This window comes from Pseudomonas sp. R3-57 (genome assembly GCF_051132065.1).
In the GTDB taxonomy this organism is placed as follows: domain Bacteria; phylum Pseudomonadota; class Gammaproteobacteria; order Pseudomonadales; family Pseudomonadaceae; genus Aquipseudomonas.
On record NZ_CP071655.1, the window covers coordinates 3,144,623 to 3,202,293 of the forward strand.

Below are 57,671 nucleotides of genomic sequence, written 5' to 3' on the forward strand. Positions count from 1 at the left end.
CTGATGCGCGCTCTCCCCGTGTTGCCGACTGGTACCCAAATCCTCGAAAACAACAATGCCGCGACGATACGCGGAAGCTGACCCACCACCTCCCGCCAATCCTTCGTCAACACACCCAGTTTCAGCATGAGCCAATGAGATCTCGCGTGAGCTAGCGGCATACGTTGGGTAAGGATATGCGCCCGCTCCAGCCAGCGGTAGGCCTCCTGAAAGTCACTAGTCCGTACAGCGAGCCCAGCCTCACTAAAAGCTTCAGCTATGGCGCCACGCAAAGCCTCTTTCATGTCGACCTCGCAATACTATTTCTTCAGCAGTCGGAGGCCATTGAGAACCACCAGTAAGCTGACCCCAACGTCGGCGAATACGGCCATCCACATCGTGGCCAGGCCCATCAAGGTGAACACCAGGAATACGGCCTTGATGCCGAGGGCGAACCCGATGTTTTGCTTGAGGATCAGCGCAGTCTGCCGTGACAGGCGAACAAAGGCCGGGATCTTGCGCAGGTCATCATCCATCAGCGCAACGTCAGCTGTTTCGATGGCTGTGCCCGTACCAGCGGCAGCCATGGCGAAGCCGATCTGGGACTTGGCGAGCGCCGGCGCATCGTTTATTCCATCACCTACCATCCCCACCACGTGGTTGCGGTTCTGCAACTCACCGATGGCCGCCAGCTTGTCGGAAGGCAGCAAGTTTCCTCGCGGCTCATCAATTCCAACGCGCCGGGCAATGGCTTCGGCCGTGTGCGCGTTGTCACCGGTCAGCATCATGGTCTTGACGCCTAACTCGTGCAGTTCCTTGATCGCGAGTTGACTTGAATCCTTTACCGTATCGGCCACGGCAAACATTGCAAATACCTGCGAGGAGCTGGCCAACGCCACGACCGTTTTCCCCTGACGCTCCAATTGGCTCAGAGACGTATCGAGCGATGGCGTAGCCAGCCCCAGCTCTAGGATCAAGCGGTGGTTTCCAAGGTAATAAAGCTGCCCATCGATCAAGCCCTTCGCCCCACGACCAGGAATGGCCTCGAAGCCCTCGACCTGTTTGAGCGTTGGGGCTTCCAGCCCTTCATGCCTGGCGATTGCCTGCGAGACAGGGTGATCGGAGCGAGCCCCCAGACTAGCGGCGAGCAATTGAGGCGCAACCTCTGAAGTCTCTGTCAGGGGCAGATAGTCGGTCTGAACCGGCTTGCCGTGGGTGATCGTGCCGGTTTTATCAAGCGCGACAAAGCTCAGCTTGGCGCCAATTTCCAGGTAGACACCACCCTTAACCAGAATGCCTTTTCTCGCTGCCGCCGCCAGCCCGCTGACGATGGTTACTGGTGTAGAAATGACCAGTGCGCAGGGGCAAGCAACAACCAATAGTACCAAGGCGCGATAAATCCAGTCTGTCCATGCCCCACTCATGAACAAGGGCGGCAACACCGCTACGGCCAAAGCAAAGAAGAACACCCCTGGCGTGTAAACCTTGGCGAACTTATCGACGAATCGCTGGGTAGGTGCACGCGAACTTTGGGCCTCTTCAACGGCGTGGATGATTCGTGCCAGCGTCGTGTTGTTGGCCTCGGCGGTTACACGGTATTCGAAGGAGCCAGATTCATTGATGGAGCCGGCATACACCGGGTCATCCACCGACTTCTCAATAGGCAGGCTCTCACCGGTGATGGGAGCCTGGTTGACGGTAGACGTACCGGAAGCGATGTCACCATCCAGGCCGATACGCTCACCAGGACGCACTCGAACCAGTGCTCCGACCCCGACAGTCTTAACGTCGACTTCCAGCCATGAACCGTCGGATTGGCGGACAGTTGCACGTTCAGGGGTCAGATCCAGCAATCCTTTGATGGCGTTACGTGCACGATCCAGCGACTTCACCTCGACCATTTCTGCAATGGTGAATAGCACCATGACCATCGCCGCTTCCGGCCACTGCCCGATCAACACCGCGCCAGTCACTGCGATGCTCATCAAGGCATTGATATTCAAATTCAGGTGTTTGAGTGCAACCCAGCCTTTCTTATAGGTCGTAGGCCCACAGAGGGCGATGGCAAACAAGGCTACGACGGCAATCACCCATTCCGGCGCCGATTGAGTGAAATGCAAGACTTCCGCACCCGCCGCAGCGATACCAGACAGCGCCAACGGCCACCATCTACTTTTAGGGACGGGTTTAGCTTGCGACTCGGTTTGCGCTGCATTGGCGCTAGGTGCCTTGCTTTCAGCCGTCAATGGCTCCGCGTGCATACCCAGCGAGAGCACCGCTGCTTCGATGCCCAAGGTATCCGGCAACTCGTGCCACACACCCAGTGTGCGGTTCATCATGTTGAATTCGAGTTTTTGTACCCCGCTCATCCGAGCGAGCTTTCCCTCGATCATGGTCTGCTCGGAGGGACAGCACATCTGTCCGATACGGAAACTGCTAAAGCGAGCCCCGTCGCTGGCACCCGTTTGAAGGGCCTCAGGTACACACGCCTTCGGGTCTGATGGTGGGCAGGACACTTCGGCGTAAAGCTCGTTGTCGACCGCAGCGGCCGGTTTGCTCGGCTCCAACAGGGTATACAGGGTAGAGGGCGCAGCGGTAGCAGCGCAGCATGATTTGCCAGCTTCCGGAGCAGGCGCGCAGCAACCGACGTCTTTTGCCTGCGAGGGTGCTGGATTCGCGCCTTGGGGCTTGGGAGCACAACAGCTGTCAGCGGACTGAGCTTCCGCTGCGCCCGAAACACAGATCGTTGCAGCAGGGGCGCAGCAACCCGAGCTTGCGGATGGATCAAACACTTGGACGATGGCCTGTGATTCAGGCGCTTGTTTGTCACCGCAACAGCTTTTCATAGGGCACTCCCAGCAGGGTATGGCCAAGAGTGAACACCCTATAGCCACTATAGGGTCAAGCGATTCATGAAGAACGTTGACCCGTAATTCAACAATGCTAATCTTTTTTACCGCGATTGGTTGATCTCGCTCCAGATCAGGTCATAGAGCGGCTGAGCACCGAAGTTAGTCAGCGGTTTACCGTTGACGAAGAAGGTCGGTGTACCGCTTACGCCTACCTTTTTCGCATCGGCAGCGTCTCGCTCAATTGTCGCTGTGATCTCGGCAGACATCATGTCCTCGCGAGCTTTGGTCACGTCCAGGCCTGCCTGACCCGCTGCATCCCAAGCCGCCATAGCCTTTGCGTCGTCATGCCATTGCGGTTGAGCCTCAAGTACTGCTTCGAGTACTGGTACAAAGACGCCCTGTTTGCGCGCTGTTTCCAGAATGCGAATGGCCTCTTCAGAACCGACGTGAAGCCGAACATAACGCAGCACCAGACGAACATCTGCGGGGTGCTGGGACATCATTTTTTTCACAATTGGATAAAAAGCTCGGCAACTCTCACAGGAAGGGTCGAAGAACTCAACAATGGTGACCGGTGCCTTGACAGGGCCAAAGCTTGGCGAATTGAAACGCACCAGGGCGCCGGTTTCCTGCACTGGTGCAGTCGCTTGAGGCACCGTGGAGGCTCGATCATAAAAAAATGCAGCGACCGCAAAGCCGATCACGGCCAGGACGCTGATGGCGAGGACGAGTGTGCGTCGGCTCATTGGTTGAATCTCCGGCGGATAAGAACAAGAAGTATGATCAGGAGGCTGAATACTCCCAGGGATAACAAGGGCAACGGCACGCCATCGAGAATTGTCATGTCAGCACCGGAGCATGACGGGCCGGCACCACAAGGTTTGATGCTTACGGGAATCAGACCGAAATAAAGCAGGTTGTGATACAGAGCGATCAACCATCCCATCACGGCCAAAGGCAATGCATACCGCCAGGCGCCGATGTCCGACACCCAGCAAGCGACACCCAGCACCAACACCAGGGGAAACATGAAGGCGCGCTGAAACCAGCAAAGTACACAGGGCTCCTGCCCCATGACTTCGCCAACGAACAGCACGGCAATGCTGGACACTAGTGCAATCAGCCAGGTGCAAAGCAGTAATGCCCAACCTTGGGATTGGGATTGGGGTTGTGGGGGTGAGGTTTGCATCAGTTTTATTCCTTCTCCTGTAGACGAGGCGCACGCACGGACGGATTTGCTAATCGACTGATGCGCGTAGAATGAAGGTTCTAGCGACTATAAGGTCAAGCGAAATGAATGCGGCCACTTACACGGTTGGCGCCTTGGCGAAAGCGACCGATACCAAAGCGGTAACCATCCGTTACTACGAGCAGTTGGGATTGCTGCCCTCGGCCGGCAGATCGCCATCGGGCTACCGCTATTACACAAACGGCGAGCGTGACCGCCTGTTATTCATTCGCCGTAGTCGTTCGCTGGGATTCAGCCTCGACGACATTCGCGAATTACTGGGTTTTGCTGATCGACGTGATGCGTCTTGCGCCGGGGTAGACGCAAAGGTCGAGGGGCAACTGGAGCAGGTGCGGATGCGTATTCGCGATTTGCAAGGTCTGGAGGCGGAGTTGCAGCGACTGAATCTTTGCTGCCAGGGTGGTGTGATCGAACAATGCCGCATTATCGAATCACTGTCGAAACGTGATTAGGTCGTCACTGGGGTAGCTAAGAAAATGTGGAATTGAACGATCCTGAATGTCTGCTAAGGGTCGAAAACAGTCACTCCTACCCGAAACCTCCAAGGAGAATTGGCCCATGAAAACCGGCCTAATATCCGACACTCACAAACTCCTCCGTTCTGAAGCCATCGGCGCGCTCCAAGGCTGTGACCTGATCATCCACGCCGGCGACATCGGCAATCCGGACATCCTCGCCCAATTGTCCAAAATTGCTCCCGTCCACGCCGTGCGCGGCAACAATGATCTCAGCAGCCCATGGGCCAAAGACCTCCCCGACCTTCTGACCTGCACTCTCAACGGCTGGCACACCCTCCTCATCCACGACATCGCCGACATCCCCGCCGATCTAGATCCAGACATAAAGCTCATCATCACCGGCCATTCCCACAAACCGCGCATCGAATGGCGCGGCGATCAGCTATACGTGAACCCTGGTAGCGCCGGCCCTAGGCGTTTCAAATTGCCGGTCACGCTGGCAATTCTCGACATCCAACCCGACAGCATCGAGCCGCGCCTGATTTCCCTGCTGGATCCCCCCGCCTGAAATCGCTTCGGTTACCGCGATCCAGAACATGGAATTCACGCATGGTCTGCAGCTCCAACAGTTGCCGCAGCGTTTTGCAGGAGGCGGTGTTCAAGCGCTTGGCGCCAGCCGATTTCGAAGCGGTCAGAGGAAAACTGTCCGGTAGTCACGTCTTCTCCAGTTCACACTGGGCGGCGCGAAATAGGTGCCCATGCTGAGGATGTTGTGGCTGTTCAAATCCATGCAATCACGCAGTCAGGATGACGCAGTTCTATCTCGCGACCGATGTTAGACCCCACGCCCCTCCCCAGCTCCAGCGAGCGATTCACCTCAATCGAACCGATGAAGCCAGAACCTCCCAATAAAAAATTTACCTAACGAATGTTAGATAGAGGTTGACGCTCGACAAATCGCTCGCTAAGGTTTGCCTACCTAGCGGTAGATAGATAGCCCAGCCACCCCTCTCTAGGATCGACCATGACTAATAAACTTCAGCTTTTCACTTCGCCTTCAGCCTTTCCGAACCCACAGCGCCTGCGTCTGTTCATGCACGAAAAGGGCATCGCCGACCAATTTGCCGAGACCATCTATGACATGTCCCCCTTAGGCGAACAGCGTGGCTGGCGTCATTTGAATATGAATCCGTGGGGCGAAACTCCCACCCTGCAACTGGCAGACGGTAGCTACATTTCCGAAACGGCTGCCATCGTTCGTTATCTTGACCAGGAGTATCCCGGCCGCAAAATAATGGGAGCGACCGCACTGGAACAGGGTCTGGATAACATGTGGGATAACCGGGTATGGGTGCACATTCTGTACCGCATCGTTACAGCGTTCCACGTGTTGCATACCGGGCTCGGCTTCAAGCTGGAACTGACCAAAAATGAAGCTTGGGGCGAACATTGCCGTAAGGAAGCTTTGGCTCACGCGGCACTGGTTAATCGTCATCTTTCAGATGGTCGCGAGTGGCTGCTCGGCGGCGATGCCCCGACCTTCTCGGACATTACCTTGGCAACCGCGATCGCCTTCTCGAAATTCCCGGTCAATGCCACTCCACTGGACGAGCGTTTTGAGTTCCTGGATGCGTACTGGCAGCGCTGGACAAAACGTCCAAGCTTCCAGGCTGCCTACGCTGATCGCAACAGCGGCATTCCTGAACTGGATTCGCCAGCCCAGTAACAGCGTCTGAATGGAAACTACGTCCGCCGAGATCGCCACACCTTGGCCTTCTCGGTGACCGTAGTGATCTGACTCGTGTCGGCTCGCGATGCCGTTCACTGACCATGATGGAACGGCCGCTACTTAAGCACCCAAGTTACGTTGAGCTCACGGCTCGCCACACTCTACCTGTCACACGGTAGGTCTTTGCTGTAAATTGGCTTTCCCAATTTTGAGAGATCGTCCCAAGACGAAAGGCACCAAGATGAGCGTCAACTCCAAAGAAGCCATTCTGTTGGCGGCTAAAAAAATTGCCCAATCGCAGGGCTACAATGGTTTGAATTTTCGCGACCTTGCGCAAGATGTTGGCATCAAAGCGGCGAGTATTTACTACCATTTTCCAAGCAAAGCCGATCTGGGTATTGCGGTTGCCAAACGTTATTGGGAGGACGGTGCGCTCGCGCTAGAGGCCATCGAATCAGAAAGCCCATCTCCGAGAGACGCTCTGCGTCGCTTTCCTGAAATTTTCCGTAGATCGCTTGAAGCCGACAATCGCCTTTGTCTGGGTAGTTTTATGGGCGCCGAAACCGATACCTTGCCCATTGAGATGACAAAAGAAATTCAGACCTTTGCTGATGTCAACATTGCATGGCTTGGCAGGCTTTTACTGGCTGCGAAGGTGTGCGAAGCAAGTGAAAGTGAAGCTAGAGCCCGCGCAATTTTCGCTGCTGTTGTCGGTGCCCAGCTCTTTGCTAGAAGTCGCTCGGATATTTCGCTTTTCGACTCTTTGATCGATTCATACCGAGCGTTCGGGCCTCTGCCGGCGTAACAACTGCAGCGACTCGTGCTGCCTTCACCCCCCTACTGTGGTTCCTTATCTGCGGGCATTCATTATCCAAGGCGATAGACACCGCTGACGCCGTCAGTCTATAGCCATCGGCGGTCAAAGCATTCCTTGCTTAGGAGGCACAAGCCAGACTTTGGCTTTGGTCGATTGCTGCCCTTCACTACCAACGGCCAATGGCGCATGCTCACATGCGCATGCCCCCTATCTCCGCCGTTGGAAACGTCAAAGCTTTCTCGCCCAGCTTCCGAACATCACATCACCGACATAGATGCCTGAAGAGGCTGAACGCTCCTGATCCAGACGCGCTTGCAACGTTTCAATGTCGACCTCCTCCGCACTGGCAACGCCTAACGCAATGATTCGCGGCAAGCATGCCCGAACAATAGTGCCAAGGCTGTAGGGAACATCAGGCGTTTGTACCATGCATTCAACGCGTACGCTTCCTACGGTCAAGCCTGCCTGGGTAAAAATGCCGTGCAGATTGAAACCGATGTGTAGATCCGCGCCTTCACGCGCAATCATTTCCTGTATCCAACGTTGCGCCCTTTCATGCAACGGAAAAGGCTCGACGCTGGCAGGCGCCATTGTCGTATCGTGTTCCTGGAAGACCATGACCCCGCCATGACGCAGACACTTCGACAGCGCTCGAATTGTTGCCACGACATCCCGTTGATACATCAGGACGCGCCTGCCGGCGATGGCATCGAAAGTACCGACAGAGTCTGGCAATTCCTGGAGGTTGCCCTTGAGAAAGGTCAGTGAAGGATGCGTATGTCCTGCGGTGCGCTGGCGTGCAACGGCAATGGCATCGGTGTCGTGATCGACTCCGATGACCTCTCCGCTTCTTCCCACAAGATCACACAGCAGAAAAGCAACATCACCCGAACCGCAGCCTACGTCCAGAATCCGCATCCCTTCAGTTATGCCAGAGTCGATCAGCAAACGAGTGGTGAAGTCGAGTCGGTTGAGCGGCATTATCGAGTTTCCCTCGTATCTTAAAAAATCATGACAGCACAGCGGTCATCTGGCACCCAACAAAGCTTCATCTTTCGCCACCGCATGTTTATAGGCGTCGCGGCTGGTCAACTTCTGGGCATAGGCGAGAAACGCAGCTCTCGGCGGCAAGGTTTGCAAGCCTAGCCCCCAGCCGATATGTGAGCCAACATAAACGTCTGCAGCGGTGAAGCGTTCACCGGCAATGAATGGATGGGCCAACACTGCGCGCTCAAGTTGATCGACCGTGCGCTCATAGCTTCCGTAGCCAAAGAAGAACTCCTGATCCGGCGTCGGGTTGAAACCGGCGCGGTGGTTGGTGACCGCCTGCTCCAGCGGCCCCGCAGCGAAATACATCCAACGGTAGAAAGCGGCCCTTTCCGTCGCCAGTGGAGCTAGCCCGGCTTCGGGAAATGCGTCAGCCAGATACGCACAGATGGCGGCAGTTTCTGTTATGGTCTGGCCGTTGTGCACCAGGGCCGGGATCTTTCCCATCGGGTTCACGTCGCGAAAAAAACCGACTCGCAAATCATCCGCGTCAGCCACTAGTGGTACTGACAGTGCAGCACCTCCCCAACGGTCAGCCTGACTGGTCGACTGGTAATCCATCACCACCGTCTCATACGCGCAGCCGATTTCTTCGAGCATCCAGCGCACCATGCGTCCACGCGAATTGGGGTTGGTATAGAACGTCATTGTCATCGTGAGCTCCTTTTGGCTCGGTGTGTTGGCGACAATGTTAAGAGCGAAGTGATGTCTGCCCGTGGGCAACTTCCGCCAGAATACTTGCAGAACGCGCCATTCGCGGCGCGTTGCATGACGCAACACCGCTCTCCTGCGGTTCGGAGCCTGGAAATGTCGTACGTTCACAGCAGCACCGAGCGGTGCAAATTGCCCAAGGTGTTCTGGGAATCGCTAGCGCAGCTGGGCCTGGATCCCTTGTTGATTGAGCAACACGCTCAACTGCCGCATGACCTCCATCTCAACGAATCCGACTTCGTCACCACGCAGCAGTTGTTTGCCGTGTGGAACGCCATTGAGGCACTTTCGGCAGACCCCGCCTTCTCGATAAAAATGGTTCGCGACACACCCAGCGCGAAACACAAAATGGCGTTCATCACGGCGTTATATGCGGCTGATTTTCGCGACGGACTTGCGCGATTGGCGCGCCTGCAGCGCCTGTGCAGTCCCGACAGACTTTGCGTGAGCGAGCACCAGGACACCGTTTCATTCACGATTCAATGGCCCTCCGGCACGGGCCCGGCTCCCTATCTTTCAGTGGAAGCGTGTTTTGCCTTGGTGCTGGAGCTCGGTCGACGAGGCACCGGTAGTCACATCAAGCCGCTTTCATTGAGGTTGAGACGGCCAAAGCAAACGCTGGAAACTCATGCAGATTATTTCACATGCCCCATCCGCTACGGCGCCAGCCATGACGAGTTGATCGTGAGCGCCTCAGATCTTGACCTGCCGTTTCTTCAACACAATGCGCAAGTGTTGCACATGATGAGCCCCGGCCTCGATGCCGCATTATGCGCAATCGAGGCGCCGGTTGGCTTTTGTGAGCAGGTCATTGAAATACTCAAGCGCACGCTGGCGAATGGACGGCCAAGTTTGCAACACCTGGCCCGAGAACTGTTGCAGAGCGAGCGAACGCTGCAACGCCGATTGGCGTCCGAAGGTACGACCTTCAATGCGCTGCTCAACGAAGCAAGGCGTCAAGTGGGGTCGCACTTACTGGCTGATACCAGCCTTGAGCTCAAAGAGGTTGCGTATCTTCTGGGTTACGACGACGTCAACTCTTACTATCGGGCGTTCCGGCGATGGGAAAAGGTTTCGCCCAGTCAGTGGCGACGTTCCCGTGCCTGAGGTATGGAGGTGGCCATGCCGGGACTGGTTTTTTTGCTTTTGATCCAAGGCTACCAGGTAGCTTTAGTTGCTTCGACGCGTTCAATGAACATCATGAAAACTCGACAAGGAGACGTCTCTCATGCCCGAACCAATACTGCATCTGATGGCAGGCAAGATTGCATCCGGCAAATCGACATTGGCCAAGTCCTTGGCATCCGATCGTTCGGCCATTCTGCTAAGTGAAGATCATTGGCTCTCACAGCTCTACCCTGATCAGGTCAAAACAGTAGTCGATTACGTGCGGCTTTCGCGTCAGATTCGGAAACTGGTAGGCACGCTTGTCGTCGATGTGCTGAATTCTGGCGTGACCGTGGTTTTGGATTTCGCAGCTAATACTCCGGAAGACAGGCAGTGGTTATGCGGTTTGGCTGACGCTGCTGGAGTTTCCCACTGTTTCCACTACATCGAACTGGCTGATGAGACCTGTCGGGCCAGGCTACATCAGCGCAATGGCCGCGCCGAGCATGAATTTGCAGCAACTGATGCTGAGTTCGATTTGATCACGAGCTACTTTCGTGCCCCGGATGTGAATGAGGGAATTGAGATTGAAATTCACCGACTTTAAAGGGCAGGCGTGCTTGAAGTGAGTAATTTAGAAAGTCCGTTTTTTGAGCGGTTTCAGACCTTCGTGAAAAGCAGCAATCGACCGATGCTGACGCTGAACTGTAGCCGAACGCTGGTCACTCTCCACCTGTCACGGAGGGCTCATGACGATTCTTGCCACCAAAAGCTGTTTCGCCTCGGCATGGAGGCACAGATGGAGACTTCTGAAGATCTTCGAGCGTTGGATGCTACTTAGCGGTAAAGCTTTCCCCTTCTACCGGTCGACCATCGAGCGCAGGCAGCGGATCGGTTTGAATTCCAGTGAGTATAGAGGCCCATGCTGCGTAAGCTTGAGCGTGACGGGACACAGCTTCATCCCAGCGGCTGCCAGTTACCTCGTGCGAGACGACAAGCATCATCAGGTGATTTGTGGCTGCATCCAGATCAAGCAGGAGGTGATGGGCGTTAAATCGAAAATCGTCGGTTGAAGGCATGGCGTCACGCATATTGAGTGAGTGGGTAAAAGCATCGGCGCTCCCACATGACATCATTATGACATTGCCCTGCATAGTTAGTGCGGTCACCCAGACGACCGGTGAAGTCAGTATCTCGGCTATCGACATCACCCCGGCAACTCAACCGTATTGGCAAACGGTGATTGGCAGAACGCGGCTCAGGCTGCGAGTGGCCACCTCAACTCGAGGCCGTGGTCTCCTAGCGCCGAGCTGTGTGGAGCGGAACTCTCATCGACCCAAAACGACAGTCTCGATGACTTCGAAAGGCGGTGCAGAAACTCTTAGAGCGCTGCGCCCTCCTCCCGCAAAACCTGCGTCAGTTGCGTGATAACGGGCGTTTACTCAACGTCTTTCTGAACGCGAAAAATCGTCCAACCTGCGATCAAGATCAATAGCATTCCCGCCCATGTAAAGCCGTCTGGCACTTCGTGAAATAGCAGATAACCCCACAAGCAAGCGAAAGCCAGGTAGGCATAGTCAAAGGTGCCGACAAGTGCGGGAGGTGCAATCTGGTAGGCTCTAGCGGTAGCTGTATTTATCAGAATCAGCATGCAGGCATAACAGGAAATGAAGGCTATCTCCTGCCAACCGAGTGTCTGCCATGGAGATAATAAAAACGGAGCGCGAGCAACCGTTGCCTCGCTGACGTTCAGTGAGGCGATACCTCCCATGCAGGCGGCAAAAAGGAAAGCGACATTCAATCCTAGCGCCAATACGAGAGGATGTTCACTGCGACAGTGTCGGCGCGTCACCACCATCGCGAGTGCGTAAAAAACAGCGCCAACGACAGGCAGCAACGTCGCAAGCGTAAAGATTTCGGAACCAGGGCGCAGCACCAAGGCTACGCCCACAAAACCTAATCCCACAGCAGCCCAGCCGGTTGGAGACAAAGGCTCACCGCCATACCAGGTGGAGAAAAGGGCTATAAAAATCGGCGTCGTGTAGATTGCAACGGCAGCGACCGATAGTGGGATTAACGGCAGTGCCGAGTAGTAAGTCACCCACATCAATAACAGCAGAAGACTCCTGGCCATTATCCACGCAACGGAAGTAATTCTGAGGCGGCCTGTGCGGATTCGTCGGCCAAGCCAAGTGCCTAGGGCGGGAACCGAAAGGCAAGACACGATCAAGAATAGCTGCCATAGGGGCAGCTTAGCGCTGAAGTATTTGACTGCTGCATCGGCCAGGGCAAGCAGAAAAACAGCGCCGACAATCAGTGCTATACCCTTGGGAGCGTTATCGATCCTAGCACCGTATTTGTTCATGAATTGCTTCCCTGCCCAATAAGCTCTAAGCCTACCTAGTTGTTATCTTCGGCTTGCAGCGATCTGCCCCAAGGCGCCGGCAGTAGGCTCAATGCCATCACCCCTGCCCATCGTGGGCCCAGCGCTAAAAGCAACTAGAGTCCCTTAAACGTCTGTCGCAGAGCTTGCATCAGTTGTTCAACAACGATCGCTTCGACGGCACCTTCGCTGGCGTCTACCTGAAAAGCAGCGCCACTAGCCGACGCTTCTCCATCACAAACCCAGTAGACAGCAATCGCGCTACCTGGCCCGCAGCCTGTATGTCCACTTAGGGCATATCCACCCTCAAGCGTTCCCTGCATCAAACCCAGGCCATAACTCGGTGCGATCCACGGACGTCCAGAAATGGGCCCGCCCAATGTACGTGCTCCTCGCATCTCAGTGAGAAAGCCCGCTGAAAGCAAATCTCCGCTGAAAAGTCGATCCAAAAATAATGCCGCTTGCGAAACAGGGCCGATTAACAGGCCGTGGTAAACCCAGGCGGGATCATAGTTTAGAGTGTCCACCACGTGGCTCGTTTCTAAGTCTGCTCGCGTTTTAGCGAAGCGGACGTTGGACAAGCCCAGAGGAGCGAGTACCTGTTGATTCACAGCATCCTCAAGCGTGAGATCAGTCAGCCGTTCAATGAGCCTTCCGATGAGCAGATAACCCACATTCGAATAATGCCACCCGGCTCCGGGGGTGTATCGCAGTCGAGCACCATCAAGGCGTTTTAACATTTCATCTACAGACCAAGCCGACTCACCGTTCGCAACGGCCCGGTGGTACTCGCCAAGCTCGCCGTAGTCGGCCAGACCTGCCTCATGCCGCAGTAGCTGGCGCAATGTGTAGGGCTGATCAAAAACGAGGTCGTCTAACCCTATAAGGCGGTCACGGACTAACGAGAGAGCCGTCGTAGCCAAAACGGTTTTCGTAAAACTCCACCAAGGCACGGGGAGCTCTCCCTGTTCATGTGGATGTGGATGTGGCTGACCGTTTACCACGAGTGCACTGAGCATTGGCTTCCTTGGCGTTTGAAACGGATCGACGACTCGAAGAGCTACTCTAGGCGCTTGCGCGAAGAAGCGACAACATTGCCGGGCTGGAGGCTGTCGCACCGTTAGATCGGTGCATGGGATGGAGTGGCTGCATCGACTTAGGGTGCATCTGCCGGACGCTTTCGTTAAATGGGTGTAAATGGGCGTGTAATTGGGTTTGAGATGCTGTAGCTCGTTTCAGATCCATACCTTGCTGGAGGAGGTATGCCATAGCTTGCCGGTTAGCTCCTCTCGCTTGGGGAAAATTTGTTTCCCAGCGCAGGTTTCAAAGGATGAGGCGGATAGGCGAGTTTGCTGGACGTTCAGCCTTTGCTCCGCAACGCGCTCAATCGGGAAATGGGATGCGGTAATCCCACCAACGGGACGTGGGCGATTCCAGTCGTCTCCCCAAGGATCGAATTTGTCCCCATACCTAGCGTGTAAAGCACGATTGCGTTCGATCCTCCAGATCCACGGATCGTAATCCTCAGGCAACGCGGCGAGCCTAGCGCTGATGATCATTTGCACCGCTTCGTCACGCAGCAATCTGCTGGTCAGCTCGCGGCATTCGCCACGCGTCAACACACCATAAGTGGCGTGATTGTCTTTCACATAGAGATCGGTCATTCCTACCCGCATATGGCCGTATTTTTCTACGTCGTCGGGGTAGACGTCCTCAAGGCTAAGGTGCCCCATATCGAACTCCAGGTTTCACAGCCGCCATCGAAAGCCAGCGCCATCATTAAAATCGTTCCTTCGCGACAGCGCCTACGTAAGCCAGCCAACAGCAGGCCGTTAAATGTGCGCATGATAACCTCGGTACAGATATCACTGTTCTGAGAACCCGCTTTGAACACACCTGACGCACGCGCCGATTTCAACACCCTGATCAACGCTCCAAAGTTTTCGAATGACCCAGTCGGGCAGCGCCAAAAGAAACGGTGGCGACTGCTGGCTGAAGACATTTACCAAAGCACCACAATAGAGGCACTGCTCGAAGCGAGAGGCAAAGCGGAAGGCTATATCCATGGTCTTGTAGATGCTGGGCACCTCTCAACCAAGGACTACGAGCGTGACTTCCTGATACTTTGCATCGCTCAAAGGCGGCGTGAATTCCTGCGCAAATTGCTGAACGAATACGGGTACTGAAGTATTAAACTCATGCCCTGGCAGCAATTCCAAAGCGTTTCGGGGGAGTGTTTTCACTTCCCCATCATGGCTCTCAATCTGAGCCGTAACTCCTCTTGGGTCGGCAATGAGCTAAGGCCCAAGTCAGGATCAGTGCGAATCAACCTTCGATCGTGATCTGGCCAACTTTCATAAGGATCATCATCCAGGGCGAGCCAATTCGTCAGGCCTGCCCTGGCTACTGCAGCATGGATCTGCTGATAGCGGCTGTACATGTCATAGCCCTCAAAAGGCGCCTTGGGCATTCTTGAATGCCATGTACTGCTCACGGTGAGAGCCTGCAACTCTGGCGGCAAGGCCGCGCGTGCACGGCGGTAACCGAGGATGCGCACCCAACTTGTCGACAGGCTGATCCTGACGAGAGGAAACTCCTTCAATATCTCGATAAGCATTCCGGCATGCATCATGAGTTGCCCAGGTGCACGCAGTTCCAAACCACTCCGGGTACGGTATACGTCGTCCGGGTGCAGCACCCCATCAAAATCGAGAAATAGAACTCGATCATTCGGCGTCAGCCGGCTGCTTGTCGGGCAGTTCGAATCAAGCACGGTAAAGATCTCTAAAAGGCGGCCTCTTGGAAGTTAGCTGCTTACCGTGGAGCGCACTGCCGTATGCTCGTAATCAACTCCGCCAGTAGCTCATCAAGACTGACCAGGCCATCCGCATATCGCTGCATCTCAGCAAGGTGCGCAGAGGAATGCCTCACACCTTCGAGTGCCTGACAACCAAGAACCTCAGCCACTGCTTTGCGACGCCGCTCGCGCTCGAGATCATTGATTTGCATGTGACACCTCCCCTTCGCTTAGAAGGCCTCCACCAAAGGGGAAGCCAGGCTGTGAAGCACTTATTTGAATGCCTTGCTGAAGCGTTGAGACAGCGATGCAGCGTCAATCGCAGCCCAACTCTCCGGATCATTGCTCATCCTGATCCAATTGACCGCAATCCCCACCATGACCAACCCTGCCAAAATCCCCTCCCAGAACGCCCAAACGAAGGTCGTCCGCACTAGGTAATCAGGGTCAACGCTTCCGGAAACTAGATGAATCGGATAGGGAGAAAGGAAGCACCCTGCAATGAACGCCAAGATCATCAAGGGTACTGAGTAGACCATCAACATCACCGGCACCTTGATCTGGTACTGCCTCGCAGCGACCAGCTTGCCGTTCTCGCCCTTCATGGCATAGATGGTGGCTGTGTTTGCAGTCTTGTCTTTTTTCTTCGTGAAGATGCCGTACAGGGTCACTCGCTCCCCCGCCTCAATCTCTTCAAAGATCATTCCTGGCAGCAAGACATTCGGCAACACCTGCCCATCGATAACGATGCGCGCGGTCATCACCCCTTGGTCAGTAGCAATCACTCGTGGCTTCTCAATCACTCCAGTGACTTGCCGACAATCAAATCGAATCAAAACGGTGCTCCTGCAATTTTTCAAAGGCGTGGCTAATCGCACTGCCTGAATGACAGCGTGGGTGAAAGTGTTGGGTTAGTTACGCTCGAAACGAGAAAACGGTACTAAGTGCTGCTGGCTTCCTAAGCCCGTCACCAAGCAACAGGTAGACGGTGCTTTTGGTTTCAAACATGCACGGGTGGTCATGCGAAATTCCGAAATTGGTGCGCACCCAGTGGCCTGGCGGGAATCGATGTCGGCTGTCACGGACGACTTCGTGTGCATAGACGACCGTGGGTAGGATCCCCATGGAAGACAGTTTCTTCTGCTCGTCCTGTGTGAGTTGCAGGTCGGCGATGATCCATTGTTTCACTAGGCAAAATGGTTTTGCGGGAAACGCCTTCTCAGCGAGGTTATTCAACTCGTCCTGAGTGCCGAGCCAACCGGGAGCGGTTTCACCCGAGGCATAAAGAAATTGACTGACTTCTTCTAGTGTCGTTGCCATGGAGTCTCCAGAACTCGCCCGATTAATTCGTTGCGCTCTCGAAGAGCTGACCGGCTTTGGTGATGAACTCGTATATCGGGTTGCTCTCAGTACCGGGCTTTATCCGTATTTCCGAAAGCAACTCCATCGACACCCCCGGACGCTTCGTCATGGAAGCTGGTGCAAGCAGTTGAACTTGATTCACACTTAGCGCTTCAACTCCCTCTCCTGTGCAAAGGAGATCAAGCTCTTTTACATCGGACACCAGCCGTACCCAAGGGCCAAAGCGACCATCGACCAGCCCACACCCCTCAACGAGGAAGTAGTAGCTAACAGGGTTGAGCTCAACAGATTTCCAAAGCAGCCGTACGTTGTCAGCTGCGTCGAAACGACCTTTTAACGCATCTCCGCTGGTTACAAACACATTCACCTACCTAGTGGTCAACACTCGCTGCCAGCGACGTAGCTGGCAATTTATTCTTAATAATTACTGACTTCACGCAGACCTCGCGTAGCGCGCTGCTGCTCGAACTGCTAGGAGATCCTGGTCTCCGCTAACCTCGCTTCGCTGCCATTCGGTCTTTTAGGAAAGCTCGATTTCTGCGCTATTCACATGGTGGTCGATGCTGCAGGTTAGGCGTGACGGTGTCCTACCAATCTTCCCCTAGCTCAATACATCGCCCCTGGGAATTCAACGATTACGAATAATACACTGAATTAGCGTTTATTCGTAAAGCCCAGATGTGGCTATATCCTGACTTTTGAGCAAGTCATGGATCTTAGAACCGCTTTCGCAGGGGTGCTGCGTGCACTCCGCCTCGTCCGTGGTGCCCGGTATGCCGACCTCTCGGACGCCACGCACCGTCGCAAAATCGCCGAGCTGGAAAATGCCCAGACGAGCATTACCCTCGAGCAATTCGATGCTCTCGCTGAATCGTTGGGTCTAGATGCGATCGCCCTAATGGCTTTGTGTGTGTCTGAGCGAGACGGAGTAATGCCTCAACAGAGGATTCTCGATTCGATCGCCAAGTTGACTGACTTCGAGGCATCCGGCGGGATGGGATTGATTCGGGAGCAATTCAACACCGCCGGTTCTCTGGTTAAGAGGTCTCGCGGTAGACCGCTGAATATTGAGAATGAGAAGGCCGTGCTCGTGCTTAAGGCTGAAGGTGCATCACCGCAGCAGGCTGCTACCAAGTTGGGGCTAGCACTCAGCTCGGTGATGGAGTATTGGAGGAAATGAAAGTAGCGAAAATCAAATATCTTTCGCGATCAGGGGTTTCAGTCAAACTGAGACTGCGAAGGAACTTGGAGATCCACCCCACAACTATTGAATATGACGTTGGAACAGTAACTGAAGACATATATCGAAACTGCGAAAAAATTTAGAGCGATTCATTATAAATTGCTTGGCGCAGGCCATGCCCATTTAATTATAGAATCACTTCAGGTCTAGCTCGCACCAAAACCTACGACATTGGCGCCGTCATTAGAAGCAACAACGCTTATCTCTTTCGGCTAGCGCGTTTGGGTCGATGCACCAGATAGAGCCCTCAGTGGCGGCCTTTAATTTCATCTGCGAATATGTTTCGCCACTCTTCGAATACCACTTTAGAAATTTATGAGGCCGGGTGCGTAAATGCTAATTTAGGTGCATTCTCGGCGGGCAATTTAATGCATTTGTCTAAATATAGCACAAATATTGTCAATCATAAAATTCGTACATTTATCAACAACTTAGGAGCCCGTGACAATATAATAAAAATGTTTTTTTCATGACGATGGGCCTCCCTCCCCGAGCAGTACATTGTTATTTTCGAAGCATCCGCATCCTATATTTATTCTAATTTTCAATGACTTACAGATTCATGAATAGTAGTCAGCCGTTACACCTCCACTGCTCGACGGCTTCAACCCCATATGTCTCCTGCCAAAGCTTCAGAACCTTATTCTTAGTGCTTCGCATCGAGATAGTCTCTCCTGTATGAGGGTTCCGATAGCTCTTCTCTCTGCGAGTCACCGCTTTCACGGAACTGATAGTTTGTAAATCCGAGCGAACCGAGACGCCGTTTTTTTCGCGACCTTTGGCTGGGAGGTATTGTGAAGGCGGCTCTCCATTGAGAATCTTTCGAATATCCTCCAATGAATAATCATAAGCCGTCAACAGATGAGATACTTCAGTGAGAAACAAGTATCTATAACCAGCCTGCAGTGCTACCGCAGACCCATCCATGACCCTCTTAAGCCCTTCAAGATACTCTTTAGTCTTGGGTCGTAAAATCACAGATGCCAATTTGCTCTCCTCTCATTCCCAACCATTACATTGACTTGCCACTAAATCCTGTAGCCCGCCTAAGCTATAACCGAGTGTCACCGCCAAATAATGACTACCTTCTAAGCGGTCTGCTCCACCTCGTGACATTGATTGGCCAGCCCAATATTCAAGGCTTTACGTAGTGCAACTTGTCCTATTTCGCCAGTGCACGCAAATTTAAACAGATCTTCCAACGAATTGGACAGCGAATCTGAAATCTGTTTCTGGCGAGCGTCCCATTGCTCATCAGAAATTTGAGCACTATCACTTAATACTATTGCGCGCGCCTCTTCGGCACTAAAGCCATATCGATCAGCAATCGCATAAAATTTGTCAAAGAAATCTCTTGCTCTCGCAAATTCCATACGCTCCCGCAGAGAGTCAAGCTCCTCGTTCTGACGAGCGAGCCTCTGTTTCGCCTCGGCCAGCTCTCGCTCTAAATCTTTACGCTTCAATAGCTTAGTCATGGCAATCAAACCTCGCACCGTAACCTACAAGAGAGTATAGCTGACGTTTTTTTTCGATAAAGGTCTGAAACCACACGTTATCCGGTTCATCCGCAGCATCACAAAGAGATTAAATCCAATGAAAAACATGCTTACCAATAAGCAGTAAGTGCTCGACTTTTAAACTATTAGTGTATGCGCATAGAACCCTGAAACATGGCGCCACAGCCGGTTGCACATACATAATAGTGCTCTCAGCTCATCTACGATTCGGCCTGTATCCAAAAACCCAGCCGATCTGTAATAGATCGTCGAAGGGTACATCCCGTTGCGCTGTACATTTGATGCTTGCCCAGTGCTCGGGCAAGAACATTGTGGTCGCAGCGTATGAAATTTCGGAACGGCAGGTTGGGAACGCTTCCCGGGTGGCACCTAACACACGTTGGAGAAAGGCCGCTTCCGGTTGCTTGATCACGTCATAAGCGATGCCTATCAGGAGGAAGGCTGTCAATGTCTGCCTGGGGCTTGCGGTCAGATAGTGCACATGAAGATCACTTGGGTTGCGATTGCTGGTATAGAACACGTGAATCAGATCTCGCGAATCAAAATATGTCCTAGCGAATCCACCCGGCGATCTTTTGTGAATTGGCTCGTGCAATAGGATGTTCAGTAAAAACCGTGCACCAGCGGGCAAAAGATAAGGGCATAGGCCTGTGAGAACCTCGCTTATCATCCAATTCTGAACCCGCAGGATCAGTAGTACTGTCTTGCGCTCTTGCGCCAACAGTTTTTCATTAGAAAGTACACCGCTTACCAGCCTTCGTTTAAGCCTGAAAAGTGGCGATTGGACGTATTCACTAAAAGCATCCAAAGCCTTAAAAAAGGGATCCGGATTGGGGTGCTGCAGGACAGAGAGTGTTACGGGCATTTCGTGCTTATCACACACGCAATATCCGTACTGTCGCCATGCCTTGCGCCATGAAGGAAGTCGTCCACGTGTCACGTCATCAGCGAGACATTGCGGGCAATACGCCAGCAGGTAATGGCTCGGAAGTATCTTAGTATCTTGCAATAGAAACGTTCTGGCGAGAGTTGGAATACGGAGCGCTTTCGGCAACACCTTGCCTTCCGCTATTAGGTCTGAAACACGATCTACGTCTCTCGCTCCGTACCATCTCCCCGCTTGCCGGCAGCAATCCAATTCGGTACCGGTTACCGACCAGACGCCCTTAGTGAACGCGTTCCGCATGAGCCAAGAGGAAAAGGTCTCATCATCGGCGGGCCGACAGAAGCCGCGAAACCACGTCATTTTCTGAGGCGTATGGGAGCGTTTCGTTCCAGAACGGGGGCCTACCAAGCAGCGAATATGGCTCACGGTCACGCCTACCAAGCCATCCGAGAGCTTGTACAACTCCAGCGGCAGTGACTCGGGGATCTCAGCAGATCCGGTCAGCCTTTCAATAGTGTTGGTGACAAAACCAATGTAAGAAGCACCGAATGGCATTCTTTGGACTTGTATCTTTGAGTAAGAGATATCTGCAATCTGAAGTCCCTCAGTCAAGGCATCGCTGCATTGGGTTGTGGCGCTCAAGAAAACAAATTTTGAAATCCCGGAATTAACAAATTCGGCGATTTTTGCGACCGCGGGTGATGCATTGCTGTAGGGGCGCTTCATGTACGATTGCACGTCATTCACGACAGTCACCTGAAAATGACGCAACTTGAACGTGGCGCTGTAGACGGACTCAATCTGGGACTTCTGACCCCCCATCGTCTGAGGTGGCAGCCCCAGAGCTTCGACAAGCCCATCGATCAACGTCGGGTTTGGCTGGGCTGGTAGCTCCGGCAGTTCCAACACGTTGATGCCTTGCCGGCTGAGCCTCCGGGATAGCTGATGCGTTATTGCGCTCATACCGCAACCAGCATCGCCAGAAAGCAGGATCACCTGAGTGTCAGGCTGGGAATGTGGGGCTTCATTCGCGAACTTGTGTGGTGGTTGCATCGCTGCTGCATACTGTTCTGCGGCATGACTTTTTACTGCAAGATGGGCTACCGATTGCGCGAGAGAATTTCGTATTATCTCCAGACACTGCTGAAGTACCGATTCATTGCTTGAGGAACTGATCCACCGCGGAAATCGCCCCATCTTGACTCCAGCTACGCTTTTTTTGACGCGAAATGCAGGTCGACCTGCATAGTGGGAGAGAAACGATCAGGAATCACCTCAAAGCGCCGTCTCTTCGCAGTGTTGCTCGGGCGCAGCGGGCTATCCTGAGTCGAAGACGTCTTAAGAAATGATGTCGTCCTTAGCTGCGGGGATTTTGGCGGCCTTCGGGGAGCGCTTGCGTTTCTCGGATTTAGCACGACGCTGTTTCAGAGCGGTTTGAGTGCTCTGTGCTGGCCCACCCCCCGTATCTAACTGCAGCATGATGTCGTCCTCAGTCAAAGCACCGAGGAGCTCAGCGTGCATCGTTTCAAACAACTTCAGCGTGATGCACTCGTGGCCGTTGCGTATGGCCTCGATCCCGCAAGCACGTAGTAAATCCGTGATCGCCCTGGTATTACCCCGCAGCCTAACGACTGAAGCCATGAAGTCCATGCCATCGACGATGGACTCTTTTTTGAGTGGAAGATGGCTGACGAAACCCGTGAGAAAGTTTGCTAACAACTCGCTATCTGATTTCCATTCCTCAATCGTCACCCTACGGATCGTGTAGCGACTTGTGAGCTGCGTATCTGGGGCAAGCACCTCGTAGAGTTTTTTAATGCCAATTATGATCACTGTGAGCCCGTAATCGCTGTTGGAAAACGACCTTAGGGCTGTGAGATTTGCATTGCCACGCCTGGCACTGACTGCACGTCCAAGATCGTGCGTCTCATCCAGCACTACACCACGAATGTTTTTCTCTCTAATCAAACGCCACGCCTCATGGACATTATCGTAGGTGGCATAGGGATTTCGGGGTGTTTTGACCACCCCCAACGCACGGTGCAAGATGGCCCGCAGATCCATGTCCTCCGCGTAGTTAGCCAGGTCGATATACAGGAGTTTGCCATGCGGCGAGTCCTCGAAAAGCTCTACGATCTTTTTGCCTAAGGTCGTCTTACCAGCACCGGGTGGGCCCACGATAACGAGGCCGATGTTGCTGTCTGATCGCTCGGCGGCTAGAAGGTCGGAAATCATGTCGTAGGTCTTCATGAACTCAGGCATGACCATGAAAATCCTTCGACGACACGCCTGCATGCGCTCCTCGTCAGATTTGTCCATAAACTTGCGTGCGGCCTCACTGAGATGGTTCATCTAGCTCTCCCCGAGCATCGCTGATGCCCGCTGTGTGAAATCACGTTTCTTATGAGTGGTCAGGGTCTTCGGCTTCCGCTCGCTACGGAAGTGATACTGCTCGTCGATGAGTCCGGCCTCTAGGGCGCGCCGGCGCTTCGCTTCGTTCTGGGCATGGCCCTCGTTGAGCAGTAGCGTGGCTTTGATGCCTTCTAGACTTAGATGACCTGGTTGATCGAGAAGTTTTCGCTGGAGTAAGAACTCCGTCATCGTGCGCGGGAGTATGTCTTTGTCAATTGCGTCAAGCTCGATCCATTCATCCTTGGCCGACAAATAGGCCCAGATCGTATGAATATTAAGGGCATCTGGTTTAATAAGAAGTTTCCGGCGAGTGTGATCCTTGGCGGCTCCAATTTCATATTGGATACCGCGATACTCCACGTAGCAATTGGTGCACGTAATTGAGCGCTCTGGCAATATTTCAAGCGCGAAGCGTTTCGGGTTGAGAATCGCTTCAGGCAGCAGCATTCTCCCGTTTGCGTCGGTATAGTATTCTTTCCAGCGTCGGGCTGGAGATTTGCCGGAGAAATCTGCGGTTTCGTTGTGCTGACAAATCGCCTTGGTTAGCTCGATCAGAAACTCCCGATAAGTCATTACCGAGTCTTTAGCGGGATCAAAGTCCCGAGTACGCTGTGGGCGTGAACAAGTCGTGCCACGCTGCAGGTGGATAAACTTTGTGTTCAATGTCCCGAAAGTTCTTTCGACTTTTCCACCCGCCTGTTTAGATTGACGGAACCTAACTTTCATGCCCCATTTTTCGCATGCGCGACGGAAGGATTTGGAGCGAAACTCTTTAGCGTTGTCAGTAAATATGACCTCAGGCTTCCCATAGTAGGGATGCAAGAGGCCTCCGAGGCCGAGTCCTTCCATGAATTCGATTTTGGGCATCAGCGCGTGTAGCATCAGATTCGAAACTGTTCTGCAACTTGGTGCATCGAAGGAAAGATGAAAGCCTACAATCACACCCGTGTATGTACACACAGCGAGTGAAAGATAGGGCCTTCCGATTGGCTTATCATCTTTTTCAGAGCGCAAGAATATATCGGCGAGAGTGTGATCGAGCTGCAGTTCCTGGAGGGCTCGCGAAAGCCGGCGTACTTTCCGATTTGCATACTTGTCTTTTGCTGTGGGATCGCCTTTCTTCTTGGCTTCCCTGTCATTGGCAGGTATAAGCATTATCCGCTTACGCATGACCGACAGCGACGGATATGGTATCTCGCGTTTATGGCACTCTGCTTGGAGCTTTGAGTGGAGGTAATTATACGTCCAGCCTTTGCCAGCATAAGTGTTGTAGCAGTAGAAAATGGCATCTTCCTGATCTACGCTTAGCAACGTGCAGCCCTTCTTGCGTCCCTTGGCATTCACAACCATAGAGACGATGCCGATTTCTTCATCAAACTGATCGTGTAATGTGTAGAAGGTGCTACGGCTGATTTTTAGCTCAGCCATGACATCACGTTTGGTTTTGAGATTAATATCTCCATTGTTGAATCTTTTGAACGCGTTATAGCGTTCCTGCGCCAGAGCCCACTGTTCTTCTGTTATTGGGTCATCCGCTACATCGTTATTGGCATCGTCGGCGCGTAATTTGATGCTCTCTTGTATTTCTAGGAGGTCGCTACGGTTCAACTTGATAAGGTTGTTTATTTGTACATCCATCGTGGCGTCAGTGCTTACGCAGCGAATCTTCACCACCTGCCGTTCGCGATCGACTATCTCCTCGACTTTGTAGAGCTCGCTGTCTGGCCCTTTCTGCATGACCAGGCTTCCTGTCTCGATCATTTCAGCGCGCTCCTAGAGGTAGCACGTGGCATCTTAACGATGGTCAAGGGGGGATCAGACAGGCGCTCAACCATTACGGAGGTCGGATATTCTCCGCCAGAATGGCTTACAACTGCCAAGATATCGAGGGTTGAGGGTACTTTAGATTTCATGATCTGTTCTCATGAACCATGAAAATCGAAGGTATAGCTCTCCTCAGGAAAAAATCAAAACTATCAGAATAAAATTTTTCTAACTTTATGATTTTCAGGAATAATTTTTTTGTGTTCGAGGTTTTTTAATGCTGGATTTTTCCATTAAATATCCAGCATTAGAAGATTTTTGACGATGAAAATTTAGGGGTGTCAAAGAGTTGAGCGGTGTCCGTTAATTTGGAAACGCTGACACCGGGAGCCGAAGACTTTATTAGGGCCGATTTCGTTGAGGCACTTGAGGAAATCTCGGCGCTGATGTCCATTGCATACGACCAGCTCGGCCCTGTACCGGAAGGCCATGCATTAGCTCAGGCAGGTTTAGAGAATGGTGGTGAAATAGTTCTGGATTATGTCGATCACAACGAGGCTAGAGTAGCGTTCGAACACCTGCTTTATATGATTGACGAACCACCGCTCGTTGTTTCTGAAAAATGCATAAAAATTTTAGATCGGATCGCAAAGTCCTTGAAAATGCCGTTCACGAGTGACAAAAACTTACCCACCTGAAGGTCTGCAATGGGTCGAAAAACAGTCACTCCCTAACCGGAACGACCACGGAGAATTCGCCCATGAAAATCGCCGTAATATCCGACACTCACAATCTCCTGCGCCCCGAAGCCATCGACGCGCTCCAAAGCTGTGACCTGATCATTCACGCCGGCGACATCGGCAACCCGGACATCCTCGCCCAATTGTCCGAAATTGGTCCCGTCCACGCCGTGCGCGGTAACAATGATCTCAGCAGCCCATGGGCCAAAGATCTCCCCGACCTTCTGACCTGCAATCTCAACGGCTGGCACACCCTGCTTATCCACGACATCGCCGACGTCTCCGCCGATTTAGATCCAGACATAAAACTCATCATCACCGGCCATTCCCACAAACCGCGCATCGAATGGCGCGGCGATCGTTTATACGTGAACCCTGGTAGCGCCGGCCCTCGGCGTTTCAAGTTGCCGGTCTCGCTGGCAATTCTCGAGATACAACCCGACAGCATCGAGCCGCGCCTGATTTCCCTGCTGGATCCCCCCGCCTGAAATTGCTGCAGTTTGCAGCGGACTCACCTCAATCGAGCCGATGCAGCAAGTAAATCCCAATAAGCAATTTACCTAACGAATGTTAGATAGGTGTTGACGCGCCCGGGAATGCTCGCTAAGGTTTACCTACCAAACAGTAGATAGACAACCCAGCCACCACTCTGCAGGATCGATCATGACTAATAAACTTCAGCTTTTCACTTCGCCTTCGGCCTTTCCAAACCCCCAGCGTCTGCGTCTGTTCATGCACGAAAAGGGCATCGCCGACCAATTTGCCGAGACCATCTATGACATGTCTCCTTTAGGCGAACAGCGTGGCTGGCGTCATTTGAATATGAATCCGTGGGGCGAAACTCCCACCCTGCAACTGGCAGACGGCAGCTACATTTCCGAAACGGCTGCCATCGTTCGTTATCTTGACCAGGAGTATCCCGGTCGCAAAATAATGGGGGCGACCGCCCTGGAACAGGGTCTGGATAACATGTGGGACAACCGGGTGTGGGTGCATATCCTGTACCGCATCGTTACAGCGTTCCACGTGTTGCACACCGGGCTCGGCTTCAAACTGGAATTGACCAAAAATGAGGCTTGGGGCGAACACTGCCGCAAGGAAGCTTTGGCTCACGCGGCACTGGTCAATCGTCATCTGTCAGACGGCCGCGAATGGCTGCTCGGCGGCGATGCCCCGACCTTCTCGGACATTACCCTGGCAACCGCGATCGCCTTTTCGAAATTCCCGGTCAATGCAACACCACTAGACGAGCGTTTTGAGTTCCTGGATGCGTACTGGCAGCGCTGGACAAAACGTCCGAGCTTCCAGGCTGCCTACGCTGATCGGAACAGCGGCATTCCCGAGCTGGATTCGCCAGCCCAGTAACAGCTCAATGGAAACTACGTGCGCCGAGATCGCCACAGCCTTGGCCTTCTCGGTGACCGTAGTGATTTCAATAGTGTCGGCTTGCGATGCCGTTTACTGATCATGATGGAACGGCCTCTACTTGAGCAGCCAAGTCACGTTGCGCTCACGGCTCGCCGCCAACACTCTACCTGTCACACGGTAGGTCTTTGCTGTAAATTAGCTTTCCCGATTTTGAAAGATCGTCCTAAGACGAAAGGCACCAACATGAGCGTCAACTCCAAAGAAGCCATTCTGCTGGCGGCCAAAAAGATTGCCCAATCGCAGGGTTACAATGGTTTGAATTTCCGCGACCTTGCACAAGATGTTGGTATTAAAGCGGCGAGTATTTACTACCATTTTCCAAGCAAAGCCGATCTGGGTATTGCGGTTGCCAAACGCTATTGGGAAGACGGTGCGCTCGCGCTAGAGGCCATCGAATCAGAAAGCCCCTCTCCGATAGACGCTCTGCGTCGCTTTCCTGAAATCTTCCGTAGATCGCTTGAGGCCGACAATCGCCTTTGTCTGGGTAGTTTCATGGGCGCTGAAACCGATACCTTGCCCATTGAGATGACAAAAGAAATTCAGACCTTTGCTGATGTCAACATTGCATGGTTAAGCAAGCTTCTATTGGCTGCGAACGTGTGCGAAGCAAGTGAAAGTGAAGCTAGAGCCCGCGCAATTTTCGCTGCTGTCGTCGGTGCCCAGCTCTTCGCTAGAAGTCGCTCGGATATTTCGCTTTTCGATTCTTTGGTCGATTCATACCGAGCGTTCGGGCCTCTGCGATTTAGCAACTAACGGCGACCCGGCTCCGCGAGCAGGCAGGGACTGAACGTCATCACGGAGCTGGCTTTCGGAGCGTCGGTGCTTCCTCTGTGAAATTGGCCGCTTCAACCAGCGCGGTTTTGAAGTCGGCGTGGTAATGCTCCACGCCGATTGCTTGCAGAATCCCCACCTTGTCGAGCTTGTTGAACACCGTGGAATTCGCCTCGCACACTTTCACCACGATATGCCGTTCATGCAGTTGTTCAATGACTTCCTCCAGCACCTGCAATCCTGTGATATCCATGAACGGTACGCGCTTCAAACGGATAATCAGCAGGCGTGGATCGGTATGCGTCTGAGCCAGGACGCGCTCGAAGGTCTCTGCCGCGCCGAAAAACAATGGCCCTTCAATCGTATAAATCAAAGTGCCTGTTGGCAGTCGAGCCTGGCCGTTGGCCCTCAGGTCTTCCTCCAGATCGTGCTCGACGACCTGCTGCACTTCCACCGACGAGGCCATGCGGCGCATGAAATGCAGCATCGCGAGAATGACCCCGATATTCACGGCGATCACCAGATCGCTGAACACCGTAAGACCGAAGGTAATGAGCAGGATCGAAACATCTGCTCGCGGGGCGCGCTGGACCATGCGCTTGAAGTGCTTGAGCTCGCTCATGTTGTACGCGACCACAAAAAGAATCGCGGCCAGCGCGCACAGCGGAATGTTTGAAGCCAGAGGCGCGAGAAACAGAATAATCAGCAGCAGGGTCAGCGCATGGGTAATGCCGGCCAGTGGGCTGGTGGCGCCATTACGGATATTGGTTGCCGTGCGGGCAATCGCACCGGTAGCGGCGAAACCGCCGAACAACGGCGTGACAAGGTTGGCAACGCCCTGCCCGATCAGTTCCTGACTGGAGTCATGTTTGGTACCTGCCATGCCATCGGCCACCGTCGCGGACAACAGCGATTCGATTGCCCCAAGCATCGCGATGGTGAATGCCGGACCAATCAGATCGATAACACGCGACAGTGTGATTTCTGGCAGGCCCAACACTGGCAAACCTTGCGGTATGCCACCAAATGCACTGCCAATCGTGGCGACCCCGTCGAAATGAAAGGTGGCCTGTATCGCTGTCGCGGCCGCCATCGCGATTAGTGGACCGGGCACTCGGATTTTTACTTTAACCGGCGTCCAGATCGATCGGGGCTTGCGAGGGGTTTCGCTGGATGTCGAAAATTTTTTATCACGCCCAGGCAGAATGCCCACCCAACCTGCGCACAAACGCCTGCATCGACGGCGTCTGCTTCAACGGTTTCCTCTGCAACAAACCCAACGACCGCTGCTGCGGCTGTTCCACCTGCAAAACCGCCACCTCCGCATCAACACGCAAAAACCTCGTGGCGCTGGCCGGCAGCAAGGTAAACCCCAACCCCGCACGCACCAGCGCCGCCGCCGTGCTCATGTGCGCAACTTCCCACGAACATTCAGCCTTCACACCCAACAACGCCAATGCCGCATCCGCCAACGGGCGAATGCTGGTGTCCCGGGTCAGCGCTATATAAGGCAGCGACTGCCAGCGTTCGTCCGTGCTACCCGCCAGCGCATCCCGGCGCACCAGCAGCACCAGGTTGTCGTCCATCAGCGCGTCGAATTCCAATCCCGACAGATCCTCCGGCCGCGACGTGATGCCGATATCGACTTCGCCACTTTGCACCCAATGACTCACCTCCCCGGCGCGTCCATCGCGTAGCGATACCTGCACGCCGGGGTGTTCGCGCATGAACGCGGCGATGATTTCCGGCAGGAACGATGCCGCGGCGGTCGGCAGTGCGGCCAAGCGAATGCTGCCGCGATTGAGATTCAGCGTTTCACGCGCGTCGCGCACGGCGTTTTCCATGTCGCGCAGCATGGCCTGGGCTTGAGGCAGGAAGTGTTCGCCGGCCGGGGTCAGTTCGACGCTGCGGGTGTTGCGCGCGAGCAGTTGCAGGCCGATGGTGTCTTCGAGCTTGCGGATGATGTAGCTCAGCGCCGGTTGTGATAGGTGCAGTTTCTCTGAGGTGCGGGTGAAGCTTGAGGTCTCGGCGATGAGGATGAACGCGCGCAGTTGGCGGAAGTTGATGTCCATGCTCGACCGATAAAATTAATGGATTAATTATTAGAATATTTAAAATTCACAGAACAATCCAACGCTCGCATGATGGCCGCGAACACATGCCGAGTCCGACGCAATGACAACAACAATTCATATCGGTTGTGGCGCAGGTTTCGCCAACGATCGCCCCGACGCGGGTTTGCGCCTCGCGCAGGATCTGGCCAGCCGCAGCGGCAAACGCTATCTGATGTATGAACTGCTCGCCGAGCGCACGCTCGCCGAGGCGCAGCTGCGTAAACAGGCTGACCCGCAAAGCGGCTATGCCGCGCGGTTATTCGACTTTCTGCGCCCGGTTCTCGATACCTGCATCGTGGCTGGCATCCCCATCATCACCAATGGCGGCGCGGCGAATCCACGTGCGGCCGCCCGGCGTTTGCGCGCCGAACTGGGCGGACGCCACGCTGATCTGAAGATCGCCTGCGTGCTCGGCGATGACTTGTTGCATCTCGAACAGAAACGACTTGAGCAGTGGCTGGACCTCGAAGTTGCGCAACACGATGTGGTTTCGGTGAACGTCTACACCGGTGCAGACGGCATCACCCAGGCACTGAATGACGGCGCCGGCATCGTCCTCTGCGGTCGGGTTGCCGACCCTTCGCTGGCGGTGGGGCCGATCCGCCATGGCCTCGGCTGGCCCGCGGATGACTGGGAGAAAATGGCCATCGCCACAGCGGCCGGGCATCTGCTGGAATGTTGCACGCAAGTCACCGGCGGCTATTTTGGCCATCCCGGCATCAAGGACGTGCCCGATCCAGCGCGCTTGGGCTGCCCGATCGCCGAGATCAGTGCTGACGGCACGCTGGTGATCAGCAAAGCGGCCGGCTCCGGCGGCTGCGTGACCGAGCGCACCGTCAAAGAGCAGCTGCTGTATGAAGTCCACGACCCGCGCCGTTACCTCACACCGGATGTGGTGCTCGACCTTGGCGAAGCACGCGTGACCACACTCTCCCCTGATCGCGTGGCCATCAGCGGTATTCAGGGTCACCCGCGTCCCGCGCAGCTCAAGGGTTTGGCGGGCCTGCGTGGCATGTGGTTTGGCGAGGCCGAGATTTCCTACGCCGGCCCCGGCGCGATCGCTCGGGCGAAGCTTGCCCGTGAAATCCTCCTGCAACGCTTCGATCAACTGGCCCCGCAAGTGCAGCCGTGGATCGACATTGCCGGGGTGGCCAGCCTGTTCAACGATGCCCGTGGCGACTACCTCAACCAATGTCTGGCGCAAGCACCGCAAGTTGCCGATGTGACGGTCAGGGTCGGTCTGGTACACAAGGACCGCGCCCAGGTCGACATGCTGTTAGCCGAGGTTGAGTCGCTTTACACCAACGGCCCGGCTGGCGGTGGCGGCGTTCGCCGGCACTTGAGCGAGTCGATTGCCACCCACGCTTTTCTGATTGCGCGCGATGAAATCGAGACGCGCCTGGAGTGGTACTGATGACTGCCCTTGTCACGCTAGCTGATTTCGCCCACGCCCGCGCCGGTGATAAAGGCAATATCCTCAGCGTGGTGGTCCTGCCGCTGGACGCCGCGCACTACGACTGGCTCAAGCGCGAACTGACCGTCGAGCGCGTCGCCGAGCAGTTCGCCAGCCGCCGGCCTTCACGCGTTCAACGCTACGAGATCGATACCCTGCAGGCGCTGAATTTCGTTCTCGACGATGCGCTCGAAGGCGGGGTGAATCGCAGCCCGGGGCTCGACCGCCATGGCAAAAGCCTCAGCTACCTGCTGTTGTCGTTGCGCCTGCCCGCGCCGGGTTGACTACCCTCCTCTGATAGCTTTTACCGGGCCGTCGTATCAGGCCGAATCGAACAATAAAAACAATACCGAGATGCCATATCCATGATCACTGCACTGGGTTTTCTCATGATGTTCAGCATCATCGCGCTGATTTTGCTCCGCAGAATCAGCCCGGTGGTGGGCTTCACCACAATCCCCGTCGCCGTCTGCCTGCTGGCCGGGTTCGCACCGCCGCAAATCGGTGACTTCATCAAGAATGGCCTGATCACCGTGGCGCCGACCGCCGCGCTGTTTCTGTTCGCCATTTTGTATTTCGGCATCATGCGTGATCGTGGCCTGTTCGATCCGCTGGTGAATTTCCTGATCCGGCGTACCGGCGGCAAGCCGCTGGCCGTGGCGTTGGTCACGGTGCTGGTGACGGCGGTGGTGCACCTCGACGGCGTCGGTGCCGCCACTTTTCTGCTGACCATTCCGGCACTGCTGCCACTGTACAAACGCCTGAACATGAGCCCGAACATGCTCTTGCTGTTGGTCGGCACCACCGCGGGTGTCGGCAACATGGTGCCTTGGGGCGGCACCACCGCTCGCGCAGCCGCTACCACTGGACTCGACGCGACAGCGCTGTGGATGGGGCTGATTCCGGTGCAACTGGTGGGCTTTGCCTGTCTGCTGCTGATTGCCGGATGGCTCGGTTTGCGTGCGCAGCGGCGGCTGCCGAAATCCTTGGGCGCCGCGTCGAGTTTTGACACCACACTGGCCCAACCCGAGGAACGTGAGCACGCGCTGTCTCCGCGTCAGTTGCGTTACTGGCTCAACGTGGCCCTGACCGTCGCCATCCTCGCCTGCCTGTTCAGCGGTATTTTCCCGTTGTACGCCTGTTTTATGGTCGGTTTGGGCATTGCGCTGCCGCTTAACTTTGCTTCGTTGGAGGCGCAGACCGAGCGCATCAAGGCGCATGCGGCCGATGCGTTGCAGATGGTCCTGGTGATGATGGCGGCCGGCGTGCTGCTCGGCGTGTTGTCTGGGGCGAAAATGTCCGATGGCATGGCCCTGGCGCTGATCGACGCCCTGCCCCACGGCTCTGCGCAATACCTGCACCTGATCATCGGCGCGTTCGGCGTGCCGCTGGGGATGATCTTTTCGCCCGATGCTTACTACTTTGCATTACTGCCGGTGATTCGTGATGTGGCGGTCGCTGCCGGCGTGCCTCTCGAAGCAGTCGCACGGGCGATGTTGATCGGCGAAAACACCGGTTTCGCCATCAGCCCGGTGGTGCCCAGCGTCTACCTCGCCCTGGCGCTGGCCGGCGTCGAGTTGCGCAAGCACATCATGTACACATTTTTCTGGGCCTGGGGCGTGAGCCTGGTGATGCTGGCGTTTGCCGTGCTCAGCGGTGCGATCCCGACCTGAGGTCAATCCGCCTCAATAGACGAACCCATGGCCGAGCTCGCTTTCGATCCACTCGAGAAAGCAAGGTCACTTCCGAGAGAATCAGATCATGATCGAGCAGGTCCGCCGCCGCGCGGACCGATCTTTGCTCGAGCAGCTTCGGTGACGTCAGCACGGCGAATTTCTCGGCCGTCGAGCTGCACGTCTACCCCGGCGCCCCGCATATGTTCGATCAATATCCGGGGACGATCACCGAGCAGTCCGCCCGCGATGTTGTCCGCGCACTGAAACGGATGCTCACCAACCCGTAAATAATCTGTCGGTGCCTGCAAAAAAACGCCGCCAGGGCATTGCGGAACGACGCCCGTCCCCTATGGTCATCTGAAACGCTACGCGATATCCCTCAGTCGCATAACGCGCTGTGACCGACCTAAGGAGACCCATATGACCAACAAGGCCGACACGGGCGCCGCTCCGACACTCAACCCGCCGGTGTTCTACACCTCGGGCGTGCTTCTGCTTTTACTGGTCATTTACGCCAGTGTGTTCCCGGCCCACGCGCAGGTGGTGTTCGCCAATGTGCAGCACTGGATCATCACCAATGTCAGCTGGTTCTACATCCTCGCGGTGGCAATCATTCTGGGTACCGTGGTGTTTCTGGGCATCAGTCGCTACGGCGATATCAAGCTCGGGCCCGATCACAGTAGCCCCGATTACAGCAGCACCACCTGGTTCGCCATGCTCTTCTCGGCCGGCATGGGCATCGGCCTGATGTTTTTCGGCGTGGCTGAGCCGGTCATGCACTTTCTCAATCCGCCGGTGGGCGATGGCAGCACCGTCGAAGCAGCGCGGGAAGCGATGAAAATCACGTTTTTTCATTGGGGCCTGCATGCCTGGGCAATCTACGCCATCGTCGCGATGATCCTCGCCTACTTCAGCTACCGACACGGCTTGCCGCTGACCCTCAGGTCTGCGCTGTACCCGTTGATCGGTGACCGCATTCATGGGCCGATCGGCCATGCGGTGGATATTTTCGCGATCATCGGCACAGTGCTCGGCGTGGCGACTTCGCTGGGCTTTGGCGTGGCGCAGATCAACACCGGGCTCAACGCCCTGTTCGGTGTGCCGATCAACACCACCGTGCAAATCATTCTGATTGTCGCCACCACCGGCCTTGCGACCATTTCCGTGGTCACCGGGCTGGACAAAGGCGTGCGCCGGCTCTCCGAGCTCAACCTCGGCCTGGCGGTGTTGTTGCTGTTGATGGTGATTATGCTCGGGCCTACCGTGCTGATTCTGCAAACCTTCGTGCAGAACACCGGCGGTTACCTGACCGAAATCGTCAGCCGCACGTTGAATCTGTACGCCTACCAACCGACTGACTGGATCGGCGGCTGGACCCTGTTTTACTGGGGCTGGTGGCTGGCGTGGTCGCCCTTCGTCGGGTTGTTCATCGCGCGCATTTCCCGTGGCCGCACCATTCGCGAATTTGTGATGGGCGTATTGCTGGTGCCCGCGGCTTTCACGCTGCTGTGGATGACCGTGTTCGGCAATACCGCGATTCACATGATCCTCACTGAAGGCATCACCGACCTCGGCGCGGCCATTGATAAAGATACCTCGCTAGCGTTGTTCGCCTTTCTCCAGCACTTCCCGTTTTCCGGGGTGATCTCGCTGGTCGCGGTGGTCATGGTCGTGGTGTTTTTCGTCACCTCGGCGGACTCTGGCGCCATGGTGGTCGACATGCTCGCATCGGGCGGATCGTCGAACACGCCGGTCTGGCAGCGGGTGTTCTGGGCGTCGAGCATGGGCCTGGTGGCGATCGCCCTGCTCCTGGCTGACGGGCTCAAGGCCTTGCAAACCGCGACGATTGCCAGCGCACTGCCCTTCACCATCACCCTGCTCTTTAGCATGCGCGGCTTGCTCAAAGCCCTGAAACTCGACGCGACCAAGCGCGGCTTGCGCTATCAATCGCTCTCGCCTGGGGTCAGCCGCCATCCGGGCGGCTGGCAACGACGCTTGCGCACCATGGCGATGTTCCCGCGCCGCGCGCATGTGCTGCGGTTCATTGCCGAGACGGCAAAACCGGCGTGCCTGTCGGTCGCCGAGGAGTGGCGCAAGCAAGGCTACGTCTGCACCGTCGAGGATCTGGAGGACAACAGCGTACGGCTCAGCGTCGGCAGCGCTGACAATCCGCAGTTCATCTACGAAGTGCGGCCGCACCCTTACACCATGCCGAGCTTTGTGATGGCCGATACCCAGGACGAGGAGCGCAAATATTTCCGCGCCGAAGTGCACTTGCGCGAGGGCGGCCAGGATCAGGACATCATGGGCTGGTCCCGTGAAGAAGTGATCGGTGACATCCTCGATCAGTACGAGCGGCACATGCAGTTTCTGCATCTGGTCGGCTGATCATGACGCTACCGTGACTGGACATCAGCGCCAGTCACCGCAACGCTGCTGCGCAAAAGCTGAAAAAATTACGCAAATTTTACGCACCCGCCATGCCGACATCCGATACTACGCGCCGTTATTTCAGCAGACGAACGTTCATGTCTTTTGCAGCATTGCGGCTTATCGGTTTCATCCTCGGCATTTTCCTGATCACCCTCGCCGTGAGCATGGCCATTCCCATGCTCACGCTGGTGGCGTTCGAGCGCAGCGATGACCTCTCGGCGTTTCTCTGGTCGAGCGTGATCACCGTCGTCTGTGGCCTTTTGCTGGTGGTGCGCGGGCGTCCCGAGACGGCTCAGCTTCGCCCGCGCGACATGTACCTGCTGACCACCGCCAGTTGGGTGGTGGTGTGTGCCTTCGCCGCGTTGCCGATGGTGTTGATCAGTCACATCAGTTACACCGACGCCTTTTTCGAAACCATGTCCGGCATCACCACCACCGGCTCCACGGTACTCAGCGGACTGGACCATGCTTCGCCGGGCCTGCTGATGTGGCGCTCGATGCTGCACTGGCTCGGTGGCATCGGCTTCATCGGCATGGCGGTGGCGATCCTGCCGCTGCTGCGGGTTGGCGGCATGCGTCTGTTCCAGACCGAGTCCTCGGACTGGTCAGAGAAGGTCACGCCGCGCTCCCATGTCGCCGCCAAATACATCCTGTTCCTGTATCTCGGTCTGACCTCGGCAGGCGCGCTGGCCCTGTGGATGTGCGGCATGACCCCGTTTGAAGCCATCAACCATGCGATGTCGCTGATCTCCACGGGGGGCTTCTCGACCTCCGATGCCTCGCTCGGGCATTGGCCGCAAGCGTCGATTCACTGGGTCGCGGTGGTCATCATGATCGCCGGCAGCCTGCCCTTCACTCTGTATGTCGCGACCTTGCGTGGGCACCGTCGTGCACTGTTGAAAGATCATCAGGTGCGCGGCTTCATCGGGTTTCTGCTGGTCATTTCGCTGCTGGTTGGCACCTGGCTGTGGCTGCACAGCGATTACTCGTGGTGGGATGCGTTTCGCATCGTTGCGGTCAACATCACCTCAGTGGTCACGACAACCGGCATTGCAGTCGGCGATTACACGCTGTGGGGCAGCTTCGCCATTCTGTTGTTCTTCTACCTGACCTTCGTCGGCGGATGCTCCGGCTCCACCGCCGGCGGCCTGAAAATCTTCCGTTTCCAGGTGGCTGCGGCGCTGTTGGTCAGCAGTTTGAAGCAGTTGATTCACCCGCGCGCGGTGATCCAGAAGAAGTACAACGGCCACCCGATCGACGAAGAGATCTTGCGCTCGCTGCTGACCTTCTCGTTTTTCTTCACCATCACCATTGCCCTGATTGCTCTCGGGCTGGCCTTGATCGGACTCGATTGGACGACAGCATTGAGCGGCGCCGCCACCGCGGTGTGCAACGTCGGCCCGGGGCTGGGCACGATCATCGGCCCGGCAGGCAACTTTTCATCTTTGCCGGATGCCGCGAAATGGTTGTTGACCATCGGCATGCTGTTGGGGCGACTGGAAATCCTTACGGTGCTGGTGCTGATTACGCCGGTGTTCTGGAAGTATTAACGCCCGCCCTGCCCGGGTTATTTACGGAAAAACAGAGTGATCTGACCGACCTCAACGCCGAACTTGCTCATGTACGAGCGGTTGATCAGGGTCTTGCTGTCCATGAGGTACATCCAGTCATCGAGCTCAACGTCGTACTCCTCGCCGTCCACCGGCAAACGCAGCACATACCGCCAACGCAAGGCGTTGCCGGCCGTCTCGCCACGCGCCTCGCCGACCACATCGCCGGCAGTGCCTCGCCATTGGCCGGGGCCGTCCGGAGTCAGGGTCCAGACGCGTTTCTGTTTCGTACCATCGCTGTAAGTGAACGACTCGTCGAGAATCAACTTGTCGCCTTCGGAATGACCATTGATCAGCACATGAAAGCGCTTGGCGACTTCACCCGAACGCTTCTGGAAAATCCCCCAGGCCTCGACCCGGCCCTCGAAGAATTCGCGCAGCTCCAGCGTGGGTTTTTCCTGGCTGTAGCTGCGCACGTCGACGCCGCTGCAACTGGCCAGGGCGAGGCATAACAAGAGGGTGCAGACTTTCAACATGGGGGCTTGCCTCTGGGTTCAGGAATCGGACGATGTGTCGGGCACCTGCCGTGATAAATCGCGATCAGCCGGGCCGGGTTATCCCGTGCTGGCGCAACTTGCGATACAGGGTATTGCGGCTGATGCCCAGCCGCGAGGCGACCCGGGCGATGTGCCAATGCTCGGTTTCGATCAGCGTCAGTAGAGTCTGTCGCTCAGAGACGCACAGCAGGTTTTCCGTGGGGGCTGTGCTGTCTGCCGCCTCCGGCAGTAATTCGCTCAGGTCATCGAGACTGATTCGCCCTTCTGTCGCCAGTGCGACCAGAGTGCGCAGGCAGGTGCGCAGTTGCCGGACGTTGCCGGGCCAGGGCTGCTTGAGCAGACGCTCCTTGACCCCGGCGTCCAGTCGGATACGCATGCCGACGGCTTCTTCACGCAGCAACAGATCGAGCAACTGGCCCTTGTCCGAGCGCTCGCGCAGCGCTGGCAGTTGCACCGCAAAACCGCCGATGCGGTAGAACAGGTCTTCGCGCAAACGCCCTTCGGCGACGCAAATCTGCAGATTCTGGTGGCTGGCGCTGATCAGGCGTATATCCAGTGGCCGTGCCGTTGTGGCGCCGAGCGGCACCACCTGGCGCTCCTCTAGCACACGCAGCAGGCGCGTCTGCAGGGCCAAGGGCATGTCGGCGATTTCATCGAGAAACAGGATGCCGCCGTGGGCCTGTTCGAGCTTGCCGAGCATGCCTTCCTTGCGCGCCCCGGTGAAACTGCCGCCGCGATAGCCGAACAGCTCGCTTTCGATCAGCGTTTCCGGAATTGCCGCGCAATTGATCGCCACAAACGGCTGGCTCGCTCGCGAACTGGCGCGGTGCAGCGCCGCCGCGAAGGCTTCTTTACCGGTGCCGGTTTCGCCTTGCAGAAACACCGGCACGTCGCGCTCCAGCACTCGCAGTGCGCGGGCAAAACCGCGTTGCAGGCGCGGGTCTTCCAGGCAGACGCGCGCGTCGTTGACAGGGATGACTGCGGGAATCGCCGGTTGTGGCCGGCGCAGCGGTTCGCGCAATTGGGCATAAAGCTGCCGACCGTCAGCCAGGCGCAGCGGCCAACAGACGCTGGGTTGTGCGCCGGCGTGACTCATCAGTTGATCAATCGGTGTCTCCAGCAGCAGCGTCAGCGGCTGACCGATGATCGCCTCGCGATTGAGGCCAAGCAGTTCCAGACCCGCGTCGTTGATCGAGCAGATCCGCGCATTCTCATCGAAGCTGAGCAGCCCTTCGCCCAGCAGTCCGACAAAGCCAGCATCCGGGTGGAAGCGCAGCAGATAGCGCTGCGGATCATGCCCGAGAAAAAAACAGCTTTCGATCAGCTTGGCCGACAGATTGGTCAGCGCCATGGCTTTGAAACGCTGTTCGAGGCTCTGCTCCTCGCGCACCGAGGACAGATTGAGCACAGCAAGCAATTCGCCGCTCGGGTCGAAGATCGGGCTGGCCGAACACGTCAGGCCAACGTGCTTGCCGCGAAAATGTTCATCACGGCGGATGGTCACGTGCTGGCGCTCGACCAGACAGGTACCGACCCCGTTGGTGCCTTCGTGCTCCTCGCTCCACACCGAACCCAGCCACAATCCGGCACGCTGGAACCCGGCGCGTTCGGCATCGTTGAACACGCTGTCGATCGCCACGCCGCGCGCATCGGTGAGCAACACCACATGGCCGTCACGCCCCAGCTGCTGGTGCAGGCTGTTCATCTGCCAGTGCGCCACGGCAATGATGTGTTCCAGCGGCGCGCGGTGATCCTGCAAACGCGCTTGCTCGACCACATCCGGCGCACGGCGGCTGGCAGGATCGAGGCGGTATTGATCGAGGCAACGGCGCCACGAGCGAGTGATCGCCAGGTCGGCAACGGGGTTATGACTGGCGACGCTGCCCTGCACGGCTTGCAGCACTTGTTGTGCATGGGCGTTGATCAAGGCCGGTTTCATTGTTGTTGTTCTCCGCTACGGTCGGACACGGGACTGTTTGCAGCTTATATGAAAAGTCAGAAACCGGCGTTCTTTGCCCGGCGTGACACAGTGTCATCGCCCATTCCCGAATTCGTGACACCACGCCGATACACGATTGCCGTTCCATGGCGCCAACCGCTCTGCCACGGGGCTTTGCCGAAGCTGGCCCGAGCCTTGCTCCGGGCCTGTTGTTCCTACAACAACAAGATCGGAGAAGCCCTATGAACATCGCTATCGATGCGCCCCTGCAAACGCCGACCGCGCAACTCGCTGCCTGGATCGAAACCCTCGACGAGCGCCTCGCTCAACGTGACGTGGAGGCAACGCTGGAGCTGTTTGCCGACGAATGCTTCTGGCGTGACCTGCTACTGTTCAGCTGGAACCTGGTAACGCTTGAAGGCAAACCGGCCATCCGCGACCTGCTCGAAACTCGTCTTGAGCAGACCCGGCCACAACAATGGAAACTCGACGGTGAAGCAACGCTGACCGACGGCGTGCTCGAAGGCTGGATGAGTCTGGAAACCGAGGCCGCGCGAGGCAAAGGTTATGTGCGACTCAAGGATGGCCTGTGCTGGACACTGCTGACCACCATGCGCGAACTCAAGGGCTTCGAAGAACCCAGCGGTCGCCGCCGGCCAATGGGCGCCAACCATGGCCACGCCCATGCCGACAAACGCAATTGGCTGGAACGCCGCCGCGATGAACAAGCGGCGCTGGGCATCACCACGCAACCGTATTGCCTGATTGTCGGCGGCGGTCAGGGCGGGCTCGGCCTCGCCGCGCGACTCAAGCGTCTGGGCGTGCCGACGCTGATCGTCGACAAGGCCGAACGGCCCGGCGATCAATGGCGTGGTCGCTACAAGTCGCTGTGCCTGCATGACCCGGTCTGGTACGACCACATGCCGTACCTGCCCTTCCCCGATCACTGGCCGGTGTTCACGCCAAAAGACCAGATTGGCGACTGGCTGGAGATGTACAGCAAGGTCATGGAACTCGATTACTGGTCGCGCACCGAATGCCTGAGCGCCGGGTTCGACGAGCAGACTCAGACCTGGACGGTAGAGGTGCTTCGTGACGGCGAACGGATGACGCTGAAACCGACGCAATTGATCCTCGCCACCGGCATGTCCGGCGTGCCCAATGTGCCGCGCTTTCCCGGCGCCGAGGTGTTCCAGGGGCAGCAACATCATTCCAGCCGCCATCCCGGCGGCGACGCCTGGCGCGGCAAGCGTGCGGTGGTCATCGGCGCCAACAACTCGGCCCACGACATCTGCGCCGACCTCGTCGAAAACGGCGCCGAGGTGACCATGGTGCAACGCTCGAGCACGCACATCGTGCGCTCCGACAGCTTGATGGAACTGGTGTTTGGCGGGCTCTATTCCGAAGACGCGCTGGAGGCAGGCTTGACCACGGACAAGGCCGACATGCTGTTCGCTTCGATCCCGTACAAGGTCATGCCGAGTTTTCACAAGCCGATCTTCGACGCGATCAAAACCCGCGACAAAGAATTTTATGAGCGCTTGGCCAAGGCCGGTTTCATGCTCGATTTCGGTGATGATGAGTCCGGTCTGTTTCTGAAGTACGTGCGCCGTGGCTCCGGGTATTACATTGATGTCGGTGCCTCCGAACTCCTCGCCAATGGCACGATCAAGCTCAAGAGCGCGCCGGGGCTGGGCGTCGATCACATCGAAGCGGATGCGGTGGTGCTGACCGACGGCAGTCGGCTGGCGGCGGACCTGATTGTGTATGCCACCGGGTATGGCTCGATGAGTGGCTGGGCGGCCAAGCTGATTTCCCAGGAGGTGGCTGACAAGGTTGGGCGCTGCTGGGGGCTTGGGTCCGGCACGACCAACGATCCGGGGCCATACGAGGGGGAATTGCGCAATATGTGGAAGCCGACACGGCAGGACAACCTGTGGTTTCACGGCGGTAATCTGCACCAGTCGCGGCATTATTCGTTGTATCTGGCGTTGCAGTTGAAGGCGCGGTTTGAAGGGTTGGATGTCAGTGTTTATGGGGATGGCGGGTCATTGCGCTGATTGAGTTCTGGAGCGCCGATGCTTGTGTGGGTCGGCGCTGGTTTTGTGTGGTGGCCAGAATCGATCCCCCTCACCCCAGCCCTCTCCCCCAGGAGAGGGAGCCGATTTGGGCTGTGCTCAAATCCTGAGTTCGACTCGGTATCGCGGGTCGGCGTATCGCTCACATCCACCGCGGTCAGTCCCCTCTCCCTCCGGGAGAGGGCTAGGGTGAGGGGCTTTTGATTTTTGGTTTTTAATCTTCGGCTTTGCCGTCTGTCGCCTATCCCGAAAAAAATTTGCAATTCCTACCCTCGCCACCGCTTCTGATATTTGTGAGCACACCCGCATTCTCGACCAAAATTCACAGGAGGCCCCATGTCCCAACCCTCGTCTTCCGCAAGCACGACCATGCGCAGTTGGTGGAGCATGGCGTCGAGTGGCGGCTGGCCGGGGCTGTTGTTTTGGGCGACGTTGATTGTCGTCACCGGGTTGCTGTTGATCAGCGGCTACGCCGCACTGGTCGGCGCCGACGAAAACAACCTGCGTCTGGCGGTGCTGGGTGGCTTGTCGGGCTTCGGCGCGACGGCGCTGGGCGCAGTGGCAGCCATGGTCCTGCGCGACATTGCGTCACGCACGCAGGACACCATGCTCGGTTTCGCCGCCGGCATGATGCTCGCCGCCAGTTCGTTTTCGCTGATCCTGCCCGGCATCGAAGCCGCGGAAAAAATGACCGGCAATTCGTTGCTTGCCGCCGGTGTGGTGGTGTTCGGTCTGGCGCTGGGCGTGGCGTTGATGATCGGGCTCGATCGCTTCGTGCCCCACGAGCATCAGGAAAGCGGCCGCCGTGGGCCGGAGTCGCAGCGGATCAACCGGGTCTGGCTGTTCGTCCTTGCCATCACTCTGCACAACCTGCCCGAAGGCATGGCGATCGGAGTGAGTTTCGCTGACGGCGACATGAAAGTCGGCCTGCCGCTGACCACCGCCATCGCCATACAGGACATCCCCGAGGGGCTGGCCATCGCCCTGGCGTTGCGCGTGACCGGTATTTCGGCTTGGCGCGCGGCGCTGATCGCCATCGGCTCGGGACTCATGGAGCCGTTGGGCGCGGTGATCGGGCTGGGTGTTTCCAGTGGCTTTGCGCTGGGCTATCCAATCGCATTGGGTCTGGCGGCGGGCGCGATGATTTTTGTCGTGTCCCATGAGGTCATTCCGGAAACCCACCGCAACGGTCACGAAACCCCGGCAACGCTGGGGCTGATGCTGGGCTTCGGGGTGATGATGTTCCTCGACACGGCGTTGGGTTAATCGATTTAGCAGGCTGCGGACCTTTAGCGCGAAAACAGCGTCGGAGTTAAGGCGTCACTCCTGATCGCCAACGCTCATGAGGTTTCGGTTTGAAAGCTGCCATCGCCAAAAAGTACCGTCTGATCATCAAGACCCTCGGCTACGTGGGCTGGTCGCTGTTCTGGCTGTTGCTCTGGGACATCGCCGTCACCGTGGATTTCATGCTGTTTCTCAACGCCAAGTTGAACCTGCCGTTGATGCCCCTGACGTTGCTCGGTTCGGCGCTGGTGGTGCTGATCAGTTTCCGTAACAGCAGCGCCTATAACCGTTGGTGGGAGGCGCGCACGCTGTGGGGGTCGATGATCAATAACTCGCGCAGCTTCGCTCGTCAGGTGCTGACACTGATCGACGATGGCGGCCGTGAGGTCAATCCGGTCAAGTCGACGTTGCTGCGCCGTCACGTCGCCTACGTCAATTGCCTCGCCGCACACCTGCAAGGGCTGCCCTGCCCCGATGAGGTCCGCGCGTTCATTCCCGCCGACGAGTTCGCCCGCAGCAGCACCACCAACAATTTCGCCAACGACATTCTCACCGGCTCGGCTGCGCTGCTCGCTCGCGAGTACAAGGCCGGGCGTCTGGACAGCATTCGGCTGGCGCGGCTGGAGTCGACGCTGGTGGATCTGTCCAACAGCCAGGGCGGCATGGAGCGGATTGCCAACACGCCACTGCCCTACCCTTATGTGTATTTTCCGCGGCTGTTCATTTCGCTGTTCTGCCTGATCGTGCCGGTCGGGCTGGTCGAATCGCTGGGCTGGTTTACGCCGCTGGCCTCGACCGTGGTCGGCTTCATGCTGTTGGCCATCGAACGCATCGGCACCGACCTGCAAAGCCCGTTTCGCCACAGCGAACACCAGATTCAAATGGAAGCACTGTGCGAAACCATCGAGAAAAACCTGCAATCGATGCAGCGTGATTCGCTTGGCGATGTGCGCCGAATCGAAGAAAACGCCTGATCTCCCTCCCGTCGGTCGCTATGCGTCGGCAATCAAAAGCTGTTCATCCTCGTCGCGGATGAGCAGCTTTTTTACTAATAGCTGTCATTAATCCCACCGACACTGACACAACCGGTCTTCTCCCTCGCTGCCTCGGCGCAAACTCATTCAGCAACACACCAGCGAACGTGCGCCTGAATCGCGGGCTACGCTTTATCGTGAAAATATGTGTTTTAACTAGGTAGTTACCTAACGATATACTGCGCACCTCATTTCAACGGGGACATTCAACGTGAAGCAGAGTCAACGCCTCTCGGGCATATCAAAGTTCATTCTGGTCGGGCTCGGCGTGGTCATCGCCCTGCTCGGCTTGGCGCTTGCCGCAGGCGGCTTGAAGTTGGTCAGTCTGGGAGGATCGTGGTACTTCCTGGTCGGCGGATTGGTGATGGCGGTTTCCGGCCTGCTGATCGCCCGCTTCAAGACGCTTGGCGCGTGGCTATTCGCAGCGTTCCTCGTCGGCACCGCGATCTGGGCAGTGATCGATGCCGGGCTGGTGTTCTGGCCGGTGTTCTCGCGGCTGTTCATGTTCAGCGTGATCGGTCTGGTTGTCGCGCTGGTCTATCCCCTGCTCAAGCGTGCCAACGGTGAAGTGGCCGGTCGCGGTGCTTACGCCGTTGCCGCGGTGCTGGCGGTGGGCGTGGCCGTGGCGGGCGGCAACATGTTCGTCGCCCACCCGACCGTTGCCGACACCGGTGCCGGCCCGGGCCTGACCCCGGTCGAGCCGGCCAAGGCGCAGAAAGACTGGGCGCACTACGGCAATACCGAAGGCGGCAGCCGCTTTGCTGCGCTCGATCAGATCAATCGCAACAACGTCGACAAGCTCAAAGTGGCGTGGACCTACCACACCGGTGACGTCGCCGAAAGCGATGGCAATGGCGCTGAAGACCAGCTCACGCCGTTGCAGGTCGGCAACAAGGTGTTCATCTGCACCCCGCACAACAACCTGATCGCGCTCGACGCCGACACCGGCAAGGAAATCTGGAAAAACCAGATCAACGCCCAGTCGAAAGTCTGGCAGCGTTGCCGTGGCATGGCGTATTTCGATCGCACCGCTTCCATCGTGCAGCCAGCCAATTCGCCGATCATCGAATCCAAACCTGAACCGGCTGCCAATTGCCAGCGCCGTCTGTTGACCAACACCATCGATGCGCGCCTGATTGCCGTCGATGCCGACACCGGCGAGTTCTGCCAGGGTTTCGGCAACAACGGTCAGGTCGATCTGAAGGCCGGTCTGGGTGATGTGCCGGACAGCTACTATCAGTTGTCGTCCGCGCCGTTGATGGCTGGCACTACGGTCGTGGTCGGCGGTCGCGTCGCCGACAACGTGCAAAGCGACATGCCCGGCGGCGTGATTCGTGGTTTTGACGTGATCACCGGCGCCATGCGCTGGGCGTTCGACCCGGGCAACCCGCAGGATCGCAAAGCCCCGGCCGACGGCAGCACCTACGTGCGCAGCACGCCGAACAGCTGGGCGCCAATGTCCTACGACCCGGCGACCAACACCGTGTTCCTGCCGATGGGCAGTTCATCCACCGACATCTACGGTGTCGAGCGCAGCGAACTGGACCACAAGTACGGCGCATCGATCCTCGCGCTGGACGCCAGCACCGGTGAAGAGCGTTGGGTGTACCAGACCGTGCACAACGATCTCTGGGACTTCGACCTGCCGATGCAGCCGAGCCTGATCGACTTCGACAAGGATGGCAAAAGCATTCCGGCGCTGGTCGTCGGCACCAAGGCCGGGCAGATCTACGTGCTCGACCGCGCCACCGGCAAACCGCTGACCGAAGTCAAGGACGTGCCGGTCAAAGCGGCGAACATTCCTAACGAGCCGTACTCGACGACCCAGCCAAAATCCGTGGGCATGCCGCAGATCGGTGCGCAACACCTGACCGAGTCGGACATGTGGGGCGCCACGCCTTACGATCAGTTGCTCTGCCGCATCGACTTCAAGGGCATGCGTTACGACGGTTTGTACACCGCGCCGGGTACCGACAAATCGCTGAGCTTCCCAGGATCGCTGGGTGGCATGAACTGGGGCAGCATCTCCACTGACCCGGTACACGGTTTCATCTTCGTCAACGACATGCGCCTGGGCCTGTGGATTCAGATGATCCCGTCGCAGAACAAGGGCCAGGCCGCCGGCGGTGGTGAAGCGCTCAACACCGGCATGGGCGCAGTGCCGCTCAAAGGTACACCGTACGCGGTGAATAAAAACCGCTTCCTGTCGGTGGCCGGTATTCCGTGCCAGGCGCCGCCGTTCGGCACCCTGACCGCGATCGACATGAAGACTCAGAAAGTCGCCTGGCAGGTTCCAGTCGGCACTGTTGAAGACACAGGTCCGCTGGGCATCCGCATGCACTTGCCGATCAAGATCGGTCTGCCAACCCTCGGCGGCACGCTGTCGACCCAGGGCGGCCTGATCTTCATCGCTGGCACGCAAGATTTCTACCTGCGTGCCTTCAACAGCGGCAACGGTGAGGAAGTCTGGAAAGCGCGTCTGCCAGTCGGCAGCCAGGGCGGCCCGATGACTTACGTTTCGCCGAAAACCGGCAAGCAGTACATCGTCGTCACTGCCGGTGGCGCGCGTCAGTCGACCGATCGTGGCGACTACGTGATGGCCTACGCCCTGCCGTAACCCACGGCGTCGATGTTAAGCGCGGCACCTTCGGGTGCCGCGTTGCTTTTCCCTATCGCTCAAGTTTCAGCAGGAAGATTCAGATGTTTTTGGCTGTTGGCTTTTCCCGTTCCACGCTGTTCCATGGCCTGCTGCTGGGCCTTACTTGCACAGCCACCCTCCCCGCGCTCGCCGCTGATAATGCCGATCTGTTGACCCGCAGCACCCTCACCGGTGACTGGGGCGGCCTGCGCCACCAGCTCGACGAAGACGGCATCAAGTTCACCGGCGACTACAGCGGCGAAACCGCTTACAACGCCGACGGTGGTCTGCATCGCTCGGCGCGCTACTCGCAGAACATCAAGCTCGGCGTGCAGTTCGACCTGAGCAAACTCTATAGCGTCAACAATGCCGGCAAGGTCCAGTTGACCATCAATGATCGACGCGGCAACAGCGCCTCGGAAGATCTGGTCGGCAACCGTTTACCAATTCAGGAAAACTACGGTGGCCTGTACACACGCCTGACCGAACTGAGTTACGAGCGCAGCCTGTTCACCCCGGCGCTCAACGTCAAACTCGGTTACATGGCCATGGGCAATGACCTCGGCGGCCTCGACAGCGGCATCCTCTGCAACTTCATGAACGCCGGTTTCTGCGGTCATCCGTTGAACATGTCCGGTGGCAGCGGCTGGGCCAACTACCCCAACGCGCACCTGGGCGTGCGGGTCAAATACGACCTGTCACCAGCATGGCAACTGCGCGTCGCCGCGTTCAACGTCGACCCGTCGAGCAACGGCAACTCCAGCCGCGCCTGGCACCTGGGGCCGAAACACACCACTGGCACCGTGGTGCCGATCGAGCTGGTGTACAAACACGCCGGCGCGCTGCCGGGCGAGTACAAGGTCGGCTATTACTACGACAGCTCCGACGTCAAACGCATCGGCAGCGACGACGAAGTTTCCGGTCGTGGCGGGCATTACCTGTTGGTCGATCAAGCCGTGTGGCGTTCGCAATCCTCCGAGGGCCGCAGTCTGCACGCTTTCGGCCAGTATTCCGCCGCCAGCGAAGCCGCCTCGCCGTTCAGCAAGTGGTACGGCACCGGCGTGGTTCTGTACAAACCGTTCGAAGGCCGCCCGCGCGACACCCTCGCGCTGGGCTATGGCCGCGCCGTGCCTAACCCGCGCAGCCGCGACGTGCAGCAAGACGCTGCGCTGATCAATGGCACCGCGTTCCCAAACCTCGACAGCGCCGAGCAATTGATCGAACTCGGTTACGGTTATCAGGCCACACCGTGGCTGACGCTGCGCCCGAACATGCAGTACATCATCGAACCGGGCGCGTTTTCCGGGCAGGACATCGACAATGCGTTGGTGTTTGGCTTGCAGGTGAAGGCGGCGCTGTAAGCCTTGTAATGGATGTCATGCCGTCATCGCTGGCAAGCCAGCTCCCACAGGGTTTGGCGGCGGACTTAAAATCCCGGCAACACCCAAAACCCTTGTGGGAGCTGGCTTGCCAGCGATAGCGGTGGGTCAGGCAATACAGCTCCAACAATACTCGGAGTTGCACCACCCCCACCTGTCGAAATTAATTCCCGCCATCGGTGAATTATTTCGTGTCCGCATGTATCTGAGCCAGAAGAGCCGGCGCCATCATAGAGATGGCATCGCAGCGGTCATCTGAATCAGCGAGCGGGAACATCGCAATGAAACCACGCAAGAAAACCGTCAAACCGATCGGTTTGAAAGACATCACCATTGTCGACGACGCCAAGATGCGCAAGGCGATCACCGCCGCTGCGCTGGGCAACGCCATGGAATGGTTCGACTTCGGTGTGTACGGCTTCGTCGCCTATGTGCTCGGCAAAGTGTTCTTCCCCGGCGCCGATCCCGGCGTGCAGATGATCGCCGCACTCGCCACCTTTTCCGTACCGTTCCTGATCCGGCCGTTGGGCGGTTTGTTCTTCGGTGCACTGGGCGATAAATACGGGCGGCAGAAAGTCCTCGCCGCGACCATCGTGATCATGTCGCTGAGCACCTTCGCCATCGGCCTGATCCCCTCCTACGCCTCCATTGGTATCTGGGCGCCGATCCTGCTGTTGCTGGCGAAAATGGCCCAGGGTTTCTCGGTCGGTGGCGAATACACCGGCGCCTCGATCTTCGTCGCCGAATACGCGCCGGATCGCAAACGCGGCTTTCTTGGTAGCTGGCTGGACTTCGGCTCGATTGCCGGCTTCGTTTTCGGCGCGGGTGTCGTGGTGCTGATCTCGACCATCCTCGGCGAGCAGCGCTTCGAGGAATGGGGCTGGCGCATTCCGTTTTTCCTCGCTCTGCCGCTGGGCATGATCGGCCTGTATTTGCGTCACGCCCTCGAAGAAACCCCAGCGTTCCAGCAGCACGTGGAAAAACTCGAACAAGGCGACCGCGAAGGTCTGGCCGGCGGCCCGAAAGTCTCGTTCAAGGAAGTCGCGACCAAGCACTGGCGCAGCCTGATGACCTGCATTGGCGTGGTCGCGGCGACCAACGTCACCTATTACATGCTGCTGACCTACATGCCGAGTTACCTGACGCACAATCTGCATTACAGCGAAAACCACGGCGTGCTGATCATCATCGCCATCATGGTCGGGATGCTGTTCGTGCAGCCGTTGATTGGCTTCATCAGCGACAAGATCGGGCGCAAACCGTTTATCGTCGTCGGCAGCATCGGCCTGTTCATCTTCGCCATTCCGGCGTTCATGCTGATCAACAGCGGCAGCATCGGCCTGATCTTTTCCGGTCTGCTGATTCTCGCCGTGCTGCTGAACTTCTTCATTGGTGTGATGGCCTCGACGTTGCCGGCGATGTTCCCCACACACATTCGTTACAGCGCGTTAGCCAGCGCCTTCAACGTCTCGGTGCTGATCGCCGGTCTGACCCCGACGGCCGTGGCCTGGCTGGTGGAGAGCACTAACGACCTGTACATGCCGGCGTACTACCTGATGGTCATCGCCGTGGTCGGCCTGGTCACCGGCGTGACGATGAAGGAAACCGCCAACAAGCCATTGCGCGGCGCGGCCCCTGCGGCCTCCGACCTCGAAGAGGCTAAGGAACTGCTGCAAGAGCACCACGACAACATCGAACAGAAAATCGAAGACCTCGACGCCGAAATCGCCACGCTGCAAGCCAAGCGCAATGAACTGGCGCAACAGCACCCGCGTATCGATTGAGGCAACCCAATCAGAACCAACCCGGCATCAGCCGGGTTGGTTTTTTCTGCAAAGGCACCGCACGGGGGCTGCAAGCCTGATCAAGGCGCGTTGACCACCACGTAAGTCACATCGCTGCCCTGATATTGCGGCTGGTACCACGTCGAACCGCACTGCATGTACGCCACGTCGTAGCGGGTCACTTGCACGCAACTGTTGGGCATTTGCGCCGGGGTAAGGATCGAGCCCACCACCGCTGCCGTCACTGCAACAGTCGCCGTAACCGCCGCTGCCGTGGCAATCGGATGGTAGTCATCGTCGTAGCCATAGCGGCCGTGCCCGTCGACATCGATGTCGACATCGCGGTAGTTGTTGATGTTGACGTTGCGATTGCCGTTGTGAACGTTGCGATTGCCGTTATTGACGTGCGTGCGATTGCCAACGTGATTGCCGGCATTGACCCGGTTGCCCTGATTGCCCGAACTGCTCCGATGACCGGCGTTCACATGATTGGCCCGCGGTGGCGGGTTGATCCGTTGTGCGCGTTGCGCATGGGGCGCCGGGGCGCGGTTGACGTGGGCGCGAGCATGCCCTTGGGCGCGCTGCGGACGGGCATCGGCTTCAGCGACATAACCTGCGCTCAACAGTGTTGCCGTGGCCAGCGACAACAACAGGCCCCACGTCAGCGACTTGTTCATGTCATTCCCCTCCCTGATCGCTGGCTTTCTTCAAGGCAATTGCGACATCGCCTTTACCCGGTTTGAAGGTGAACTGCGTGTCCGGAATGTTCGGCTTGAGGTTCCACTGATACACCGCGCTGTACTCGGGAAAGCTCTTCTCGTCCGTGGTAGTGATCACCAGTTTGCATGGCAAGGGTTTGTCGGAGCGGGTCAGCCACAACTGCCAGTCGATGCCTTCCTGGCGAAAGGCCAAATGGTCGCAGAGCTGACCCTTGATGATCGACGGCCCCACGTAGAGCGCGGCTTGCAAGGCATCGATCTGCGCCTGATCGCTGCCGAACAGAAACAGATCCTCCATCGGAACCTGCACGCCATAGTGGTTCTCGACCCGATGCAGGGTTTGCGCGACAGTGGCCGGGGCGTCGACGGTGGTGTAGTACTTGAGGTAGGGCGAATACTGGGTGAGTTTCTTGCCGTTATAGAAGAACTCCCGGGTGCGCACATCGCCCTCGCTTTTGGCATACAGCCGATCGTGGCCGACCACTTTGAGGGTGTTGGAAGACTCGGTCTTGATCTTCTGACCGGACTCCAGAACGGTGTCGCGCGAGACTTGGGCATCGACCTGAAACTTCGGCAGGCTGCGCAGGTAATCGCCCATGTCGATGAGCTTGTCGACCACTCGCGGGTTAACCAGTGGCGTGTCGTCAGCGGCCTCGGTCACTGGCGGTTGGGCCGGGTCTTCGGCACGGGCTCCCGGTGCCAGAACCAGCGTGAACATCAGGCAGACAATACTGACTGGGGTTTTCATCGGTTCCGCTCCTGTCCCTGCGTGGGCGTTGCGCCTGAAGGCGACTGACTGACCAGCCTAGTTCTCACTGGCGATGCGCGCCAATGCCGCTATCACTGTTCCCGCGGCGCTTGCGCAGGCGCGGTGAACCATTTCTCTGGTGGCACCCGCTTCTCTTCCGGCGGATCCCCCAGATAGTACGGCGACATGATCTGCACGCCGTATTCGTTGAACACATCCTGAATATTGGCGTGCAGCATGCTCAGCAGCACCGCGCGCGGGCGTGGCTGGCTCGGGATCGCTTGAGCGACGAGGCGGTATTCGGGATAGAAGTCCGAAAGTGCCGTCTGGAACACCTGCGCCGGCGGATCTTCCAGCACACCCGGCGTGCGTTTTGCCGCTTCCAGCAACATTGCCTCCACTTGCCGCCACGGCGTGTCTTAACCGATGGTTACCACGGTGTCGACCACATAACCGGGGCCTTGCAGGTGCGTGAATAGTTCTTGGTGACGGTGCCGGTGATCATTGAATTGGGTAGCGTCAGCACTTCGCCCAGCCCGGTGCGAATCCGTGTGGTGAACATGCCCAGCTCCGTAACCGTGCCTTCGTACTCGCCAACGCGCACGAACTCGCCGGGGCGCAGCGTCCGTGTGTAGGTCAGGATCAAACCGGCAGCAGCCTGCTTCGCATGCGCCTGTTTCCTTACGCCCAAGTGTCAGAAAGGGATACGTAAGCCAGCGTAGTCGAGCGATGAACGGTTGTCAGATTCGCACTGCCGGATAAATGTCACGGCAGATTTTTGCCCTCGGGATCCTCTAGAACGTCAGTCACATCGGCCGGTTGATAGACCCAGCCGATGAACAATTCATAGCCGACCGCGAGAATCACCGGTCCGGTAAACAGCCCGATAATGCCGCTGGTGACCATGCCGCCGAGCGCGCCAATCAGCACCACCGGCATTGGCACCGCCACACCACGGCCCAGCAGCATTGGTTTGAGCACGTTATCGGAAAGCCCGGCGATGACCATCCACACCGCGAAGATGATCGTCCCGGCGCCCACCCCGTCGTGGGCGAAGACGTAAATCACCACGGGCACGGTGATCAGCAGCACCGGCAACTGGGTAATGCCCAGCAACAACACCAGCAAGGCAAGAATGCCGGCGGCGGGCACGCCCATGATCACCAGCGCGACGCCGATCAACAGCATCTGAATGAACGCAATGCCGACCACGCCCTGCGCCACGGCGCGGATGGTGGCGGTGCACAGTTCGGCAATCTGCGGGCCGCGCACCGGCCCGGAAATCCGCGTGGTGATCGCCACGGCGGTGCTGTGACCACGCGCGCCGTGGGTCATGATCAGCCCGGCGACAATCAGCGCAATCACAAACACCACGATCCCGGCGCCGACCCCGGCGGCTTGATGCAGGACCACTTTGCTCCAGTCCTTGAGGTGCGGCGCCAGTTCCTGGAACGTCCAGCTCAGGTCTTGCGAGGCGTGCATCCAGATGCCATACAGCGACGCGCCGATCAGCGGCCACGCCTCGACACTGGCCGGCGGCGGCGGAATCTCGAACTGCCCGGCTTCGATCGTGTGCATGCCGCCCTTTACCGAGTCGGCAATCGAGGCGCCGAGCAGGCTCAACGGCAACATCAGAATCACCAGCCCCATCAGCACCAGAATGATCGCCGCCCAGCCGTAGCGATTGCCCAGCTTCGCGCCGAGTTTCTGGTTCAACGGATACAGGGTGACCGCAAGAATAAGCGCCCACAGCATCACGTTCAGAAACGGATGAAAGATGTCGTAGCAGAACAGCACCAGCACGGTGATCAGCCCCGCGCGGATGAGCACGTCCAGCAACGCGCGGGAACTGTTGAAGGTCAGCAGCGGTTTGTCGTCCATTCAGGCTCTCCTGCCCGGCTCCATTGAACCGCTGTGAGCGTAGTTCACGAACGACAGCTCGTCTCGACTGGTGCCCGAGCCGATTCGCGACTAAACCTGAAGGCTGATCTTCATTGATAAGGAAGCCGGGATGAAAACCACGCAATCACTGATCATTCTTGCGCTGGCCGGAGCCGGGAGTCAGGCATTCGCTGGCGGGATCGATTTGTACGAGGCGGGCCAGGAAGGCGCGGGGCTGGCGAATGCCGGCTCGGCGGCACTGGCAACTGACCCGAGCGTGCTGATGAGCAACCCGGCCGGCATCGCCGCGCTAAAGGGCACGCAGGTCACCCTGACCGGTCAGGCGATATTCGGCGGTCTGGGCTTTGATCGCGACAGCGATAACGATTTCGGCGGCAACGAAGGCGGCAACCCGTTGCCGATCCTGCCGGGCAGCAGTTTTTTTCTCAGCCATGAACTCAATGACCGCGCCAGTATCGGCTTCGGCATGTACGGCAACTTCGGCCTGAGCGTCAAATATGACGACGACTGGGCCGGGCGCTATTTCTCTCAGGAGTCGACGCTGATCGGCATCTCGATGCAGCCGACCTTCGCCTACAAGCTCACCGATGACCTGTCAGTGGGCATCGGCCCGCGTCTGGTCTACGGCTACTACTACACCAAGATGGCCATCGACAATAACGCCTTCCTCCCCGGCGACCCGTTCCAGCAGGAGGGCCGCTTGCAATACAAGGACACCGACGTCGGCACCGGGGTCAACGTCGGCGTGCGCTATCAACTGAACGAGCGCACCACGCTCGGCCTGGCCTATACCAGCAAGGTCAAAATGGAGTTCAAGGATTCACCGTCAGTCCATGGCGTGCGCAACCCGCTGCTCAATCTCGCGTTATCGAGGCTGGACGTCGACGAGCTGGAAATCGACATGAACATCCCGCAGACCGCGACCCTGAGTATTGCCCATCAGTTGAACGAACAATGGACGCTGCTCAGCTCGGTGAACTGGCAGGACTGGAGCGACTTTGCCGACATCGGCGTCTCGGTAGATTCCGCCGCCGGCAACGTGTCCCGCGCCGTCGACCGCAAATACCAGGACACTTGGCACCTGTCAGTCGGCGCACAAAACCAGATCAGCCCGAAACTGCGCTGGAACATGGGCCTGGGCTACGACAGCTCCGCCGTCAAAGACAAGGACCGCACCGTCGACAACCCGATGAACGACGCCTGGCGCCTGGCGACCGGCCTGAGCTACCAACTCGCCGAAGACACCGACCTCAACCTCAATTACACCTTGGTCTGGCTCGGCGACATGGACGTGCAACAGACCAAGCGCAACGGCCAGACGCTGTCCGGTAGTTATCCGAACAGTGCGCTGCACATTGTTGGAGGTGGGGTGACCTGGCGTTTCTGATTTCGGCGTTCGCAAACTTGCCGAACCCTGTTGGCGCGTGCTCAGCCTGTGGGAGCCAGCCTGCTGGCGATGGCAGTGGTTCAGGCAGTGATGTGTTGGCTGTGCTGGCCCAATCGCTTGCAGGCAAGCTCCCACAGGGATCGGGTACAACCATCAGGCCGAGTGTGAGCTCGCCTGCTTTTGATTTTGATCACCGGCGGCATTGAAGGGCTGAAGGCTGAAATCAAAAGCCCCTCATCGGAACGCCGCCCGCCTATCCCTCTCCCAAAGGGAGAGGGAACTGACCGTGGGGGATGCGAGAGACACGCCGCCCCGGAAAACCGAGTCGAATGCGCATTTCGAAGCCAACCAAAATCGGCTCCCTCTCCAAGGGGAGAGGGCTGGGGTGAGGGGCAAACCCACCGCAAATCCCAAGCCATGCGACGCTTCTAACCACTCAACAATGAGCGCAAGCTCGAGTGCTCTTGATCTTGCGTCACCGGCGACATCGGAAGGCTGAGCGGAGGGATTGATCCGGGCGTGGGAGCGCAGCGACCGTCTGGCGCAGCCAGACACAGCGGAAGGAGGTGCAGCGCAGCAAACCGTAGCCGCTGCGCCCGGATCAGTCCCGCAGCGAAGGGACCCGAGCCTGCGAGGGCCGTACGTAGGAGCAAGCCTTTTGGTTCCTTTTTGGCGTTTGAAAAAGGGACCCGCCGTCAGGGCGGAACCCTAAGCCGCCGTTACCGCAGCAACGGATATGTACCCAAAAGCAAGCTGCCCTCGCCTAAAAACCTTGATCCTCAAGCACCGTCACGGTAGCAGTCGTACCCGCACGCAAGCGATTCTTCCCGGCATAGTCACCATCGATCTCGATCCGCACCGGTACCCGCTGCGCCAGTTTCACCCAGGTGTAACTCGGATTGATATTGGCCAGCAGCCGACTACCCGGTGCGTTTTCCCGGTCGGCAATAGCAAAGGCAATGCTCTGCACCGTACCGCCAAAGGTTTCCCCGCTCATCAATTGCACACGTACCCGATTACCCTCGCTGATACGCGGCAGTTTCGTTTCCTCGAAGTAACCACTGATATAAAACGAATCAGCGTCGACCAGCGCCATCAAGGCACCACCCGCTGTCGCATAGTCACCCTGACGGGTCAGCAGATTGGTGACATAGCCACTGACCGGCGACTCGACGCGGGTACGCTGCAGATCAAGTTCGGCCTGGGTCAGTGCGGCAACCGCCAACTGCACATTGGCCTCGGCCAGCCCGAGATTGGCCTGATTGCGCAGCAGGTCCGCCTGAGCCACCGCGACATCGGTGCTGGATTTTTCCCACTCTTCACCGGAAATCGCAAAACCCTGCTTGAGCTTGCGCCGCCGACGCTCCTCGCTCTGGCGCTGCTTGAGCAAGGCTTCGCTGGCGACGATGGCCGCTTGCGACTGCCCCAGCGATGCCCGGGCAACTTCCACTGAGCGTCGCGCATGCTCCACCGCCAGGCGATAGCGCGCCGGATCGATCTCCATCAGCAGTTGCCCCTTGTCGACATGCTGGTTGTCCTGCACGGCGAGGCTGACAATGCGCCCGGAAACATCCGCCGACAGCGTCACCACATCCGCCCTCACTCGTGCGTCCCGCGTCCACGGCGCACGGGTGTAATACTCCCAGGCAAACCAGCCCAGCACGATGGCCAACACCACCACCGCCAACGTGACCAACCGCGCGAATAACACTTTCAAGGCATCAGGCTCCCATCAACAAAATCAGCGTCGCGCAAACACACGCATACAAGGCGCCCTCAAACAGCGCTTCATGCCAGACCAGACGCAGTACGCCGAGGCGGCGCAGCCCCCAGTCCAACACTAAAAAAATCGGAATTGCCAACAACAGCGCCTGGGCAATGGGCGGCAGGTACACACCGCCAATCTCGAAATCAATGGGCAAGGGCCGGTTCTCCTTCTGGAATCGAGCGCTCGATGAATTCACCGTGACGCTGCAGGAATGACACGATGATCAGCAGGGCGACACGCATGCGAAATACCGACCACAGATGCTCGTGGCTGGCGACGTGTAGATCGTCCAGCTCGTCGCCCAAGGCGCGCAGCGTTGTCAACAATGGCGCCAGTTGCACCTCCTCACGCCCGGCGACAAAACGCCCGGTCTTGCGCAACGCAGACGCCAAATGCTGACTGAATGTCTCACTGAGCAACGCATTGTTTTGCGCCTGCTGGCGCAACTGCTGCATCGCCACACCCAGCGCCACGCACGCCAGACTGACTTCATAGAGTTGTTGCATGGCCCGACTGTTCACCGCCGGCAGCAGGCCTAGCATGCTGGTCAGGCGATCGACCATGCGGCTTTCAAAGGCAAATTGTTCTGCGTCGGTTGCTGGAGTTTTGCTTAGCGTATACACCTGCTCGCGCGCTTCGTTATACAAGCGGCGCAAGCGCAATGCCGGGCGGAACGGGAAGATCCACGCATAAACCAACAGCGCGAGCATCGCCGCACTGACGTAGGCACCTGCGAATTCGAACCATTGAATCGCAGTGTTCTGTCCGGTGCCGACGTTTTGCGGGCCGATCATCAGAAAGCTCGACAGCCCCAGGCCCATGGCAATGCCCGTCGTCGCCGGGTTCGCCAGCCCGATTGCAATGACATACAGCAGCGGCGCGAGCAGCAAGGCCAGCGGTTCAAAATCACTGATCGCCGGCACCAGCATGAATTGATACAGCGCCGAGACCACCAGTGCCAGTCCCAAACCTCGGGCGTAACTCTGCGCGGCCATCAGCGGTCGCGGAAATGTCGCCATCAGCGAGCAGAGAATTCCCACCAGAATCATCCCTCCACGCGCGCCGTCCCAGGCGGTTTCGATCCAGATCAACCCGGCCACGATCAACGCCGTGAACGCGCGGATCGCATTCATCGACGCCAGGGTGAAATCCAGATGCAGCGGGCTGACCTGACCGCGAAACAGCACGCTGGCCTCTCGCCCCTCCTGAATCGCATCGCTCAATTCGAGGATCTGCTCGAGTTGCTGCAACAGCCGCGCCTGTTCCCAGCGTAACGCCCAGGCCAGCGAGCGCAGTGTCGCGCTCATGGTTTCGGTGAGTTGTTCGGCCTGGTAAGCAAGACCTTCGAATTGCTGCTGCAAGGTGAGGAAATCATGCCGGCGCTCGCTGGACAATGAGCGCCCCTGCTCCGCCAGTTCGTCGAGAAGAGCCAGTTCTTCGCTGCGCAGGCGTTGCACCTCCAGCGGCAAATCGCCCTCCCAGCGCTCGGTGAGCAGTTCTCGCTGATGACGTAATGCGGTGAGTCGCGAAGTCAGCAGCATCAATTGGTTGCCCAGCAGCAACACCAGATTGTTCGCACTGCGCAGGCGCGGCGCGTCAAAGTACAAATGCCGACGCAAGCCCTCCAGCGCGCTGATTTCGCCAAGCAATTGCTGCTGCCGACGCTGAAAGTCCGCCTCGCTTTCTTCGGTGCGCAGCACTGCCGCCGCATGACTGGCCGCCAGTTTGATCACCTGATCGACCTTGGCGAAATACCCCTTGGCCACGGCTTGCGGGCGCGCCGTCAACAGGCTGACCACGCACACGCACGCCACAGCCAGCAGGGTTTCGGTCACGCGAGTCACCGCCAGCAGGAACGTGCCGTCCGGATCGGGAATCGCCAGCAGCGCGACGACCACCGCGGTGTAGCCACTGAGCACGAACGCTTGTGAACTGGTGTAGCGCAGCAGCGTGCCACCGGCCGTGCACAGCGCCAG

The 57,671-nt window shown here is 57.4% G+C and carries 53 protein-coding genes and 3 pseudogenes (2 of these 56 running past the window's edge); 25 read left to right on the forward strand and 31 right to left on the reverse strand.

Going from position 1 to position 57,671, the window contains the following annotated elements; genetic code table 11:
• The 4 genes from J3P93_RS14165 to J3P93_RS14180 all read right to left on the reverse strand — a co-directional run.
• Window positions 1-284, reverse strand: partial view of a DUF3703 domain-containing protein gene (locus tag J3P93_RS14165; RefSeq protein ID WP_434588863.1) — the 5' portion only. The gene continues 58 nt to the left of window position 1, outside the view; only the first 284 of its 342 coding nucleotides appear in the window; the start codon lies at window positions 282-284; the stop codon falls past the left edge of the window.
• A gap of 15 nt (window positions 285-299) precedes the next feature.
• Complete coding sequence (locus tag J3P93_RS14170) at window positions 300-2,396, reverse strand: heavy metal translocating P-type ATPase (protein ID WP_434598378.1); 2,097 nt, start codon at window positions 2,394-2,396, stop codon at window positions 300-302.
• Between the two features lie 536 nt (window positions 2,397-2,932).
• Window positions 2,933-3,577 (reverse strand): DsbA family protein, encoded by a 645-nt coding sequence (locus J3P93_RS14175; RefSeq protein ID WP_434588865.1) that lies wholly within the window; start codon window positions 3,575-3,577, stop codon window positions 2,933-2,935.
• The gene (locus J3P93_RS14180) at window positions 3,574-4,020 is read right to left on the reverse strand and encodes a disulfide bond formation protein B (RefSeq protein ID WP_434588867.1); all 447 of its coding nucleotides are present in this window, start codon (window positions 4,018-4,020) and stop codon (window positions 3,574-3,576) included. The genes J3P93_RS14175 and J3P93_RS14180 overlap by 4 nt, the downstream gene beginning before the upstream one ends.
• Window positions 4,021-4,124: 104 nt before the next feature.
• On the opposite strand from J3P93_RS14180, the gene J3P93_RS14185 reads away from it, so the two are divergent.
• The 4 genes from J3P93_RS14185 to J3P93_RS14200 all read left to right on the forward strand — a co-directional run bounded on the left by J3P93_RS14185 (window position 4,125) and on the right by J3P93_RS14200 (window position 7,072).
• The gene (locus J3P93_RS14185; RefSeq protein WP_434588869.1) at window positions 4,125-4,532 is read left to right on the forward strand and encodes a MerR family transcriptional regulator; all 408 of its coding nucleotides are present in this window, start codon (window positions 4,125-4,127) and stop codon (window positions 4,530-4,532) included.
• A gap of 106 nt (window positions 4,533-4,638) precedes the next feature.
• Window positions 4,639-5,106 (forward strand): metallophosphoesterase family protein, encoded by a 468-nt coding sequence (locus J3P93_RS14190; protein ID WP_434588871.1) that lies wholly within the window; start codon window positions 4,639-4,641, stop codon window positions 5,104-5,106.
• Window positions 5,107-5,562: 456 nt separating this feature from the next.
• Window positions 5,563-6,264, forward strand: a complete 702-nt coding sequence (locus J3P93_RS14195) for a glutathione S-transferase family protein (RefSeq protein ID WP_208937558.1) — start codon at window positions 5,563-5,565, stop codon at window positions 6,262-6,264.
• Window positions 6,265-6,508: 244 nt separating this feature from the next.
• Entirely contained in the window at window positions 6,509-7,072 is a 564-nt protein-coding gene (locus tag J3P93_RS14200; RefSeq protein ID WP_434588874.1) for a TetR/AcrR family transcriptional regulator, read from the forward strand.
• A 240-nt stretch (window positions 7,073-7,312) separates the two neighbouring features.
• Here the strand turns inward: J3P93_RS14200 and J3P93_RS14205 are convergent, their stop codons facing one another.
• Together J3P93_RS14205 and J3P93_RS14210 are read right to left on the reverse strand one after the other, a co-directional pair.
• The gene (locus J3P93_RS14205; protein ID WP_434588876.1) at window positions 7,313-8,065 is read right to left on the reverse strand and encodes a methyltransferase domain-containing protein; all 753 of its coding nucleotides are present in this window, start codon (window positions 8,063-8,065) and stop codon (window positions 7,313-7,315) included.
• A 45-nt stretch (window positions 8,066-8,110) separates the two neighbouring features.
• The gene (locus J3P93_RS14210) at window positions 8,111-8,785 is read right to left on the reverse strand and encodes a glutathione S-transferase family protein (protein ID WP_434588878.1); all 675 of its coding nucleotides are present in this window, start codon (window positions 8,783-8,785) and stop codon (window positions 8,111-8,113) included.
• Between the two features lie 153 nt (window positions 8,786-8,938).
• On the opposite strand from J3P93_RS14210, the gene J3P93_RS14215 reads away from it, so the two are divergent.
• The 3 genes from J3P93_RS14215 (at window position 8,939) to J3P93_RS14225 (ending at window position 11,022) form a co-directional block, all read left to right on the forward strand.
• Window positions 8,939-9,949 carry an AraC family transcriptional regulator ligand-binding domain-containing protein gene (locus J3P93_RS14215; protein WP_434588880.1) on the forward strand — a complete coding sequence of 337 codons (1,011 nt, stop codon included), beginning with the start codon at window positions 8,939-8,941 and terminating at the stop codon, window positions 9,947-9,949.
• Between the two features lie 121 nt (window positions 9,950-10,070).
• A complete protein-coding gene (locus J3P93_RS14220) occupies window positions 10,071-10,556 on the forward strand; it encodes an AAA family ATPase (RefSeq protein WP_434588882.1) in 486 nt (161 codons plus the stop codon).
• Between the two features lie 142 nt (window positions 10,557-10,698).
• Window positions 10,699-11,022, forward strand: a complete 324-nt coding sequence (locus J3P93_RS14225; RefSeq protein ID WP_434588884.1) for a hypothetical protein — start codon at window positions 10,699-10,701, stop codon at window positions 11,020-11,022.
• Between the two features lie 365 nt (window positions 11,023-11,387).
• On the opposite strand, the gene J3P93_RS14230 is transcribed toward J3P93_RS14225, so the two are convergent.
• From J3P93_RS14230 to J3P93_RS14240, 3 genes are all read right to left on the reverse strand, one after another.
• Window positions 11,388-12,314: a DMT family transporter gene (locus J3P93_RS14230; protein WP_434588886.1), complete on the reverse strand. Its 927-nt coding sequence runs from the start codon at window positions 12,312-12,314 to the stop codon at window positions 11,388-11,390.
• 134 nt (window positions 12,315-12,448) lie between these two features.
• Window positions 12,449-13,351, reverse strand: coding sequence for a serine hydrolase domain-containing protein (locus tag J3P93_RS14235; RefSeq protein WP_434588888.1), 903 nt, complete (start codon window positions 13,349-13,351; stop codon window positions 12,449-12,451).
• 216 nt (window positions 13,352-13,567) lie between these two features.
• Window positions 13,568-14,065, reverse strand: coding sequence for a hypothetical protein (locus J3P93_RS14240; protein ID WP_434588890.1), 498 nt, complete (start codon window positions 14,063-14,065; stop codon window positions 13,568-13,570).
• A 153-nt stretch (window positions 14,066-14,218) separates the two neighbouring features.
• Here J3P93_RS14240 and J3P93_RS14245 point away from each other — a divergent pair, with 153 nt between their 5' ends.
• A complete protein-coding gene (locus J3P93_RS14245) occupies window positions 14,219-14,518 on the forward strand; it encodes a hypothetical protein (protein WP_434588892.1) in 300 nt (99 codons plus the stop codon).
• 53 nt (window positions 14,519-14,571) lie between these two features.
• Here the strand turns inward: J3P93_RS14245 and J3P93_RS14250 are convergent, their stop codons facing one another.
• From J3P93_RS14250 to J3P93_RS14270, 5 genes are all read right to left on the reverse strand, one after another.
• Window positions 14,572-15,105: an HAD domain-containing protein gene (locus tag J3P93_RS14250; RefSeq protein ID WP_434588894.1), complete on the reverse strand. Its 534-nt coding sequence runs from the start codon at window positions 15,103-15,105 to the stop codon at window positions 14,572-14,574.
• Window positions 15,106-15,146: 41 nt separating this feature from the next.
• Window positions 15,147-15,341 carry an antitoxin VbhA family protein gene (locus tag J3P93_RS14255; RefSeq protein ID WP_434588896.1) on the reverse strand — a complete coding sequence of 65 codons (195 nt, stop codon included), beginning with the start codon at window positions 15,339-15,341 and terminating at the stop codon, window positions 15,147-15,149.
• Window positions 15,342-15,401: 60 nt separating this feature from the next.
• Window positions 15,402-15,914, reverse strand: a complete 513-nt coding sequence (locus J3P93_RS14260) for a hypothetical protein (RefSeq protein ID WP_434588898.1) — start codon at window positions 15,912-15,914, stop codon at window positions 15,402-15,404.
• A gap of 130 nt (window positions 15,915-16,044) precedes the next feature.
• Window positions 16,045-16,449, reverse strand: a complete 405-nt coding sequence (locus J3P93_RS14265; protein WP_434588900.1) for a DUF6957 family protein — start codon at window positions 16,447-16,449, stop codon at window positions 16,045-16,047.
• A 22-nt stretch (window positions 16,450-16,471) separates the two neighbouring features.
• Window positions 16,472-16,852, reverse strand: coding sequence for a hypothetical protein (locus tag J3P93_RS14270; protein ID WP_434588902.1), 381 nt, complete (start codon window positions 16,850-16,852; stop codon window positions 16,472-16,474).
• A gap of 348 nt (window positions 16,853-17,200) precedes the next feature.
• Here J3P93_RS14270 and J3P93_RS14275 point away from each other — a divergent pair, with 348 nt between their 5' ends.
• Window positions 17,201-17,671 (forward strand): XRE family transcriptional regulator, encoded by a 471-nt coding sequence (locus J3P93_RS14275; RefSeq protein WP_434588904.1) that lies wholly within the window; start codon window positions 17,201-17,203, stop codon window positions 17,669-17,671.
• A gap of 636 nt (window positions 17,672-18,307) precedes the next feature.
• Here J3P93_RS14275 and J3P93_RS14280 read toward each other — a convergent pair.
• The 5 genes from J3P93_RS14280 to J3P93_RS14300 form a co-directional block, all read right to left on the reverse strand.
• Entirely contained in the window at window positions 18,308-18,661 is a 354-nt protein-coding gene (locus J3P93_RS14280; protein WP_434598380.1) for a hypothetical protein, read from the reverse strand.
• 161 nt (window positions 18,662-18,822) lie between these two features.
• Window positions 18,823-19,209: a hypothetical protein gene (locus J3P93_RS14285; RefSeq protein ID WP_434588906.1), complete on the reverse strand. Its 387-nt coding sequence runs from the start codon at window positions 19,207-19,209 to the stop codon at window positions 18,823-18,825.
• A 238-nt stretch (window positions 19,210-19,447) separates the two neighbouring features.
• The gene (locus tag J3P93_RS14290) at window positions 19,448-21,334 is read right to left on the reverse strand and encodes a TniQ family protein (RefSeq protein ID WP_434588908.1); all 1,887 of its coding nucleotides are present in this window, start codon (window positions 21,332-21,334) and stop codon (window positions 19,448-19,450) included.
• 141 nt (window positions 21,335-21,475) lie between these two features.
• A complete protein-coding gene (locus tag J3P93_RS14295; protein ID WP_434588910.1) occupies window positions 21,476-22,489 on the reverse strand; it encodes an AAA family ATPase in 1,014 nt (337 codons plus the stop codon).
• A complete protein-coding gene (locus tag J3P93_RS14300) occupies window positions 22,490-24,310 on the reverse strand; it encodes a hypothetical protein (RefSeq protein WP_434588911.1) in 1,821 nt (606 codons plus the stop codon). It lies immediately after the preceding gene.
• A gap of 359 nt (window positions 24,311-24,669) precedes the next feature.
• On the opposite strand from J3P93_RS14300, the gene J3P93_RS14305 reads away from it, so the two are divergent.
• From J3P93_RS14305 to J3P93_RS14320, 4 genes are all read left to right on the forward strand, one after another.
• Window positions 24,670-25,011: a hypothetical protein gene (locus J3P93_RS14305; protein ID WP_434588913.1), complete on the forward strand. Its 342-nt coding sequence runs from the start codon at window positions 24,670-24,672 to the stop codon at window positions 25,009-25,011.
• Between the two features lie 62 nt (window positions 25,012-25,073).
• Complete coding sequence (locus tag J3P93_RS14310; RefSeq protein WP_434588915.1) at window positions 25,074-25,541, forward strand: metallophosphoesterase family protein; 468 nt, start codon at window positions 25,074-25,076, stop codon at window positions 25,539-25,541.
• A 175-nt stretch (window positions 25,542-25,716) separates the two neighbouring features.
• Window positions 25,717-26,418, forward strand: coding sequence for a glutathione S-transferase family protein (locus J3P93_RS14315; RefSeq protein WP_208937558.1), 702 nt, complete (start codon window positions 25,717-25,719; stop codon window positions 26,416-26,418).
• A gap of 246 nt (window positions 26,419-26,664) precedes the next feature.
• On the forward strand, window positions 26,665-27,234 hold the full coding sequence (locus J3P93_RS14320; protein ID WP_434588917.1) for a TetR/AcrR family transcriptional regulator: 570 nt from the start codon (window positions 26,665-26,667) through the stop codon (window positions 27,232-27,234).
• Between the two features lie 40 nt (window positions 27,235-27,274).
• Here the strand turns inward: J3P93_RS14320 and J3P93_RS14325 are convergent.
• Window positions 27,275-28,369, reverse strand: a pseudogene (locus J3P93_RS14325) (SulP family inorganic anion transporter); the annotation flags it as partial.
• A 73-nt stretch (window positions 28,370-28,442) separates the two neighbouring features.
• On the reverse strand, window positions 28,443-29,324 hold the full coding sequence (locus J3P93_RS14330) for a LysR family transcriptional regulator (protein ID WP_434588919.1): 882 nt from the start codon (window positions 29,322-29,324) through the stop codon (window positions 28,443-28,445).
• Between the two features lie 103 nt (window positions 29,325-29,427).
• On the opposite strand from J3P93_RS14330, the gene J3P93_RS14335 reads away from it, so the two are divergent.
• From J3P93_RS14335 to J3P93_RS14345, 3 genes are all read left to right on the forward strand, one after another.
• On the forward strand, window positions 29,428-30,780 hold the full coding sequence (locus J3P93_RS14335; protein WP_434588921.1) for an acyclic terpene utilization AtuA family protein: 1,353 nt from the start codon (window positions 29,428-29,430) through the stop codon (window positions 30,778-30,780).
• On the forward strand, window positions 30,780-31,103 hold the full coding sequence (locus J3P93_RS14340; RefSeq protein WP_172833274.1) for an AtuA-related protein: 324 nt from the start codon (window positions 30,780-30,782) through the stop codon (window positions 31,101-31,103). The genes J3P93_RS14335 and J3P93_RS14340 overlap by 1 nt, the downstream gene beginning before the upstream one ends.
• A gap of 81 nt (window positions 31,104-31,184) precedes the next feature.
• Window positions 31,185-32,492 (forward strand): CitMHS family transporter, encoded by a 1,308-nt coding sequence (locus J3P93_RS14345; protein ID WP_434588924.1) that lies wholly within the window; start codon window positions 31,185-31,187, stop codon window positions 32,490-32,492.
• A gap of 58 nt (window positions 32,493-32,550) precedes the next feature.
• Here the strand turns inward: J3P93_RS14345 and J3P93_RS14350 are convergent.
• Window positions 32,551-32,658 (reverse strand): annotated as a pseudogene (locus tag J3P93_RS14350) (LysR substrate-binding domain-containing protein); the annotation flags it as partial.
• Between the two features lie 257 nt (window positions 32,659-32,915).
• Here J3P93_RS14350 and betT point away from each other — a divergent pair.
• Window positions 32,916-34,883, forward strand: coding sequence for a choline BCCT transporter BetT (betT, locus tag J3P93_RS14355; protein ID WP_434588926.1), 1,968 nt, complete (start codon window positions 32,916-32,918; stop codon window positions 34,881-34,883).
• Between the two features lie 140 nt (window positions 34,884-35,023).
• Window positions 35,024-36,478, forward strand: a complete 1,455-nt coding sequence (locus J3P93_RS14360) for a TrkH family potassium uptake protein (RefSeq protein ID WP_434588928.1) — start codon at window positions 35,024-35,026, stop codon at window positions 36,476-36,478.
• 17 nt (window positions 36,479-36,495) lie between these two features.
• Here the strand turns inward: J3P93_RS14360 and J3P93_RS14365 are convergent, their stop codons facing one another.
• Window positions 36,496-37,014, reverse strand: coding sequence for a DUF3833 domain-containing protein (locus J3P93_RS14365; protein WP_434588930.1), 519 nt, complete (start codon window positions 37,012-37,014; stop codon window positions 36,496-36,498).
• Between the two features lie 64 nt (window positions 37,015-37,078).
• Window positions 37,079-38,974, reverse strand: a complete 1,896-nt coding sequence (locus tag J3P93_RS14370; RefSeq protein WP_434588932.1) for a sigma-54-dependent Fis family transcriptional regulator — start codon at window positions 38,972-38,974, stop codon at window positions 37,079-37,081.
• Between the two features lie 242 nt (window positions 38,975-39,216).
• Here J3P93_RS14370 and J3P93_RS14375 point away from each other — a divergent pair, with 242 nt between their 5' ends.
• The 6 genes from J3P93_RS14375 (at window position 39,217) to proP (ending at window position 49,171) form a co-directional block, all read left to right on the forward strand.
• Complete coding sequence (locus J3P93_RS14375) at window positions 39,217-41,034, forward strand: NAD(P)-binding domain-containing protein (protein ID WP_434588934.1); 1,818 nt, start codon at window positions 39,217-39,219, stop codon at window positions 41,032-41,034.
• Between the two features lie 405 nt (window positions 41,035-41,439).
• On the forward strand, window positions 41,440-42,318 hold the full coding sequence (locus J3P93_RS14380; protein ID WP_408003561.1) for a ZIP family metal transporter: 879 nt from the start codon (window positions 41,440-41,442) through the stop codon (window positions 42,316-42,318).
• A gap of 89 nt (window positions 42,319-42,407) precedes the next feature.
• A complete protein-coding gene (locus J3P93_RS14385; RefSeq protein ID WP_093101708.1) occupies window positions 42,408-43,310 on the forward strand; it encodes a bestrophin family protein in 903 nt (300 codons plus the stop codon).
• Between the two features lie 271 nt (window positions 43,311-43,581).
• Entirely contained in the window at window positions 43,582-45,987 is a 2,406-nt protein-coding gene (locus J3P93_RS14390; RefSeq protein ID WP_434588937.1) for a glucose/quinate/shikimate family membrane-bound PQQ-dependent dehydrogenase, read from the forward strand.
• An 83-nt stretch (window positions 45,988-46,070) separates the two neighbouring features.
• Window positions 46,071-47,369 (forward strand): carbohydrate porin, encoded by a 1,299-nt coding sequence (locus tag J3P93_RS14395; RefSeq protein ID WP_434588939.1) that lies wholly within the window; start codon window positions 46,071-46,073, stop codon window positions 47,367-47,369.
• Window positions 47,370-47,668: 299 nt separating this feature from the next.
• On the forward strand, window positions 47,669-49,171 hold the full coding sequence (proP, locus tag J3P93_RS14400) for a glycine betaine/L-proline transporter ProP (protein WP_434588941.1): 1,503 nt from the start codon (window positions 47,669-47,671) through the stop codon (window positions 49,169-49,171).
• Window positions 49,172-49,251: 80 nt separating this feature from the next.
• Here proP and J3P93_RS14405 read toward each other — a convergent pair whose 3' ends face one another.
• The 4 genes and pseudogenes from J3P93_RS14405 to J3P93_RS14420 all read right to left on the reverse strand — a co-directional run bounded on the left by J3P93_RS14405 (window position 49,252) and on the right by J3P93_RS14420 (window position 52,519).
• Window positions 49,252-49,848 (reverse strand): hypothetical protein, encoded by a 597-nt coding sequence (locus J3P93_RS14405; protein ID WP_434588943.1) that lies wholly within the window; start codon window positions 49,846-49,848, stop codon window positions 49,252-49,254.
• Between the two features lies 1 nt (window position 49,849).
• On the reverse strand, window positions 49,850-50,638 hold the full coding sequence (locus tag J3P93_RS14410; protein ID WP_434588945.1) for a DUF2092 domain-containing protein: 789 nt from the start codon (window positions 50,636-50,638) through the stop codon (window positions 49,850-49,852).
• 92 nt (window positions 50,639-50,730) lie between these two features.
• Window positions 50,731-51,299 (reverse strand): annotated as a pseudogene (locus J3P93_RS14415) (mechanosensitive ion channel family protein); the annotation flags it as partial.
• Between the two features lie 104 nt (window positions 51,300-51,403).
• A complete protein-coding gene (locus J3P93_RS14420; protein WP_434588947.1) occupies window positions 51,404-52,519 on the reverse strand; it encodes an AI-2E family transporter in 1,116 nt (371 codons plus the stop codon).
• Window positions 52,520-52,649: 130 nt separating this feature from the next.
• On the opposite strand from J3P93_RS14420, the gene J3P93_RS14425 reads away from it, so the two are divergent.
• On the forward strand, window positions 52,650-53,927 hold the full coding sequence (locus tag J3P93_RS14425) for an OmpP1/FadL family transporter (RefSeq protein WP_434588949.1): 1,278 nt from the start codon (window positions 52,650-52,652) through the stop codon (window positions 53,925-53,927).
• A gap of 763 nt (window positions 53,928-54,690) precedes the next feature.
• Here the strand turns inward: J3P93_RS14425 and J3P93_RS14430 are convergent.
• The 3 genes in view from J3P93_RS14430 to J3P93_RS14440 are tightly spaced (at most 4 nt apart) and all read right to left on the reverse strand, a layout consistent with a single transcriptional unit that may run on beyond the window.
• Entirely contained in the window at window positions 54,691-55,644 is a 954-nt protein-coding gene (locus J3P93_RS14430) for a biotin/lipoyl-binding protein (protein ID WP_434588951.1), read from the reverse strand.
• Window positions 55,645-55,648: 4 nt separating this feature from the next.
• Window positions 55,649-55,849, reverse strand: a complete 201-nt coding sequence (locus J3P93_RS14435) for a DUF1656 domain-containing protein (protein WP_203417878.1) — start codon at window positions 55,847-55,849, stop codon at window positions 55,649-55,651.
• Window positions 55,839-57,671: the 3' portion of an FUSC family protein gene (locus tag J3P93_RS14440; RefSeq protein WP_434588953.1), read on the reverse strand. 303 nt of this gene lie beyond the right edge of the window; only the last 1,833 of its 2,136 coding nucleotides appear in the window; its start codon lies beyond the right edge, outside the window; it ends in the stop codon at window positions 55,839-55,841. The genes J3P93_RS14435 and J3P93_RS14440 overlap by 11 nt, the downstream gene beginning before the upstream one ends.

Coding starts and splice junctions, on each gene's coding strand:
- J3P93_RS14170 (WP_434598378.1), bottom strand. CDS start 2,396: ATGTGCTGTCCCTCCGAGCAGACCATGATCGAGGGAAAGCTCGCTCGG.
- J3P93_RS14175 (WP_434588865.1), bottom strand. CDS start 3,577: ATGAGCCGACGCACACTCGTCCTCGCCATCAGCGTCCTGGCCGTGATC.
- J3P93_RS14180 (WP_434588867.1), bottom strand. CDS start 4,020: ATGCAAACCTCACCCCCACAACCCCAATCCCAATCCCAAGGTTGGGCA.
- J3P93_RS14185 (WP_434588869.1), top strand. CDS start 4,125: ATGAATGCGGCCACTTACACGGTTGGCGCCTTGGCGAAAGCGACCGAT.
- J3P93_RS14190 (WP_434588871.1), top strand. CDS start 4,639: ATGAAAACCGGCCTAATATCCGACACTCACAAACTCCTCCGTTCTGAA.
- J3P93_RS14195 (WP_208937558.1), top strand. CDS start 5,563: ATGACTAATAAACTTCAGCTTTTCACTTCGCCTTCAGCCTTTCCGAAC.
- J3P93_RS14200 (WP_434588874.1), top strand. CDS start 6,509: ATGAGCGTCAACTCCAAAGAAGCCATTCTGTTGGCGGCTAAAAAAATT.
- J3P93_RS14205 (WP_434588876.1), bottom strand. CDS start 8,065: ATGCCGCTCAACCGACTCGACTTCACCACTCGTTTGCTGATCGACTCT.
- J3P93_RS14210 (WP_434588878.1), bottom strand. CDS start 8,785: ATGACAATGACGTTCTATACCAACCCCAATTCGCGTGGACGCATGGTG.
- J3P93_RS14215 (WP_434588880.1), top strand. CDS start 8,939: ATGTCGTACGTTCACAGCAGCACCGAGCGGTGCAAATTGCCCAAGGTG.
- J3P93_RS14220 (WP_434588882.1), top strand. CDS start 10,071: ATGCCCGAACCAATACTGCATCTGATGGCAGGCAAGATTGCATCCGGC.
- J3P93_RS14225 (WP_434588884.1), top strand. CDS start 10,699: ATGACGATTCTTGCCACCAAAAGCTGTTTCGCCTCGGCATGGAGGCAC.
- J3P93_RS14230 (WP_434588886.1), bottom strand. CDS start 12,314: ATGAACAAATACGGTGCTAGGATCGATAACGCTCCCAAGGGTATAGCA.
- J3P93_RS14235 (WP_434588888.1), bottom strand. CDS start 13,351: ATGCTCAGTGCACTCGTGGTAAACGGTCAGCCACATCCACATCCACAT.
- J3P93_RS14240 (WP_434588890.1), bottom strand. CDS start 14,065: ATGGGGCACCTTAGCCTTGAGGACGTCTACCCCGACGACGTAGAAAAA.
- J3P93_RS14255 (WP_434588896.1), bottom strand. CDS start 15,341: ATGCAAATCAATGATCTCGAGCGCGAGCGGCGTCGCAAAGCAGTGGCT.
- J3P93_RS14265 (WP_434588900.1), bottom strand. CDS start 16,449: ATGGCAACGACACTAGAAGAAGTCAGTCAATTTCTTTATGCCTCGGGT.
- J3P93_RS14275 (WP_434588904.1), top strand. CDS start 17,201: ATGGATCTTAGAACCGCTTTCGCAGGGGTGCTGCGTGCACTCCGCCTC.
- J3P93_RS14280 (WP_434598380.1), bottom strand. CDS start 18,661: ATGGATGGGTCTGCGGTAGCACTGCAGGCTGGTTATAGATACTTGTTT.
- J3P93_RS14285 (WP_434588906.1), bottom strand. CDS start 19,209: ATGACTAAGCTATTGAAGCGTAAAGATTTAGAGCGAGAGCTGGCCGAG.
- J3P93_RS14290 (WP_434588908.1), bottom strand. CDS start 21,334: ATGGGGCGATTTCCGCGGTGGATCAGTTCCTCAAGCAATGAATCGGTA.
- J3P93_RS14295 (WP_434588910.1), bottom strand. CDS start 22,489: ATGAACCATCTCAGTGAGGCCGCACGCAAGTTTATGGACAAATCTGAC.
- J3P93_RS14300 (WP_434588911.1), bottom strand. CDS start 24,310: ATGATCGAGACAGGAAGCCTGGTCATGCAGAAAGGGCCAGACAGCGAG.
- J3P93_RS14310 (WP_434588915.1), top strand. CDS start 25,074: ATGAAAATCGCCGTAATATCCGACACTCACAATCTCCTGCGCCCCGAA.
- J3P93_RS14315 (WP_208937558.1), top strand. CDS start 25,717: ATGACTAATAAACTTCAGCTTTTCACTTCGCCTTCGGCCTTTCCAAAC.
- J3P93_RS14320 (WP_434588917.1), top strand. CDS start 26,665: ATGAGCGTCAACTCCAAAGAAGCCATTCTGCTGGCGGCCAAAAAGATT.
- J3P93_RS14330 (WP_434588919.1), bottom strand. CDS start 29,324: ATGGACATCAACTTCCGCCAACTGCGCGCGTTCATCCTCATCGCCGAG.
- J3P93_RS14335 (WP_434588921.1), top strand. CDS start 29,428: ATGACAACAACAATTCATATCGGTTGTGGCGCAGGTTTCGCCAACGAT.
- J3P93_RS14340 (WP_172833274.1), top strand. CDS start 30,780: ATGACTGCCCTTGTCACGCTAGCTGATTTCGCCCACGCCCGCGCCGGT.
- J3P93_RS14345 (WP_434588924.1), top strand. CDS start 31,185: ATGATCACTGCACTGGGTTTTCTCATGATGTTCAGCATCATCGCGCTG.
- betT (WP_434588926.1), top strand. CDS start 32,916: ATGACCAACAAGGCCGACACGGGCGCCGCTCCGACACTCAACCCGCCG.
- J3P93_RS14360 (WP_434588928.1), top strand. CDS start 35,024: ATGTCTTTTGCAGCATTGCGGCTTATCGGTTTCATCCTCGGCATTTTC.
- J3P93_RS14365 (WP_434588930.1), bottom strand. CDS start 37,014: ATGTTGAAAGTCTGCACCCTCTTGTTATGCCTCGCCCTGGCCAGTTGC.
- J3P93_RS14370 (WP_434588932.1), bottom strand. CDS start 38,974: ATGAAACCGGCCTTGATCAACGCCCATGCACAACAAGTGCTGCAAGCC.
- J3P93_RS14375 (WP_434588934.1), top strand. CDS start 39,217: ATGAACATCGCTATCGATGCGCCCCTGCAAACGCCGACCGCGCAACTC.
- J3P93_RS14380 (WP_408003561.1), top strand. CDS start 41,440: ATGGCGTCGAGTGGCGGCTGGCCGGGGCTGTTGTTTTGGGCGACGTTG.
- J3P93_RS14395 (WP_434588939.1), top strand. CDS start 46,071: ATGTTTTTGGCTGTTGGCTTTTCCCGTTCCACGCTGTTCCATGGCCTG.
- proP (WP_434588941.1), top strand. CDS start 47,669: ATGAAACCACGCAAGAAAACCGTCAAACCGATCGGTTTGAAAGACATC.
- J3P93_RS14405 (WP_434588943.1), bottom strand. CDS start 49,848: ATGAACAAGTCGCTGACGTGGGGCCTGTTGTTGTCGCTGGCCACGGCA.
- J3P93_RS14410 (WP_434588945.1), bottom strand. CDS start 50,638: ATGAAAACCCCAGTCAGTATTGTCTGCCTGATGTTCACGCTGGTTCTG.
- J3P93_RS14420 (WP_434588947.1), bottom strand. CDS start 52,519: ATGGACGACAAACCGCTGCTGACCTTCAACAGTTCCCGCGCGTTGCTG.
- J3P93_RS14425 (WP_434588949.1), top strand. CDS start 52,650: ATGAAAACCACGCAATCACTGATCATTCTTGCGCTGGCCGGAGCCGGG.